The sequence below is a fragment of the Sphingomonas qilianensis genome (assembly GCF_039614825.1).
Classification (GTDB): Bacteria; Pseudomonadota; Alphaproteobacteria; order Sphingomonadales; family Sphingomonadaceae; genus Sphingomonas; species Sphingomonas qilianensis.
In genome coordinates this window covers 109,670-165,381 of sequence record NZ_JBDIMF010000006.1, presented here as the reverse complement: position 1 = coordinate 165,381, position 55,712 = coordinate 109,670, and the positions used below count along the sequence as shown (strand labels likewise).

Genomic DNA, 55,712 nt, shown 5'->3' with positions numbered 1-55,712 from the left:
GGCGTCCGCTTCAACCGCCAACTGCCGATCGGCCCATTTATCTGCGATTTCGTCGCGCGAAGCGCTGGCCTGATCATCGAAGCAGATGGCGGACAACATGCCGAGCGTGCCGCCGCCGATGCCGGCCGAACGCGATACCTCGAAACGGAAGGATACCGCGTTATCCGATTTTGGAACAACGATGTGATCGGCAATCTCGAAGGCGTCGTTCTCGCCATTGAACGGGCACTGGCCGAAATGCCCTCCCCCAGCCGCTCCCGCGAGCGGGAGGGGAGTTAGTGGACCACGCCACCTCCAGCTCTCCCCAGGTCCAGCAGCAGCTCGACCGCTTGTGGTCGCTCTCCCCCGGCGCCGATATTCTCGGGCTCGAGCGCATCACCACCTTGCTCGCCCGCCTCGGCAACCCGCACGAGCGCCTGCCGCCGGTATTCCACGTCGCCGGCACCAACGGCAAAGGCTCGACCTGCGCGTTCCTGCGCGCCGCGATCGAGGCCGCGGGCTATACCGCGCACGTCTATACCAGCCCGCATCTCGTCCGCTTCAACGAGCGCATCCGCATTGCCGGCACGCTGATCGACGATCAGGCGCTCGCTGCGCTATTGGAAGAAGTGCTCGATGTCGCCGATGGCATCGGCGCAAGCTTCTTCGAAGTCACCACCGCGGTCGCCTTCCTCGCTTTCAGCCGCACGCCGGCGGATGCCTGCATTATCGAGGTCGGGCTTGGCGGCAGGCTGGATGCCACCAATGTCGTCATCCCGGTGGTCGCCGGGATCGCGCAGCTCGGCATCGATCATCAGAGCTTCCTCGGCGACACGTTGATCGAGATAGCCGGCGAGAAAGCCGGCATCGCCAAGCCCGGCGTCCCGCTCGTGACGATGGATTATCCGCGTGCGATCCGCCTGCGGATCGCCGCAATCGCTAAACAGGCGGGCGCCATGATATTTGCGCGGGGCGCCGCCTGGACCAGCGAAACGGGGCGTAACACGCTCAAATACAGCGATATCGGCTTTACCCTGATTACGCATCGACCACGCCTCGTGGGCACGCATCAATCACACAATCTGGCACTCGCCATCGCCATGCTGCGCCACCAGGGCGCGCTCGCCATCCCCGAGGCCGCGCTGCGCGCCGCGGCGGATTGGGCGCAGTGGCCCGCGCGCATGCAGCGGCTCGGCGCCGGCCCCTTGCTGGCACGGCTTCCGCACGGCAGCGAGATCTGGCTCGACGGAGCGCACAACCCGTCCGCAGCGCGCCCGCTGGCGCGCGCGCTGGGGCGCATCGCGCAGGGCCGGCCGGTGACGCTGATCACCGGCATGCTGGCCAACAAAGACGCCCCCGGCGTGCTGCATGAGCTCGCGCCGCATCTGGCGCACGTCATCGCCGTGCCCGTCACCGGCCACGCCCATCATGCCCCGCTCGCGCTCGCCGATCTTGCGCGCAGCCTGGGCCTGCGCGCCGACACGGCGCCATCGTTCGATGCCGCGATTGACCGATTGGGTGATGCACCGCGACTCGTGCTCATTGCCGGCACGCTGTATCTCGCCGGTGAAGTGCTCGCCGCCAACGACGAGCCGCCAACCTAAAACGCTTATTGATATTGACTTGCAATAACGATCGGAACAGGTTGCGGCTACCCGCAGCGGAGTTTTCGATGATGACCACGATCCCTACGCCTCACGCCGCCACCGTCGCCAGCGCGCTGCCATACGCCATGCCGCGCTGCCGCAATGCCCAACTCGCCTTGTTCGCGTTGCGCCGGATGGGTGCCTTTGGGCTAAACGACGCGCAGGTTGCGCACGGCTTTGTCGGTGCATTTGGTGAAAGCTTCCGCCGCCCGCTGATCCTGATGCGCGTGTTGATGGCCGAGCTCGCCGACACCGCGGCGCTGCCGATCGCCATTGCGCCATGCTGTTGCGGTCGCGTCACCCCCGCCGAGCACGCCGTGCTCACCGCTCTGAACCGCGCCGACACAGCGCCCGATACCGCGCGGCTGCTGCTCGCCGACCTCCTCGGCACGCGGCGTATCGACGGCGTGCTGGCCAGCGCGAGCGCGGTGGCCCAGGCCTTCGCCGACGCCGGACGGCCCATCGCGGGGTGACCCCACGGTGGTCACCCCGGATCTGGTCCGGGGTGCACCAAGCATTTTGATATGCCGATCGAGCGCATATCGGGCACGTGCGGCACGGCAGACCTCGGCCCAGCTCGATGGTCTAATGATTAACTGCCGCTACTCCCGTCCCCCGCCTGCCGCGCATCGCCTTCGCCTGTTGTCCCGGCATCACCGATCGAGCGATCGACCAGCCCGCTGCGCATCATCCACCAGAACAGCAGCACGCCCGGAAATGCGAGCACCGTCGTCAGCAAATAGAAGTTCACATACCCGAACGTCTCGACCAATCCGCCTGCCGTGGTGCCCGTCACGAACCGCCCGACGATGCTCGACGCCGCCGAAATCAGCGCATATTGCGCGGCCGTGAAGCGCAGATCCGTCAGCGCGGCAAAATATGCTACCACGACTACGCCGCCAAAGCCGCTGGCGAAATTCTCGAAGCCAATCGCGCCCGCCATGCCGATGTTCGAATGCCCCGCCGCGGCCAAAGCCGCAAAGCTCAAATTCGATACCGCCATCAGGATCAGCGCCAGCAACACGGAGCGCTTCATCCCGATCTTGGCGTACAGCGCGCCGCCCACGAAGATACCGATCAGATAAGCGATGAACCCGATCCACACATCGTAGAACGCGATCTCGTCATTGGTGAATTTGAGATCTTCGAACAGCAGGCGAAGCGTCAGATTGGCCAAGGTATCGCCGATCTTGTGGATCAGGATAAAAGCCAGCACGATCAGCGCGCCTTCGCGCGCGAAGAACTGCACGAACGGTCCCCAGATCGACCGAAAGAATGCCGCCGGCCCGGTGCGCCCGTCGCCGGGATCGCGGTGCCGCGCCGGCTCGCCGACGATCAGCGCGGCGATCACTGCCGGCAAGGCCAGCGACGCGCAGGCCAGATAGGCCAGTTCCCAGCCGCTGCGCGCGGCGATCACCAGCGCCAGCGCCCCCGCCCCGGCCGATCCGATGCGCCAGCCATATTGCGACATGCCCGATCCCACACCCAATTGCCGTGGCTCCAGGATTTCGATGCGATAGGCGTCGATCACGATGTCGAACGTCGCCCCCGCCGCGCCGACCAGGATCGCCGCGATCGCCGTCGCCATGATATCCGCCTTGGGATCGATCAGCGCCAGATTGGCTACCGCCGCGATCACCAGCACCCCGGCAACGATCATCCATGATACGCGCTGGCCGAGCCGGCCGATCAGCGGCAGGCGCACGCCATCGACCACCCACGCCCACAGCCATTTGAGATTATAAACGAGGAAAGCGAGGCTGAACGCCGTCACCGTCTTCTTGTCGATGCCATTCTGCGCCAGCCGCGTGGTCAGCGTCGCGCCGATCATCGCATAGGGGAAGCCCGAGGAGATGCCGAGCGCCAGCGCGGCCATCGGTGCCTTCTCGAAATAAGGCTTCAACCCGTCCCACCAACTGGCGGTCGTACCATCGCTCAAAACGCTTGCTCCCCGCATCAAGCGGCGGAGCCTAGCCCAGCCGGCCGGAGAAGAAACCCCTTACGCCGCGCCGAACAGCTGAAACCCGCTCGGCAGCCGCTTGGGTGGCTTGCCGTCGAGCAACGCCTCGACCGCGCTGATCGCGCCGAGCAGGCTCTTTTGCGCATAGGGCTTGGAAAGAAAGCCCACGCCCACCTCGTCGGCCCCCGGGGGGCAGTCGCCCGTCACGAAGATCACCGGAATGCCCGCGGCATGCGCCGCACGCGCGACATCCAGCCCGCTGCCATCGGCCAGATTGACATCTACCAGCAGCAGATCGACCTCGTCCTCGCCCTCCAGCACCGCCATCGCATGTACCACGCGATCGACGGTGGCGACGATCTCGAACGATTCTTCGCGCAGGAAATGCTCGGTATCGAAGGCAACCAGAGGTTCGTCTTCAACGATCAGCAGTTTGACGATCCGTCGTGTCTTCTTGCCGAACAGCATGTCCGGTGCCCGCCTTTGCCCTTGCGCCGGGCAGATTTGCCCGAACCTCGTTACGCCCATGATCCCTAACGCGCGCCGCTCGGGTTGGTCGCAACATTTTTTTCCGCTCGCCGCGCATTTAGTCTGTATCAGCGCAATCGTGTCACACATATCAGATCCAAAAGACGGCCCCCGCGACGGGGCTCCCACCGGCCAACGCATCGCCAAGCTCTTGGCCCGGGCCGGCGTCGCCTCGCGCCGCGAAATCGAACGAATGATCGAGGAGGGCCGAATCGCGCTGGGCGACGTGGTCATCACCACGCCGGCCACCGTGCTGACCTCGCTCGCCGGCGTCACCGTCGATGGCGATCCGGTCGAGGCGCCTGCCGCCGCCCGCCTGTTCCTCTATCACAAGCCCGCCGGGCTGCTCGTCACCGAGCGCGATCCCGGCGGCCGCCCGACGATCTACGACAAATTGCCCGACGATCTGCCGCGGCTCGTCCCCGTCGGCCGCCTCGACATCAACACCGAGGGGCTGTTGCTGATGACCACCGATGGCGAGCTCAAGCGTCAGCTCGAGCTTCCCGCCACCGGCGTCGAACGCGCCTATCGCGCGCGCGCTTATGGCAACATCACGCAGGCGCAGTTGGAGGAACTGATCCACGGCATCGAGATCGAAGGCGTGCGTTATGGTTCGATCAACGCCAATCTCGAACGCCGCACCGGCGCCAATGTGTGGATCGAGATGATCCTCACGGAAGGCAAGAATCGCGAAGTGCGCCGCGTGCTCGAATTTCTCGGATTGAAGGTCAGCCGGCTGATCCGCACGCGCTACGGCCCGTTCCTGCTGGCCGATCTGCCGGTCGGCGGGATCGGCGAAGTGAAGGGGCATGATGTCGCCGCCTTCCGCAAGAATCCGACCAAGAATCCGCCACCCGAACGGTTGCGCCGCGACGAGAAGTTCAGCGAACGGCCCAAACCCTCGCCGGTCCAGGCCAATACCGCGCGCCCGCGCCCGGATGGCCCCCGCCCCGCGCCCGGCGCGCCGGGTGCTGCGCGCAAACCCAGCCCGGTGCAGGCCGGTAAGCCCGCCACGCGGATCACGCGCGAAACGGCGTCTGCCGCCGATCGCGCCGCGTTCATCGATTCGCCCAGCCGCGGCCAGCGCGCCAGCGGCCGCCCCGCGCGGCCCGAGCCCAAACCCGCCGGCTGGCAACCACCGACCGAGCACCAGCCGAGCCAGCCCGCCGCTGGCGCCAAGCCCAAGCGCTTCTATGATGCTAAGCCGCCGCGTGAGCGGCCAGCCACGCCGGCGCGCGATGGCCAGCCGGCCCGCGGCCAGCCGGCCCGCCCGGCGCCAGCCGGCCAGCCGGCCCGTCCGGCCCGCGTGTTCAATGCCGAGCTCGGCCGCAACGTGCGCGCCAAAACGCCGTCTGCGCCGCGCGCCGCCGGCGATGCCGCACGCCCGTCGCGTCCCTCCTCCCGCCCCACGCCCAAGAGCGGCCCCCGCCCGGGCGGCGGCAAATCCCCTCCTCGTAGCCGGAAGTAACTCATGCGGATCATTTCAGGCCAGTGGCGCGGTCGCCAGATCGTCGCGCCCAAGGGTGAGGCCACGCGCCCCACCGCCGATCGCACGCGTGAGACATTGTTCTCCATGCTGACCAGCCGGCTCGGCAGTTTCGAGGACTTGTCCGTCGCCGATCTGTTCGCCGGTTCCGGCGCGCTCGGGCTCGAAGCATTGTCACGCGGCGCGGCCAGTTGCGTGTTCGTCGAACAGGACAAGCCCGCGCTCGATGCGTTGCGCGCCAATCTCGCCAAGCTCGGCGCCACCGCCGATGTCCGCGCGCAGTCCGTGCTCGCGCTCGCGCGGGTGACGCAACCGCTTGACCTGATCCTGATGGATCCGCCCTATGGCACCGGCGCCGGCGCCGTCGCGCTCGACAAGCTCGCGCGATTGGGCTGGACTGGCCCGGCGACGTGGATCAGCATCGAAACCGCGAAGGACGAAAAGATCGACGTCGCGGGCTTCGAGATCGACGCCGAACGCAATTCGGGCAAAGCCAAGCTGACCCTGCTCCGCGCGATATAGCGCACGGCGTTGCGCCCCGACCAATTGCGCTTTTCCTCGCCTTGCTCCGCGCATCACGCGTAGCACATTGCTCTCGGCAAGTTCGGCCACCTCCTCGTCAGCGGCAGCGCGCGGAGCGCATGCTAAAGTGCGGCAATTTCACTATCACGGCATCCGCCCCGAGCGCTGTTCACCTGCTTAGCGTGGGGTTGATCGACGACCACGCCACCACACGACAAAAAAGCCCGCCAGCTCATTGAGCAGACGGGCTTTTAATGGTGGGCGTGGCAAGGATTGAACTTGCGACCCCTGCGATGTCAACACAGTGCTCTACCACTGAGCTACACGCCCACGACGCTGCGGCGAACCAGAGCGAGGGGCGGGCTTTAGCGAAGCCTTTGCCGCTGCGCAAGCGCCGCTTGCCGCTTCTTTAGATATTGCCGCCGGCATGCTCCAGTTCGAACATCCGATCGACCTCCGCCACCAGATCGCGCAGATGAAACGGTTTCGACAGCACGCGCGCCCGCGGGACCGATTTGCCGGCCTTCAGTGTCACTGCGGCAAAACCAGTGATGAACATCACGCGCAGATCGGGCACCATCTCGCTGGCGCGCTGTGCCAGTTCGATGCCGTCCATCTCGGGCATGACGATATCGGTCAGCAGAAGGTCGAAATGCTCGGTTTCGAGCAGCGGGATCGCCGCCGTGCCGCGATCCACCGCGCTCACCGCATATCCGGATCGTTCCAGAGCGCGCGTGAGATATTCGCGCATGACGTGATCGTCTTCCGCCAGCAAAATTCTGATCATTAGGTTGAGTGTCCGGTATGCTGTCGTCAGCCTCGCTTTATGCGCCAAGCGCTTAACAAACTCCAGCGAGGACCATTTGCCGCCACGTGGTGTCGCGCATAGGGTGGTGTCCATGCCGGCCATCCCATCGTTCGAGCGCCTTGGCGCGCTCCTGCCGCTCAGTCCGGTGGTGCTGTCGGTGCCGCATGGCGGCCGGGAGTATCCGCTGGCGATGCGCGCGGCGCTGCGCGTGCCGGTGGATGCGCTGCGCCCGCTGGAGGACCGGCACATCGACACGCTGGCGCTTGCCGTGCGCAAGACCGAGACGATGCTGGTGCAGCGCCAGGCGCGCGCCAGTATCGATCTCAACCGCGCCGAGAACGAACGCGATCCGCAGATCGATGGCGGCGCCGATCGCCGTGCGCTGGGGCTGCCGTCGGCCAAATTGCGGGGCGGGCTCGGGTTGATCCCGCGCCGTATCGCCAGCGCCGGCGAGATCTGGCGCCGCAAACTGGATGGCGAGGAAGTGATGGCGCGTATCGCCGGCGCGCACCGCCCCTATCATCTCGCGCTGGGAGAGGCGCTGGCGCAAGCCCGGGCCCGCTTCGGCATCGCCGTGCTGCTCGATCTCCATTCGATGCCGACGCTGGCGGAGGGCGCGCAGATCGTGCTCGGCGATCGCTTCGGGGGCGCCTGCGCACCGCGCTTCATGGCGCGGCTGGCAGCTGAGGTATTTGCCGCCGGCCTGCCCTGCGCGATCAACACGCCTTATGCCGGCGGGCATATCCTCGATCGGCACGGCGCCCCTGCGCACGGCGTGCATGCGGTGCAGGTGGAAGTCGATCGCGCACTGTATCTCGATGCTGCGCTCGACGTACCCGGGCCTGGGATGGCGGCGCTGGCGCGGTTGCTGCGCCGCATGATCGACGCGCTCGCCGATGAAGCCCTTGCCGACCGCACACCGCTCGCAGCGGAATAGCCCCATAAAAAAACCACCTCGCGCTTTCGCACGAGGTGGCCAAGGTTCAGGGAGGAGCTCACCTGAAAGGTGAGCAGCAAGACCCGCGAAAGGGGGGACACGAGCCCTGCCAAACCGATATAGGTAAGCCGATTTTACGGTTCAAGGCCTTTGTTTTGGGGTTTTTGCAGGCGCTGCGATTATCCTTTAGGCATGCGGGAGGGCTTGGCGAACGCGGGCAGAAGCCCACGCCGTCGCCCAGCACCGCGCTGCCGCCGGCCGACCGGACCGCGGCAAGGCCGCGTCGTAGCTTGGGCTACGACCCGGCGCGATCAGACGTGCAGCGCCTTGCCGCGCACGGCCATCGCCGCTTCCTTGATCGCTTCGGAATGCGTTGGATGCGCATGGCAGGTATAGGCAATGTCTTCCGACGTCGCGCCGAATTCCATGCCCAGCCCTGCCTCGGCAATCATCGTGCCGGCCACGCTGGCGATTGCCCACACGCCCAGCACCCGATCAGTCTTGGCATCGGCGATGATCTTCACGAAGCCCTCGGGCTCGTGATTGGTCTTGGCGCGGCTGTTGCCCGCCATCGGGAACTTGCCGACCTTCACCTCGCCCTTCTCGCGCGCGGCTTCCTCGGTCATGCCCACGCCGGCGATCTCGGGCCAAGTATAGACCACGCTCGGGATCACGTCGTGATTGACGATGCCGGTCTGCCCGGCGATGTTCTCAGCCACGGCAATGCCCTCGTCTTCCGCCTTATGCGCCAGCATCGGCCCCGGCACGACGTCGCCGATCGCCCACACGCCGGGCACCGCCGTCTGGAAGCGGTGATCGATCTCGATCTGCCCGCGCTGGTTGGCGGTCAGGCCAGCCTTCTCGAGCGCGAGGCCGTCGGTATTGGGGCGCCGGCCGATCGACACGAGCACGCAATCCGCCTCGATCGTCGTCGCCTCGCCGCCCGCGGCGGGCTCCAGCGTCAGCGTGGCGGTATCGCCCGAGACGGCGACGTTGGTCACCTTGGTCGACAGCACGAACTCGATGCCCTGCTTCTTGAAGATCTTGTTCGATTCTTTGCGGATTTCGCCATCGAAGCCGGGCAGGATCTGGTCGAGATATTCAACGCAGGTCACCTTGGCACCAAGCCGGCGCCACACGCTGCCGAGCTCCAGCCCGATCACGCCGCCGCCGATCACGACCAGATGCTGCGGCACCCGATCGAGCTCCAGCGCTCCGGTCGAATCGATGACCACCTTCTGGTCGATCGTCACGCCGGGCAGCGGCGTCACGCTCGAGCCGGTGGCGATGATGATGTCCTTGGCGGTCACCGCACGCTCGCCGACCTGCACAGTATGCGCATCGACGAAGGCGCCGCGGCCCTTGATCCACTCCACCTTGTTCTTCTTGAACAGGAAGGCGATCCCGCCGGTCAACTGCTTGACCGCGTCGAGCCGCTGCGCATGCATCTGCGGCAGATCGAGCTCAGGCGTGACCTTGATGCCCATCTTGGCCATCGTCCCATTGGCCGCCGCATCGAAATATTCGCTGGCATGCAGCAGCGCCTTGGACGGAATGCAGCCGACGTTGAGGCAGGTGCCGCCCAGCGTCTCGCGGCTTTCGATGCACGCGGTGCGCAGCCCAAGCTGCGCCGCGCGGATCGCCGCGACATAGCCGCCGGGGCCGGAGCCGATTACCAGAACGTCGAAATCATAGTCAGCCATTGTCATCTCCACCCCGGCGCACGCCGGGGTCCAGTTGCGGGACGGATATGGTGAGCACCGCGCCCGATTACATCTGCCATCCCGACTGGGCCCCGGCGTCCGCCGGGCTAGTCAAAGACCTTACAAATCGATCAGGATCCGCGTCGGATCTTCGATCGCGTTCTTGAGCGCGACGAGGAACGTCACGGCTTCGCGCCCGTCGATCAGGCGGTGATCATAGCTCAATGCGAGATACATCATCGGCCGGATCACGATCTGCCCGTTGACCACGACGGCGCGGTCCTCGATGCGGTGCAGGCCGAGCACGGCGCTCTGCGGCGGGTTGATGATCGGGGTCGACATCAGCGAGCCGAACACACCGCCGTTGGAAATGGTAAAGGTGCCGCCCTTCATCTCGTCCATCTTCAGGCTGCCATCCTTGGCGCGGCGGCCGAAATCGCCGATCGTCTTTTCGACCTCAGCCACCGACATCTGATCGGCATCGCGCACCACCGGCACGACGAGCCCGCCCGGCGACGACACCGCGACCGAGATGTCGGCATAATCGTGATAGACGATCTCGTCGCCCTCGATCGAGGCGTTGACGCTGGGGATGTCCTTCAGCGCCATGCACGCCGCCTTCACGAAGAAGCCCATGAAGCCCAGCCGCACGCCATGCTTCTTTTCGAACAGATCCTTGTACTTGGCGCGCGCCTCGATCACCGCGGTCATGTCGACGTCGTTGAACGTGGTGAGGAGCGCAGCGGTATTCTGCGCTTCCTTGAGGCGCTTGGCGATCGTCTGGCGCAAACGCGTCATGCGCACGCGCTCTTCCTTGCGACCGGTGGAGGCGGCGACAGGCGGCGCAACCGCGGCCTCGGCGGCAGGTGCCGGCGCGGGCTTGCTGCTCGCTGCGGTGGCGACATCGTCCTTGGTGATGCGGCCGTCCTTGCCTGTGCCCTTAACGGTAGAGGGATCGACGCCGTGTTCGAGCACCGCGCGGCGCACCGATGGCGACAAGGCCGCCGGGCCATCGCTCGATGCAGGGGCCTGCTGCCCCGCCGTCGCCGCAGGCGCGGATTCGGGAGCAGGCGACGACAACACCGCCGGCTGCGGCGCGGCAGCGCTGGCGGGCGCGCCGTCGCCGGCATCGATCGTCGCGATCATCGCACCGACGAGCACCGTGTCACCGACCTGCACGGCATGCTGGCCCATGACGCCGGCGACCGGGCTCGGCACTTCGACGGAAACCTTGTCGGTCTCCAGGCTGGCGATCGGCTCATCCGCGGCGACCTTGTCGCCGGGCTGCTTGAGCCATTCGCCAAGCGTCGCTTCGGTGATCGATTCGCCCAGGACGGGGACTGTTACTTCGGTTGCCATCTTGCTCACTTCCTATTGTGCTCCTGCGAAAGCAGGAGCCTAGGGTTACTCTGTCGTACCCTCGGTTCCCGCGTTCGCAGGAACACGGGGATGCCGGCTCTTAATTCTTCTGCGTGCGGCGGATTTCGCCGCGCACATTATGGCCCAGCGCATCGGCAACGAGCGCCGCCTGCTCTAGCTGGTGACGCTTCATCAGCCCGGTCGCCGGCGAGGCCGAGGCTGCGCGCCCGGCATAACGCGGCCGCTGCACCCGCCCGCCAGCCTCGATCAACGCCTGTTCGATGAACGGCTCGATAAAGCTCCACGCGCCGTTATTCTTTGGCTCTTCCTGCGCCCACACGACCTCTTCGAGGTTGGGGAGCGCCTTGAGGCGCTTGACCAACGGCTCGCCGGGGAAGGGATACAGCTGTTCGAGCCGGACGATCGCGGTGTTCTGATCGCCGGCGGCATCGCGCGCTTCCATCAGATCGTAGGCCACCTTGCCGGTGCACAAAACGAGCCGCTTGACGTTCTCCGCCGCCGGCGCGGATGGATCACTCAGGATGCGCTTGAAATGGCTGTCGCCCAGGAAATCCGCTGCCTGCGATACCGCCAGCTTGTGGCGCAGCAGTGATTTGGGCGTGAAGATGATCAGCGGCTTGCGGAAGCTGCGATGCATCTGCCGGCGCAGCAGGTGGAAATAATTGGCCGGCGTGGTGCAGTTCGCAACCTGCATATTGTCCTGCGCGCACAGCTGCAGGAACCGCTCGACGCGCGCCGAGCTATGCTCCGGCCCCTGCCCCTCATAACCATGCGGCAGCAGCATGACGAGGCCGTTGGCGCGCAGCCACTTGGCTTCGCCGCTGGCGATGAACTGATCGATCATGATCTGCGCGCCGTTCATGAAGTCGCCGAACTGCGCCTCCCACAGCACCAACGTCTTGGGATCGGCCAGCGCATAGCCATATTCGAACCCGAGCACGCCATATTCGCTAAGCGGGCTATCGAGCACCTCGAAATTGCCATGCTGCATCGTCTGCAACGGTACGTACTTGTGCTCGTCCGTCTGATCGACCCACACCGCATGCCGCTGGCTAAACGTGCCGCGCCCCGAATCCTGGCCTGACAAGCGCACGCCATACCCTTCCGAGAGCAACGCGCCGAAGGCCAGCGCCTCGCCCGTCGCCCAATCGAAATTGGCGCCAGATTTGAACATCTCGCGTTTGGCATCGAGCACGCGGTTAAGCGTCTTGTGCACGGTCAGACCCTCGGGGACCGTCGTCAGCGTACGACCAAGCGAATCGAACAGCTTCTGCTCGATACCGGTATCCACGCTGCGCCGCGCCGTTTCGGGATCTGCCGGTGAATGCAGCCCTGACCAGCGCCCCGCAAACCAATCCGCCTTGTTCGGCTTGTAATTGGCGCCAGCCTCGAACTCGCCTTCCAGCAGGGTCGTGAACTGCTTGATGTTCTCGTCGATCCAGGCGCGATCGATGACCTTTTGCTCGATCAGCTTGGCGGCATACACTTCGCTGACCGGCGGGTGTGCGCGGATGCGATCATACATCAGCGGCTGGGTGAAGCTCGGCTCGTCGCCCTCGTTATGGCCGAAACGACGATAGCACCACATGTCGATGACGACGTCGCGGTGGAATTTCTGGCGGAATTCGATCGCCATCTTGGTGGCAAAGGTCACCGCTTCGGGGTCGTCGCCATTGACGTGGAAGATCGGCGCCTGGACGCCCTTGGCGACGTCCGAGGGGTATGGTGACGAGCGCGCGAATTGCGGGCTGGTGGTGAAGCCGATCTGGTTGTTGATCACGAAATGCACGCAGCCGCCGGTATTGTAGCCGCGGATGCCGGAGAAACCGAGGCATTCCCACACGATTCCCTGGCCGGCGAACGCCGCATCGCCATGGATCAGCACCGGCAATGCCGCCTTGTGCTCGCCAAGATCGCCGGCGATCGTCTGGATCGCGCGGACCTTGCCCAGCACGACCGGATCTTCGGCTTCCAGATGCGAGGGGTTGGCGACCAGCGACATATGTACGCTGATGCCATCGAACTCGCGATCGGTGCTCGTGCCCAGATGGTATTTCACGTCGCCCGAACCGGCCACGTCATCGGGGTTATCCGATCCCCCGCCGAATTCGTGGAAAATGATACGGAACGGCTTGGCCATCACGTTGGTCAGCACGTTGAGCCGGCCGCGATGCGCCATGCCGAAGACGATCTCGTTGACGCCAAGCTGGCCGCCATATTTGATCAGACTTTCGAGCGCCGGAATCATGCTCTCGCCGCCGTCCAGCCCAAAGCGCTTGGTGCCGACATATTTGCGACCGCAGAATTTCTCCCACTGCTCGGCTTCGATCACCTTGTTGAGGATCGCCTTCTGCCCCAGCGGGGTGAATTCGATCGCCTTGTCCTTGCCTTCCATGCGGTCCTGCAGGAAGCGGCGCTCCTCGACATCGGCGATGTGCATGTATTCGAGGCCGACATTGCCGCAATAATTGGCGCGCAGGATGTCCACGAGCTCGCGCACCGTCGCCCATTGCAGCCCCATCGTGCCACCGAGATAGACGGGACGATCGATGTCGGCATCGGAGAAGCCGTGATATTCGGTTTTGAGATCGGCCGGCAGCTCGCGCGTCGGCTTCAGCCCCAGCGGATCGAGATTGGCGGCGAGATGCCCGCGGACACGGTAGGTGCGGATCAGCAGCATGGCGCGGATCGAATCCGCCGCGGCCTTGGCGATCGCTTCCTGGCTCGGCGCCGCCGACGGCGCGGGCGCTGCGGCGGGCTTGGCGCCACCACGCGCCGGCTTGGGGGCGGGCTCCATCTGTGTCGGATCGAGCGCGGCGGTCAGATCATCCGTGCTGGAGAGCGGCCAATTGGCCTGCTCCCAGCTCGGGCCCTGCGCGGAGCCTTCCAGCCCCTCGAACCAGGTGCGCCAGCCCGGCTCGACGCTCTCGGGCGAGTCCTTGAAACGCGCATACAGCGTCTCGATGAAGGCCGGGCTCACGCCACCGGCAAAATCCGCGAAATCCTGGCCTTCATAGCCCATCATGTTCGTCCTTCTTCCCCTCTCCCCTTGTGGGAGAGGGAGGGGCCCAAGCGAAGCTTGGGAGGGTGGGGGGACACGCACGTGGCCCTAATCCCCCTCATCCGGCCCTGCGGCCACCTTCTCCCACAGGGGGAGAAGGATTTGTTACCCGTTCAGTACCGCCAGCAAAGTCGTGCCGAGTTCCGAGGGGCTGTCCGCCACCCGAATGCCCGCCGCTTCCATTGCCGCGATCTTGTCCTCAGCGCCGCCCTGGCCGCCCGAGACGATTGCCCCGGCATGGCCCATGCGACGGCCCGGAGGCGCCGTGCGGCCGGCGATGAAGCCCGCCATCGGCTTGCTGCGCCCGCGCTTGGCTTCGTCCCGCAGGAACTGCGCGGCTTCTTCCTCCGCCGAACCACCGATCTCGCCGATCATGATGATCGATTTGGTCGCGTCGTCGGCGAGGAACAATTCGAGCACGTCGATGAAGTTGGTGCCGTTGACCGGATCACCGCCGATGCCGACTGCAGTCGTCTGGCCAAGGCCAGCGTTCGACGTCTGGAACACCGCCTCATAGGTCAGCGTGCCCGAGCGCGACACGACGCCTACCGAACCCTGCTTGAAGATGCTCCCGGGCATGATGCCGATCTTGCATTCGTTGGGGGTCAGGACGCCGGGGCAGTTCGGCCCGATCAGCCGCGACTTGGAACCGCTGAGCGAACGCTTGACCTTGACCATGTCGAGCACGGGAACACCCTCGGTGATGCACACGATCAGCGGGATCTCGGCATCGATCGCTTCCAGGATCGAATCCGCCGCAAAGGGGGGCGGCACGTAGATCACCGATGCGGTCGCGCCGGTCGCGTGCTTGGCTTCGGCGACCGTGTTGAAGTTCGGCAGGCCAAGATGCGTCGTGCCGCCCTTGCCCGGCGTCACGCCGCCAACCATCTGCGTGCCATAGGCCAGCGCCGCCTCGGTATGAAAGCTGCCGGTCTTGCCGGTCATCCCTTGCGTGATGACCTTGGTATTCTTGTCGACGAGAATGCTCATGCTAAGCCTTTTCCGTTGGGGAGCGTGCGAGGCATGAGCCCCACGGGCGATAAATGGTGTTAGTTAAGCGAGCCGTCGATCGCCTTACAGGCGACCAGCAGTTCCTTGACCGCGTCGACCGACACGGCGAGGTTGCCCTTGGCTTCCTCGTCGAGCGCGATCTCGACGACCTGCTCGACGCCGCCGGCACCGATCACGACGGGCACACCGACGTACAGGTCATCGATGCCATACTGGCCGGTGAGGTGCGCCGCCGCCGGCAGCACGCGCTTCTGGTCGTAGAGATAGGCTTCCGCCATCGCGATGCCGCTAGTGGCGGGCGCGTAATAAGCCGAGCCGGTCTTGAGCAACGCGACGATCTCGCCGCCGCCGGCGCGGGTGCGCGCGACGATCGCGTCGATCTTCTCCTGCGTCGAGCGACCCATGGCGATCAGATCGGGAATGGGAATGCCCGAGACGGTCGAATACTGGATCACCGGGACCATCGTGTCGCCGTGCCCGCCAAGCACGAAGCTGGTGACATCCTTGACCGAGACCTGGAATTCTTCCGCAAGGAAATGGCTGAAGCGCGACGAATCAAGCACACCGGCCATGCCGACGACCTTGTGATGCGGCAGCCCGGAAAATTCGCGCAGCGCCCAGACCATCGCATCGAGCGGGTTGGTAATGCAGATCACGAACGCGTCGGGCGCGTTGGCGGCGATGCCCTCGCCCACTGCCTTCATCACTTTAAGATTGATGCCGAGGAGATCGTCGCGGCTCATGCCGGGTTTGCGCGCCACGCCCGCGGTGACGATGATCACATCCGCGCCGGCGATATCGGCATAATCATTGGTGCCGGTGATCTTGCCCGAAAAGCCCTCGACCGGGCCGCACTGCGACAGATCGAGCGCCTTGCCCTGAGGCACGCCCTCGACCACGTCGAACAGCACGACATCACCGAGATTCTTGAGCGCCGCGAGATGCGCGAGCGTCCCGCCGATGTTCCCCGCGCCGATAAGCGCGATCTTTTTGCGGGCCATCCACCGTCCTTCGAGTTGCTAAAGTTGCCGCGCCTTAAGCCGGATTTGGCCCGGGGGCAACCTTAATCGGGCCAGATCAGTGAGTTATTGCATATCGTTCGCAATAGCAATTGGGCCAAATGACCGTGCCCGATCGAAAACGCGTTTGTCCATGGATCGTTGCGAAGCCCGAAAAACGGTCAGGCCGCGCCATGCCCAGTCGCCAGATAATCCTCCGAGCGCATCTCCTCGAGCCGGCTGACCGTGCGATCGAACTCGAACCGCCCATCACCCTTTTCGTACAGCTGGTCGGGCTCGGCATCCGCTGCGGCCAACAATTTGACCTTATATTCGTACAACGCATCGATCAGCCCGACGAAGCGCGCCGCCTCGTTGCGGCTGTCCGGCCCCAGCTTGGGAATGCCGACTAGGATCACGGTATGATATTTGCGCGCGATGGCGAGATAATCGGCCGTACCGCGATTGTCGCCGCACAGCTTCTTGAAGCTGAACACCGCCACGCCCTTGATGCTTTTGGGCACGTGCAGCGTGCGCCCGCCCTGCACGGGAATCTCCTCGCTGGGCACATGCGCACGATCCTCGACTGGAAAATCGGTTAGTCGGAAAAACGCGTCGGACAATTGCCGCGTCGCCTCCGCTCCATTGGGCACCAGCCAGGTCTGCTGGCTCCCCAGCCGGTCGCGGCGATAATCGACCGGGCCATTGAGCGTCAGTACGTCAAGCTTTTCGACGATCAGCGCAATGAAGGGCAGAAAATGCTCGCGATTGAGCCCGCCCAGATACAGGTCCGACGGCGGGCGATTGGACGTGGTGACGATCACCACGCCCTGCGCGAGCAATTCGGTGAACAACCGCGACAGGATCATCGCATCCGGGCTGTTGGTCACCATCATCTCGTCAAACGCCAGGCAGCGCGCTTCGGCGGCGATGGCGTGCGCCACCGGCACGATCGGATCCCCCAATTCCTTGGCGCGCTCGACGGCGATGCGCTGATGCACTTCAAGCATGAATTCGCCAAAATGCACGCGGCGCTTCTGCGGGATGGACAGGCAATCAAAGAACAGGTCCATCAGCATCGATTTGCCGCGCCCGACGCCACCCCACAGATACACGCCGCGCGGCGCTTCCGTCTTTTTGGCGAACAGGCGAGAGAAGATGCCCCCGGAGTCGGTAGGCGCCTCCAGCTCGGCGGCAAGCGTCGCCAGCCGCGCCGCCGCGGCGGCCTGCGCCGGATCGGGCCGGAGCTCGCCTGAGGCGATCAGCGCAGTATAGGCGGCAAGGACGTTGGCAGGCATCAAGGGTATCTTTCCGGTCAGCGGCGATCCCCTACTTTCTTCTCCCCACGGGAAGAAGGAGGCGCGCTGGGTCCCATGAAAGTAGTATTTTCATGGGACCCTGCGCGCCGGATAAGGGGCGGTCTCGCTTCAAGGGGCTGTCGTCGCCCCACCCCACGCCTTCGGCGCGGGCCGCTTCCCTCTCCCAGCGGGAGAGGCAACGGGGGTGCATCAAACGATGCGTTCGACTTCCAGCTTCTTGATCTCGGCGATCGCCTTGGCCGGATTGAGGCCCTTGGGGCACACGTTGGCGCAGTTCATGATCGTGTGGCAACGATACAGGCGGAACGGATCCTCCAGCTCGTCCAAACGCTCGCCGGTCATCTCGTCGCGACTGTCGGCGAGCCAGCGATAGGCCTGCAACAGGATCGCCGGCCCCAGGAACTTGTCCGAATTCCACCAATAGCTCGGGCACGAGGTCGAGCAGCACGCGCACAGGATGCACTCGTACAAGCCATCCAGCTTGGCGCGATCTTCCGGCGATTGCAGCCGCTCCTTGCCCGAGGGTGGCGGCGTCACGGTCTGCAGCCAGGGCTTGATCGAGCTGTACTGCGCATAGAAATGCGTGAAATCGGGGACGAGGTCCTTGATCACTTCCATATGCGGCAACGGCGTGATCGTGATATCGCCCTTCACGTCTTCCATCGCCGTGGTGCAGGCGAGCCCGTTCTTGCCATCGATGTTCATCGAGCACGAGCCACAGATGCCTTCGCGGCACGAGCGGCGGAAGGTCAGCGAGCTGTCCTGCTCCGATTTCATCTTGATCAGTGCATCGAGCACCATCGGACCGCACGAATCGAGATCGATTTCGAACGTATCGTAGCGCGGATTTTCCGCGGTATCGGGATCGTAGCGATAGACTTTGAAATTCTTGATCCGTTTCGCGTCGGCAGCGGCTTTATGGACCTTGCCCTTCTTCGTCACGATGCTGTTTTTGGGCAGCGAGAATTCGGCCATGCTCTACGGTCCCTAAGGCGGATAGCTAATCCAGGTCGGCTATGCCTTTCGCACTCGCAGCGCAACCCCTTCTACGCCGTCAATCCGGGCGGTTGGCCAGCACGCTATCGAGCCAGCCGGGGAAGCGCGCATCGAATTCGTTGCGGCGCAGCGTGTGAAGTATTTGGCCATTATGCAGCGGGGTTTCAACCAGCCAAGGGCGACGCAAAACGCTTAGACGGCTGGACATTGTTCCGTCCGACAGCTGCGCTGGTGGTTGCCGCCGCGGCTCGCGGTTACTCTCCACGATCGGTTGGGGAGCGCTTGATGTTACTTTGTCGTCCCGCCTGCCCCCAATCGAGCTGCCGCGTGAGATACATCACTGCCGACAATGCCGCGAACAGCAGCAGCGCACCAATCAGCAACGAATATGCCTCCAGACTAAGCAGGATATACAGCACGCCGTACAGCGCCGTCAGAAGCCCGGCGATATAGGCGCCGCGCCGCCAACTGCGCAGCACCGCCGAGGAATAGGCCGTGAGCAGGCCGATGATCGCCGCCGCCGCCAGGATATAAGCCAGCGTAAAACCGATCACTTCGGCAAAAGCCAGCAGCAGCACGAAGAACAACACCAGGCCTGCACCGACCAGCAGATATTCCACCGCCGCCACGCGCACCCCGCCGATCACGTCGAACATCAGAAAGGCGATGAAGGTGAAGCCGATGAACAGAAAGCCATATTTCACGGAGCGATTGACCTGGCTGTACAGATCCACCGGGGTGACCAGATCGACCCGCGCCTCATAATCCCCCGCCGCCTGGCCCAGCGAATCGACGCCTCGTGCGCTATATGGATTTTGCGCCTCCGGCTTGGCCTGCTCGCCCGACACCAGCGCACGCCCCAGCGCCAGATTGCCGACGCGCCACGTGGCGATGAACCCCGCATCGTTGATCACGCGATTGATCGGCAAGAAACCGCCGCTGAAGCTCGGATGCGGCCATTTCGAACTTACCGTCCAGCGCGTATCACCGGCTTGCGGCAGCAGCGACAGCCAACCATTGCCGCGAAACGCATAATCGAACCGCACCGTGAGGGCGCGCGCGCGGATCGGCGCGGCATCGAGCCAGGTAAAGAAGCCCGAGCCATTGGTCTCGCTCGGCCCCTTGCCCGGCTGCAACACGAGCCGCGCGCCATCCACGCTGACCGAGGGCGGCGGCCCGAACAGCCCGCGTGCATCGCGTAGACCGAAGCGCAGTTCGGCGCGCTCGAAGGCAAGCCGATCAAGCGTCACCCCGAAGCGCTGCAAATCCGCCGGCAAGGCGAATTTAGCGGTGCCGGTGATGCGCGCTTCATAGACCACTGCGTCGTAGATCGAGCGCTGGCGACGTTCGGTGGTGAGATCGGACCGTATATCGGCCACATCCGGCGCCAACGTCAGCTCGCGCCACACAGTATTGGTCCTGGTCACCTGCTTGCCGGCTTCGGTCACCGTCTCGCTGACCTGCTCGGTGTAGGGAATAACCAGCGCCGGCCCGGCAATGCTCTGCGGCCCGCCCCACCCCTCGGCAATCGACGAGCGCGCAGTTTGCGACTGGCTCTGGCGGTCGTAGACTAACAGATAAACGGCAAATAGCGGGATCGCGAGAAGCACCCCGATCAGGACCGCGAACAACAATTTGCGGCCGGGCGTACGGTCGGCAGTGTCCGGCATGTAGTGGCGCTCCCCTCGATCGGGGCGAGGATATGGGATAATGGGGAGTTCGACCATCCTCCCCGTCACCCCGGACTTGGTCCAGGGTCTGCTGTGCCGCAATAATGGCGCATCCATGTCGCGCATCGCACGCCGCTTGGTGGACCCCGGACCGAGTCCGAGGTGACGACCGATCAGATCACGTCGAGCACTAGCCCTAGGTCGCGCGCTTCCTCCGCCTCGATATACCAGTTGGCGGGCGCCTTCTCGCGCAGATCCTCGAAATCAACGTTGCTGCCGCGCACGATGTCGTGGAAGCCCTCTTCTTCGATCTGGATCGAATGCTCCACTTCGTGCAGCGCGGCCTTGATCGACGCCACCACCATGCGGAGCGGGCCATCGAGGTTGAGCTCCTTGGAGATCTTGCGCTCGTGGATCATCAGCCGCGTGCGTCGCGTCAGGAACCGGCGATTCACTGGAAACGCGGCCATGAACGTCGCACCGGCCGAATAGACCGCGACCTTGCCCAGAAACAGCATTTCGCGCCCATCATGTTCCACGAGTAGCCGGATATCGTCCGCCATCGTCCGCGCGACCTCGGGGTCCCCGCCCAACGTGGTCAGTGCGACGACTAAGGTGCCCTCGTCGGGGCAAGGTTCGAGCTGTTGCCGGAAGCTCTGATACATGAGCTGATCGACCGGGCCGGACAGGAGGATGTGCGGCTTGGCGAGAAGCGGATATTTGATGTCGTTAGCCATGTTCACAGCAACGGGGCATGGGGGCGCCGAGTTCCGCCGTGACACGATTTCTTTGGGCGGTTTCGGCCTTATGCAAAAGGCCGCGCCGGTTGCCCGGCACGGCCTTTAAGCGGCGCTGATGCGTCGATCAGATATCGTCGCCGAGCATGCCTTTGATCTTGCCCTTGACCTGCTCGCCCTTGCCTTCGACTTCCTGCGCCGCGCCTTCATCGCGCGTGGCGGGATTGTCGCTGTGCTGCTTGGCCTTGCCAATGGCTTCGTTGACATTGCCTTTGATCTTGTCGGTGAGTTCACCCATGTTCTGTCTCCTGCGTCGCGCCGGATGGCGCGATCATTGTAATAGGAGAACGGACGACGCGCGGCGCGGTTCCTGCCGCTTCGAGCCGCCATCCCGCGCGGAGAACCGTTGGACGCAGGTGGAGGCTGGAGACGCCGTTACCCGTCACCCCAGCGAAAGCTGGGGTCTGATGCGGTTCTGTCATGTGCGAACCGCTTGAGATCCCAGCTTTCGCTGGGATGACGACGGTGCAGCAGCGTCAGATCAGCCCCGACAGCGGGCTCGACGGATCGGCATACATCCGCTTTCCCATCCGCCCAGCCAGATACGCCATCCGCCCGCTTTCCACGCCGGCCTTCATCGCCGCCGCCATCAGCACGGGATCCTTCGCCTCGGCGATCGCGGTGTTCATCAGCACGCCGTCGCAGCCCAGTTCCATCGCCGCCGCTGCATCGGAGGCGGTGCCGACCCCGGCATCGACCAGCACCGGCACGCTGGCACCCTCGACGATCAGCCGGATCGTCACCTTGTTCTGAATGCCCAGGCCCGATCCGATCGGTGCACCCAGCGGCATGATCGCCACCGCGCCGACATTCTCCAGCCGCTTCGCCGCAATCGGATCGTCGACGCAATAGACCATCGGCTTGAAGCCCTCGTTGGCAAGGATTTCGCACGCCCGCAGCGTCTCGACCATATCGGGATACAGCGTCTTGGCCTCGCCCAGCACCTCGAGCTTGACCAGCTCCCAGCCGCCCGCCTCGCGCGCTAGGCGCAGCGTGCGGATCGCCGATTCGGCGTCGAAGCAGCCCGCGGTGTTGGGCAGATAGGTGATCTTCATGGGGTCGATGAAATCGGTCAGCATCGGCGCGTTGCGATCGCTGATATTCACCCGCCGCACCGCCACGGTGACGATCTCTGCGCCCGATGCCGCGACCGCCGCCGCATTTTGCGCGAAATCCTTGTATTTGCCCGTGCCGACGATCAGCCGCGAGGTGAACGTCTTGCCCGCCACGCTCCAGCTGTCGGGCCTGGTCACCGGCTCATGATCGCCACCGCCCACGAAATGCACGATCTCCAGTTCGTCGGCATCCTCGACCATCACCTCGGCCAGTGTCGAGCGCGGCACGATCTCGGCATTGCGCTCCACCGCGACCTTTTCCGGCACCAGCCCGAGCTCGGCGGCCAGCTGCGCGATGGACAGGCCACTGCGCACGCGCTTATGCTCGCCATTGACCGTGATCGATACCGTTCCGTCGCTGTGCACATCATTCTCCGTGGTCGCCGCGCCAACGCCCACCCGCGCAGGGGTTGGTCGGCTCGTCCCAGTCATATAGGGTTGCGACCGACACACCTTCAATCGAAAGCCGCCCGTGACCGACACCATCTATGTGCTGAACGGCCCGAATCTGAACCTGCTCGGCCTGCGCGAACCCGAAATTTACGGCGATGACACGCTCGACGATATCGCCGGCATGCTTGAGGATCGCGCCCGCGAGCTCGATCTGCGCATCGACATGCGGCAGTCGAATCACGAAGGGCATCTGGTCGATTGGCTGCATGAGGCGCAGGCCGAGGGGGCAAGGGCGGTGATCCTCAACGCCGGCGCCTATACGCACACCTCGATCGCGATTCTCGATGCCATGAAGGCGATCGTCACGCCCGTCATCGAAGTGCATCTGTCCAATCCGCACGCGCGCGAATCTTTCCGCCACCGTAGCCATATCAGCCGTGCCGCTCGTGGAACCATCGCCGGGTTCGGCGCGCTTTCCTACGTGCTGGCGCTTGAAGCTGCCGCGCGACTCTGACAGGACGCCGCCGATAAAGGGAATGGGGTTCCCGTATAAATGGAGTTCAGGGTCGCATGACCGATATTACCGAAACCGATGGCATGCGGATCGATGTCGATCTGGTGCGTCAGCTCGCGCAGCTGCTCGATGACACCTCGCTGACCGAGATCGAGGTCGAGGATGGCGGGCGCAAGATCCGCATCGCGCGGAAGGCCGCCGCCGCCGCGCCGGTCGCTGCGCCGGTCCATTATGCGCCCGCGCCGACGCCGCTGGCGAGCGCCAGCACACCCGTCGCCAGCGATCCCGCGCCTGCCGCGATCCCCACCGATGCGGTCAAATCGCCGATGGTCGGCACCGCCTATCTGTCGTCCGATCCCACCGCGCGGCCGTTCGTCGCGATCGGTGACAAGGTCGCCGCGGGGGACACGCTGCTGATCGTCGAAGCCATGAAGGTGATGAACCCGATCCTCGCGCCCAGCGCCGGCACCGTCACCGCGATTCTGGTGCAGGACAAGCAGCCGGTCGAGTTCGACCAGCCGCTCGTGGTGGTCTCGTAAGCTCGATGCCCAAGATCAAGAAACTGCTGATCGCCAATCGCGGCGAGATTGCGCTCCGCATCCACCGCGCGTGCCACGAAATGGGCATCGAGACGGTCGCGGTGCATTCCACCGCGGATGCCGATGCGATGCACGTGCGGCTCGCCAATCAGGCGATCTGCATCGGACCGCCGGCCGCCGCCGAATCCTATCTCAACATCGCCAACATCATCTCGGCGGCCGAGATCAGCGGCGCCGATGCGATCCATCCGGGCTATGGCTTTCTGAGCGAAAACGCCAAGTTCGCCGAGATCGTCGAGGCCCACGGCATCATCTTTGTCGGCCCCAAGCCCGAACATATCGTCACGATGGGCGACAAGGTCGAGGCCAAGCGCACTGCCGGGCGGCTCGGCCTGCCGCTGGTCCCCGGCTCGGATGGCGCGATCAGCGACGTCACCGAGGCGAAGGAAATCGCCGCGCGCATCGGCTATCCGGTAATCATCAAGGCCGCCTCGGGTGGCGGCGGGCGCGGCATGAAGGTGTGCACGTCAGAAGATCAGCTCGAAACGCTGATGAGCCAGGCGGGCAGCGAGGCCAAGGCGGCGTTCGGCGATGCCACCGTCTATATGGAAAAGTATCTCGGCAATCCGCGGCACATCGAATTTCAGGTGTTCGGCGATGGCAATGGCAATGCCATTCATCTGGGCGAGCGCGATTGCAGCCTGCAGCGCCGCCACCAGAAAGTGCTCGAGGAAGCCCCCTCCCCCGTGCTTGGCCAGGAAGACCGCGAGCGCATGGGCGCGGTGTGCAGCAAGGCGATGGCCGATATGGCCTATCGTGGCGCCGGCACGATCGAGTTCCTATGGGAAGACGGCGAGTTCTACTTCATCGAGATGAACACGCGGCTGCAGGTCGAGCATCCCGTCACCGAGATGATCACCGGGCTCGATCTGGTGCGCGAGCAGATCCAGATCGCCGAAGGCCGCCCGCTGACGCTGCGCCAGCAGGATGTGGTGTTCCGCGGCCACGCCATCGAATGCCGCATCAATGCCGAGGATCCCCGCACCTTCGCGCCCTCGCCCGGCCTGGTGAAGATGTTCCACGCGCCGGGCGGCATGCACGTTCGCGTCGATAGCGGGCTGTACACCGGATACCGCGTGCCGCCTTATTACGATTCGATGATCGCCAAGCTGATCGTTTACGGCACGACGCGCAACGGCGCGCTGCGCCGCCTGCGCCGAGCGCTGCAGGAATTCGTCATCGAAGGCCCGACCACGACCATCCCGCTGCATCAGGCATTGCTCGACGATCCCGATTTCCAGGCCGGTGATTATACGATCAAATGGCTGGAGGAATGGCTGGCGAAACAAGACGACTGACCGGCGCTTTTCCCGTCACCCCGGACTTGGTCCGGGGTCCACCAAGCGGCCTGGCGGCTCCCCGGAAACAGGTCCGGCAGTGCGGCCCGGTGGACCCCGGAACAAGTCCGGGGTGACGGTTTCTAGGGGCATCTGCCCGAACAACCAGGGGGCATTCCACGTGCGGGCGAGACTGTGAGCATCCTGGAACCCGGCCGCAATTGCTGGCGCATCGAACCCGCCACGCGCGCGACCGTGATCGTCGACGCGGAACGCTATTTCAAGATGGCGCGCGCCGCGATGCTCAAGGCACGCTCGCAGATCTTGCTGGTCGGCTGGGATTTCGATGCGCGCATCGATCTCACCCCCGACGGCGATGTCAGCGATGGCGCGCCGCGCACGATTGGCGATTTCATCTACTGGCTGGTCCAGCGCAATCCCGGTCTCCGCGTGTACACGCTGCGCTGGGATACCGGCGCGATCAAGACATTGGGCCGCGGCTCGACCATCTTCACCATCGCCAAATGGATGATGCACAAGCGCATTGCCACTAAGCTCGACGGTTATCATCCGTTCGGGGGCTCGCATCACCAGAAAATTATCGTGATCGACGATTGCCTGGCCTTTGCCGGCGGCATCGACATGACCTCCGAGCGGTGGGACACGCGCGAGCATCGCGATGATCAGCCACACCGCACCGTGCCCGGCGGCAAGAAACAATATAAGCCGTGGCACGACGCCACCACCGCGCTCGCTGGCCCCGTTGCCAAGGCGCTTGGCGAACTGTGCCGCGATCGTTGGGAATTGGCCGGTGGCGGGCGTCTTCCGGCGCCTGCCCAAGCCGAGGATTGCTGGCCCGAGGCGCTGGAAATCGATTTCACCGATGTCGAAGTGGCGATTTCGCGCTCCGAGCCGGAAATGCCCGATCGCCAGCCCGTGCTCGAGATCGAGCATCTGTATCTCGATCTCATCGCCAGCGCCAAGCGCACGATTTATGCCGAGAGCCAATATTTCGCCTCGCGCAAGATCGCCGAAGCGCTTGCGCGCCGGCTCGACGAACCCGACGGCCCCGAAATCGTCATCATCAACCCAACGACGGCGCAAGGCTGGCTTGAGCCGATCGCGATGGATAGCGCGCGCGCCCGGCTGATCGAGGCGCTCCGCCACCGCGACGTACATCAGCGGCTGCGGATGTATCACCCGGTCACTGCGGGCGGCGAGCCGATCTATGTTCACGCCAAGATTCTGGTCATCGACGATGAAGTGCTGCGCGTCGGGTCGTCCAATTTCAACAATCGGTCGATGCGGCTCGATACCGAGTGCGACGTGACAATCGATGCCGATCACGGCGCCGATCGTGCCTGTATCATCTCGATCCGCGACGGGCTGATCGCCGAACATCTGGGTGTCGCCCCCGAACTGGTGGCGGCGCGCATCATCGAGACGGGCTCGCTGATCGCGGCGATCGAGGGTCTCCGCGGCGAGGGGCGTAGCCTTATCGATTATGAAGTGCCGGATGTTGGCGCGGTCGAGAAATGGCTCGCCGATAACGAGGTGCTCGATCCCGAAGGGCCAGCCGAAATGTTCGAAGGGTTCAGCAAACGTGGGCTGTTCCGTCGTCCTTGGCGTTGGCTTTGGCGGCGGCGCTGATTGCCGCCGCCAGGGTTATCCCCCGCGCGGTATCATCGGCTCCAGGATCGAGCGATATCCTGCCATCTCGGCAGTGATATCCTGCTTTGTGCCATGAATCACCGTGGGGCGCCCATTTTCGCATTGCACTGCGGCAGAAATCCTAATCCAGCGCAATTCGCCATCTACGCGACGAATCTGCACCTCGATGGTAAAGCTGCCGCCCGTCTCCAGCGCCGCCGCGCGCACCTGTTCCAGCTTCAGCCGCGATTCGGGCATATACAAGTCAAGCGTCGAGCGCCGATCGATCGCTGCATCACGCGGGATACCGAAAAGGTCGAACACGCCGATCGACCAACTCAGCCTATCCGTCGCTAAATCACACTGCCACGCTGCGGGAAGCGAAGGCAGAAATGGCGTGTCCTCGCGATGCCAGGCCGGCAGCGGCGTCCCAGCATCCGGCAGCAGTGCGATCAGATGACGATGGCGATACATGCTGGAGATGCCCTTTGGTCGCCATGGTTAATGTCATAAAGTCCCAACGGCAAGAAAATTGATATATATCAATTCTATTTCTGTGGCTCGGACGCTCGCATGTCTGGGGTGACGCAGGGCGCACGTGCCGCTATTGCACCCGACATGACTGGTATCACTCCGCAAATCGTGGCCGATCACGGCCTGTCCGCCGATGAATATGAGCGTGTGCTCGCCGCCATGGGGCGGGAGCCTAACATTACCGAGCTCGGCATCTTCTCGGTCATGTGGTCGGAGCATTGCAGCTACAAATCGAGCCGCATCCATCTCAAGAAGCTCCCCACCGAAGGTCCGCAGGTTATTTGCGGCCCGGGCGAGAATGCCGGCGTGGTCGATATCGGGGACGGCCAGGCCGCGATCTTCAAGATGGAGAGCCATAACCATCCCTCCTATATAGAACCGTATCAAGGCGCAGCGACGGGCGTCGGCGGAATCCTCCGCGATGTGTTCACGATGGGCGCCCGCCCCGTCGCCAATCTCAATGCGCTGCGCTTTGGCCGCCCCGATCATCCCAAGATGCGGCATCTGATCGCCGGCGTGGTTCACGGTATCGGCGGCTATGGCAATTGCGTCGGCGTGCCCACGGTCGGTGGCGAGGTCAATTTCCACCCCGCTTATGATGGCAACATCCTGGTCAACGCGATGACCGTCGGCGTCGCCGAGCAGGACAAGATTTTCTATTCCGCGGCTTCGGGCATCGGCAATTCGATCGTCTATGTCGGCTCCAAGACCGGGCGCGACGGGATCCACGGCGCGACCATGGCCAGCGCCGATTTCGGCGAGGATGCCGAGGCCAAGCGCCCCACCGTGCAGGTCGGCGATCCCTTCACCGAGAAACTGCTCATCGAGGCGTGTCTCGAATTGATGGCCTCCGATGCGATCGTCGCCATCCAGGATATGGGCGCGGCGGGCCTCACCTCCTCCTCGGTCGAGATGGCGAGCAAGGGCGGCGTCGGCATCGAATTAATCATGGACGATGTGCCGCAGCGCGAAACCGGAATGACGCCCTATGAGATGATGCTGAGCGAGAGCCAGGAGCGCATGCTCATGGTGCTGAAACCCGGCCGTGAGGATTTCGCCGAGGCGATCTTCCGCAAATGGGAGCTCGATTTCGCGGTGATCGGTCATGTCACCGATACCGGGCGGATGGTGCTCAAGTGGCAGGGCGATGTCGTCGCCGATATCCCGCTCGGGCCGCTGGCCGACGATGCCCCGCTCTACGATCGCCCGCACGTTCCCACGCCTAAGCGCCCCGATCTGACCGACGCGCCCGAAAGCACGGATCCCGTCGCCGATCTCATCACGCTGATGGGCTCGCCCGATATCGCCAGCCGGCGCTGGATCTGGGAACAGTATGACACGCAGGTCGGCGCCGATACGGTGCAGCGCCCCGGCGGCGATGCCGCGGTGGTGCGCGTTCACGGCACTCAAAAGGGTCTGGCGATGACCACCGATTGCACGCCGCGCTACTGCTTCGCCGATCCCGTCGAGGGCGGTAAACAGGCCATTGCCGAGGCATGGCGCAATCTCACCGCGGTCGGCGCGACCCCGCTCGCCGTGACCAATTGCCTCAATTTCGCCAATCCGCAGCGGCCCGAGATCATGGGCCAGCTCGTCGGCTGCCTCGAGGGCATGGGCGATGCCTGCCGCGCGCTCGATTTCCCGATCGTAAGCGGCAACGTGTCGCTGTACAATGAAAGCAAGGCCACCGGCGGCGGCTCCGCCATCCTGCCGACGCCCGCGATCGGCGGATTGGGCCTGCTCGCCGATTGGTCGAAAAGCTGCACGATCGGCTTCAAGGGCACCGGCGACACCGTGCTCGTGATCGGTGAGCGCGGCGGCGATCTCGGCCAGTCACTGTGGCTGCGCGAACTGCACGGCCGCGAGGATGGCCCCCCGCCCCCGGTCGATCTCGCCGCCGAACGCCGCACCGGCGATTTCATCCGCGCGCAGATCCAGAACGGCGCCATCACTGCCTGCCATGACGTGTCCGATGGCGGCCTCGCCGTCACGCTCGCGGAAATGGCGCTCGCCTCCGATCTCGGCGTATTGGTTACTGAGCCGCAGCCGTTCGGCATCGCCGGCTCGCTGTTCGGCGAGGATCAGGGCGTCTATGTCGTCACCGTCTGCGACACCTGCCTGGCCGATTTCATGGTCGCCGCGCACAAGGCCGATGTCCCGGCCGATCCGCTTGGCCGGGTGATCCACGATCGCCTGATCTTCGAGCTGGACGAAGGCGACTGGACCGTCACCATCGCCGCGCTGCGCGCGGTGCACGAAGGCTTCTTCCCCACGCTGATGGGCGCGGAGGATAAGCTCGCCTGAGGCAAATCGCCCGCCCCTACCCCTACCTCTACCCTGCCGTCATCCCGGCCTTGCGCCGGGATCCCGCTTCTTCTTGCGCGGCCAAGCGTCGGGACCTTGGGTCAAACCCGAGGCGGCGAAAGTAAATGCGAATCACCCGCAATACCGCTTGCGAACAAGTCGCATTAGCTGCATACCTTCCTACGCGGAGGGAATGCTCATGGTCGTGTGCGTCTGTAATGCCATTCGGGAGACCCAGGTTCGGGAAGCCGCACGCAACGGCGCGACCAGCGCATGCCAAGCCTATCGCAGCCTTGGTCGTCAGCCCAAATGCGGCCAGTGCGTGCCGTTCGCGCGATCCATTATCGATGCGGAACGTGCTGCTGCGTAACAGTCGCAGCGGCCGAAACCCGCGGAAATACGTCACTTTCGCCTGTCGTTACGCGCCCGTTCGCGCTATGAGTTGCGCAACAACGGAGTAGAGACATGCGTGGCGACCCCAAGGTCATCGACTATCTGAACGAGGTGCTCAAGAACGAGCTTACCGCGATCAACCAATATTGGCTGCATTACCGGCTGTACGATCATTGGGGGGTGCGCAAGCTCGCCGAGTTCGAGAAGCACGAATCGATCGATGAGATGAAGCACGCCGATTGGGTCGCCGAGCGCATCCTGTTCCTCGATGGCCTGCCCAATTTCCAGCTGCTCGGCCGCCTTCGCATCGGTGAATCGGTGCAGGAAGTGCTGCAGGCCGATCTCGATCTCGAAATGGAGGCCCTACCCCCGCTGCGTGACGCGATTGAGCATTGTGAAAAGGTCCGCGATTATGTCAGCCGCGATCTGTTCCGCCGCATTCTCGACAGCGAGGAGGAGCACGTAGATACGCTCGAACGTCAGTTCGAAATGATCCAGCGCATGGGCATAGAAAACTACGTCCAGCTGCAAAGCAAGCCGGCTAACGAAGAGATCGCCTGACCCATCCGCGCTACCGCGCTGGAGAGCATCTGGTGCGGGGGGCGGGAGTTTCACATCGTCCCCCGGGCTAGAACCGACATTGAGCCATGGGCAGCTAGTCTAACAGGCGCGAGCACGGCTCCGGGCCGAGGGTGACGATGCGTAGCGTGCGCTCTGCTTGAAAATCAGCGGTGCGAAAGACCGAGCTGGTCAGCCGCTCGACAAATCCCCCGGGGGGGAGTCGTCACAGCATCCGCCGACCAAAAACCATGGCCGGGCGACGCTCCACCAGCAGCGGGCTGATCTCCCGCTCCAGCAGCGCCAACGTCCGTACGAACAACGGGCGAAGCGCGGCGACATATTCCAACGCCTCGCCGGGCGTTTCCTGCGCCTCAAGGCAGAGGCGAGCGATATCTTCGATCGCCTCTGCCAGCGTTGCCAGCGGCATTGCGCCAAACATACTCGAGTCGCCCTTCAGCGTGTGCGCGGGCACAACCATCGCTGCAGCATTAAGAGCGCGCATCGCCTCCTCGATCGAGTTGAGCGATTTAACCCCATCCTCGCGGAAATAGCCAAGTATGCGCGGGAAATCCGACGCCAGCTCGCTACGCGCGTGTTGGAATATTCTCCAGTCCACCAACGAGCCGTCCTCGAAAACCATCGGCGTTCCTCCTTATCGTCGCGCCATGATCAGCCGGTCGAACGCCAAGTTTATTCAGGTTAAGTAAAGGATTCGTTCATGTCAGTTACCAAATAGTATTGATCCATGCTGTTCCACTAACTGAAGCTCAGGATCGGGCGCTAAAACAGCCAATTACTGATCGAAAGGATTTTTGGGCGCGCGCAACGTCAGCCGCACCGGCACGGCACCAAAGCCGAGATCCCGACGGATGCCGTTGATCAGATACCGCTGATAACTCATTGGCAGCTGATCGACGCGCGTGCCGAACAGGATGAAGCCCGGCGGCCGCGTCTTAGCCTGCGTCAGATAGCGCAGCTTGATGCGCTTGCCGCCCGGCGCCGGCGGCGGATTGGCATCCACGGCTTTTTCGAACCAGCGGTTGAGCTCCCCTGTGCCGACGCGCTTGGACCAAATCTCGCGCGTCTCGAACGCCACCTTGAGCAGCATGTCGAGCCCCTTGCCCGTCGCCGCCGACACGGTCAGCACGGGAATGCCCCGCGCCTGGCTCAAACCCTCTTCCAGCGCCGCCTTGACGCCGTTGAACAGCGAACTGGCATGTTCCGCGACATCCCATTTGTTGAGCGCCACGATCACCGCGCGCCCTTCCTGCAGCGCCGCATCGGCGATCCGCAGATCCTGCGATTCCAGCCCCCGCGTCGCATCCAGCAGCAGCACGACGACTTCGGCGAAATCGATCGCGTGCAACGCATCGGCAACGGACATCTTCTCCAGCTTGTCCTGCACGTTAGCACGCTTGCGCATCCCCGCCGTGTCGATCAGCCGCACCGCGCGCGGCTCGCCATGCTCGTCGGTCCAGGTCCAGTCGACCGCGATCGAATCGCGTGTGATGCCTGCTTCGGGGCCGGTGATCAGCCGCTCTTCGCCGAGGATGCGGTTGATCAGTGTCGATTTGCCGGCATTGGGGCGCCCGACGATGGCGAGCTTGAGCGGCGCGCTGAGATCGTCTTCGTCGAATTCGGGCTCTTCCTCGATCGGCTCGATATCAATAAATGGCTGCAGCGCCTCGAACAGATCGCCCATGCCCTCGCCATGTTCGGCGGAGAGCTGCACCGGATCGCCATAGCCAAGCGACAGGGATTCGAGGATGCCGGATTCGCCCGCTTTGCCTTCCGCCTTATTGGCGACGAGGATGATCGGCGTGTCCGAGCCGCGCAGCCAGCGCGAAATCTCTTCCTCCAGCGGCACGATCCCGACGCGTGCGTCGAACATGAACAGCGCGACATCGGCTTGCGCCACCGCCGCTTCGGTCTGCTGGCGCATGCGCCCGGGCAGCGTCGCCGCGTCCTCGTCTTCGTAACCGGCGGTATCGATGATGCGGAATTCGACGCCGACGAGCGTCGCATCACCCTCGCGGCGATCACGCGTCACGCCGGGGCGATCGTCGACCAGCGCCAGCTTCTTGCCGACGAGGCGGTTGAACAGAGTTGATTTGCCGACGTTCGGCCGGCCGATAATCGCGACCACAGGGAGTTTGGACATGGCGTGCCCTTAGCCCGGTTGGCGGCAAAGGTCACGTGGCGTGAATGGCCACCCCACTACTACCCCGGCGTCCGCCGGGGTAGTGCGCCATGAAGCGGTGACAAACTGCCAGTAGGCTTACCGGTAGGCCGAAATCTTGCCCTTCATATCCAGCACGTACAGCGTATTGTTGGCCACGATCGGTGCCAGATTGAACGGATCAGCGCTCTTGATCACTGTCCCCAACGAACCATCGCTGACCGACGCCGAGACGATCTCGCCGTTCGAATTGGTCACCAGTAAGCGATTGCCCGCCACCACCGGCCCAAACCAGGTGATCGCGCCCGAGCGCTTCTTTTCGTTGTCGAAACCTTTCAACTGGCTGATCCAGCGCACCGCGCCGGAGGCGCGCGACAGGCAGACCAATTTGGCATCGTCGGTTACCAGGAACAGCCATTCACCGGCGATCGACGGCGTCGAAATACCCGCGAAATTCTGCGACCAGATGCGCCGCCCGGTGCCGATATCGATCGCGACCGTACGCCCGCCTTGCCCGACGGCGTAAACGCGGCCCTGATCGATCACCGGGGCGGCATCGATATCGGCTAGCGACGACACCGAGGTCGAAATGGCTGAGCGCGACAATGCATCCTGCCACAAGGCACGGCCATTCTCGTAACGATAAGCATTGAGCTCGCCCGATGAGAAACCGGCCACGATTGTGCCGGAGCTCGCCGCTGGCGCCGCCACACCGAACACGCCTTGCGACTCGAGGCTGCCCGAAGCACCCCAGGCGGTCTTGCCATCGGCCTGATTGAGTGCAAACAATTGGTTGTCCTGGCTCAATACATACACATTGCCATAAGCAATCGTCGGCGATCCGCGCAGCGGTCCACCCGGCTTGGCACGCCACACTTCGGCACCGTTTGCCGCGTCCAGCGCGACCACGTCGCCCAGGCCATCGGTGGCATAGACCTTGCCATCATCGAAGCTCACGCCGCCGCCGAAGCGCGCCGACTTATTCTCATCCCCCTTGACGATGTCGGTCGCCCAGATCTTCGCACCGGTATCGGCGGCGAAGGCATGCACCACGCCATCGACGTCCATCGCATACAAGCGATTGGCCGATACGACCGGCGGTGCGGCCAGCCGCTGGCGATTGCTCCCGCCGTTGATCTGCGCGGTCCAGGCGCGCGTCAGTGTATCCGGCAAGGCAAGCTGCCCCATTGCCTTGGCGGCATTGCCGCCGGGCTGCGTCCAATCCGTATTGGTCTCGGCGGGCGGCAACAGCACTTGGACTGTCGCCAGCGTTTTATCCGCCTCGACAGCGGCTTCGGACAGCAGGATCGGCACACGATCGCCGAGCACCGGAGTCTTGCTTTTGCCGCCCTTGAAGATGCCGCACGCGCTCAGCGCGATCAATGCGGCGATCGCGACGGAAGTCTTCAGCCCGGTCGCGCGATTGCTGGTCATCATGGAGCCTTCTTTTCCTCGGTCTGGTCGATCGCATCGACGCCCATGGCACCCGACATCTGAACCGCACGTAGACGGATCGTTTCGGGCACCTTGTCGCTGCGCGCGATGCCGGCGAACATTTGCGCTGCCAGATCCTTGCGATTCATGCGTAGATAGGCCGCGGCGAGCAATTCACCGGCGCTGCCAAAATAGGCATTGTCCGCCAGCGCCAACGGCTTGAGCCGCGTCACCACGACATCAGGCTTCAGCGTATCGAATTCGGCACTGGTCTGCCGGATCAACGCCAGATCGCGGAACGGCTGCGACACCGACGTATCCGCCGCCACACTGGCGAAGATCGCCGCGGCGCCCTTCAAATCCTGCTTCAGCAACAATTGATCGGCCTGCAAAAAGCGCGCAGTGACGCGGTACCCTTCGACCTTGGAATCAGCCAGCGTGGTGAGCTGCGGCGGCACCGTATCGGGCTTGGCAGCCAGTGCGTCGAACCCGGCCTGCAATTGCTCCCCCGCGATACCGGCGGCTTCGGTTTGCTGATGCCGCCAGTATAGGAAACCCGCGAACAGCGCGAGCGCCGCCAGGATGGCCACGATGATCCAGCGCCCATAGCGCGTCCACACGCTGGTCAGCTGGTCACGGCGCAGTTCTTCATCGACCTCACGCAGGAATGCTTCGTCGGTTTTCGGCGGGACGGCCAAGGCAGGCTCCAGATACAACAATTGAATAGGGGCAGGAAGGCGCGGACCTTAGCCGCGCGCCCGGCTAAGGGGAAGAGAATCAATCCTTAGGCTGGTACGTCTGCTCCGGCCCCGGAAAGGTGCGCGATCGTACATCGGCGGCATAGGTTTCCACCGCGGCGGAAATACGACCTGCCAAGTCGTCGAACTTCTTTACGAACCGCGCGGTGCGTTCGAACATGCCGAGCATATCCTCCGTCACCAACACCTGCCCATCGCAATCGGCCGACGCGCCGATGCCGATCACCGGGCACGACACTTCAGCCACGATCGCCTTGGCCAGCGGCTCGATCACGCCTTCCGCGACGATCGCGAATGCACCGGCATCGGCGATGGCGCGCGCATCGCCGATAATTTTGGCGTGTTCGGCGTTGCTGCGCCCGCGCGCGCCATAGCCGCCCAGCGCGTTCACCGCCTGCGGGGTAAGGCCTATATGCCCCATCACCGGAATGCCTCGCGCGGTGAGGAACGCGACGGTCGGCGCCATCGCTTCGCCGCCCTCCATCTTCACCGCCGCGGCGCCGGTCTCGGCCATGATCCGCGCGGCCGAGACGAATGCTTGCTCGGGGCTCGGCTCGTACGTGCCGAACGGCATGTCGATCACCACCACGGCATGATAGCTACCCCGCACCACCGCGGCGCCATGCGCGCACATCATGTCGAGCGTTACCGCCAGCGTGGAGGGCAATCCGTAAATCACCTGCCCCAGACTGTCCCCCACGAGGAGCAGATCGCAATGCGGATCGAGCAGCTGCGCCATCCGCACGGTATAGGCCGTCAGCATCACCAGCGGCTCCTGGCCCTTGCGGCGCTGGATCGCCGGCACGGTCAGCCGCTTCATCGGCGCGGGCGTCGGGTTGGCGCGGCTGGTTGATGTGTCGATCGTGAAGGTCGTGGACATGGTCGCTTGGCTAGCGGATCGGCAGCCGCGTTGCCAGCCCAAGCCGGTGCGGCGCTAGACGATCCAGCCGTGGCGTCGTGCGTGGGTGGCAAACCAGATCTGCGCCGCGGCGATCAGCACCAGCGCAATCGGGAAGCCCGCCGCGGTTACGACGCCCTTCACCGCAATCAGATCGGTCACCGCGAAGATATAGCCGAACATCGCCACAACCAGCACCAGCGCGACGATCAGCACCGCGCGCGCCACCACCAGCCTCCGCAGCAATAGCAACCCGCCCAGCAGCCCGGCCCAGGTCGCCGCGCCATAAAGCCACATGAACCAGTCCGGGCGGCTGGCGCGCAGCGTGCGGTCATAATCGGACATTTGCGCGACAGCGGCGGGCGATGTGGTCACGTCGAGATAAAAGGCCGCAACGCCGATCGCGCCCCATAAGGTGATCAGCAGCGAGATGATCCAGAACCGTGCCGGTGCCGTCTTGCGCAATACCGTCATGCCGCCCTCCCATTTACGAAGAAAAATGCGCGCTTCGTTGCGGAAAGGCAACTGTCGACCGCAGGGTCGACAAAAGTGAGCTAAGCGACGATGACGCCCTTCCAAAAAGCGTAGCGCCCCTTGATCTCCGCCGCAGCCGCCTTGGGGTCGGGATAATACCACACGGCATCCGCGTTGCGAGCGCCTTCTACCACCAAGGTCTTGTATCGCGCCTCGCCCTTCCACGGGCACTGGCTGCGCGTCGCGCTATCCTCGAGCAAATCCGCCGCCACGCTATCGGCGGGGAAATAATGATTGCCCTCCACGATGACCGTGTCGTCCGATTGGGCGATGACCGTGCCGTTCCAACTTGCCGTGGGCATGCGCATTCTCCTTATCCGGTGATCTGCTTCAGATAGGTATCGGGCGCGAACCCCGCCAGCAGCACGGTGCCCTGCTCGATTACGGGGCGTTTGATCATTGACGGGCTGGCCAGCATCAGCGCGATCGCATTGTCCTCATTCAGGTGCGCGCGCTCCGCCTCGGGCAGCTTGCGAAACGTCGTCCCCTTGCGGTTGAGTAGCGCCTCCCACCCCAGTTGCGCGCTCCATCTGCGCAGCGTCGCTTCGTCGATCCCCACCTTCTTGTAATCATGAAAGGCGTAGGCCACGCCGTGCGTCTCGAGCCAGCTGCGCGCCTTCTTCACCGTGTCGCAATTGGGGATCCCGAACATCCGCGTCTTCATGATTTCCCTCATTCGTTAGCCGGGGGCTGATAACGCGCGCGGCGCGCCGGTCAAACCAGCTCGGCCAATTCCGTCCGGTTACGGCCACCCGATTTGGCCGCATAAAGCATCGCGTCGGCGCGTTCGAGCCACGCCGCGAGTGTTGCGATCCCGGGCGACTCGGCGACCCCAAAACTTGCCGTGACGTGCAACGTACCGCCATCGGGCAACCGAATCGCGTGCCCGGCAATCGCCTCACGCAACCGCTCCGCCACCATCATTGCTTCGGCGCCGCTCGTCTCGGGCAACAGCAGCGCGAACTCCTCGCCCCCCAATCGCCCGAACACGTCACTTGGTCGGAGCGCGCCTTCGGTAATGCCCGCAATCTGTTGCAGCACCTGGTCGCCGATGCTGTGCCCATATGTATCGTTGACGCGCTTGAAATGATCAACATCGAGCATCACTAATGCGCCGGGCCGGTCGTAACGCCCGGCGCGCGCCAACTCGCGTTCGGCTTGTTCACTGAACCCGCGCCGCGTGAGCGCGCCGGTCAGGTGATCGAGCTGCGCAATCAGCCGCAATTCCAGCTCGTCACAAACAATGTTGGCAAAATCGCGCAGAATGGCGATATCGGCGGGGCTGAACGTGCGGGGCTCGGTGTCGATCGCGCATAAGGCACCCACGTTATAGCCCTCGGGCGTCCGCAGCGGGATCCCGGCATAAGCGCGCACGAACGGGGGGCCTACCACCAAGGGGTTATCGGCAAAGCGCGGATCGCGCGATGCGTCCTCGATGATCATCGGACCGCGCTGCTGGATCGTATAAGTGCAGAAAGACACCGACCGGGGCGTCTCGGTTGCATCAAGCCCACGGCTAGCTTTAAACCACTGGCGCTCCCGATCCACAAGCGTCACTGCGGCCATCGGCACGCGGAGCACGGTGCGCACCAACATGACGATCTTTTCGAACGGCTGTTCGATCGCGGTGTCAAGCACGCCGAGGCGGCGCAACGCGGCAATCCGCGCATCTTCATCGTGCAATTTTGAATCAAGCATGTAACTGGTCTTTCATCATCGCATGAATGGCGCTGGCCAAATCTTCGGCATAGCTCTCGACCAGCACCCGAATGCTGGCATCGACGGTCAGCTCGTCCAGGCCCGCCGCGCGCAGACTGTCGATCAGGGCGAGCAGGTGCGTCTGATGGCGCAACACGCTATCGCGCAGCGGCGGTGGAATTTCGAGCGGTGCCCCCGCCGTCAGAGGAGGCTGAAGTTGATCGATACGCACAAGACGCCTCCCTCGGTGGCACGCCCTAACTAGGCTGCAACCATTAACATGATTCAAATCAATATTTATTGTGCATGATCCGCGTTAAGTATTATCGCGGAGCGGGCCAGCCGAGCAAGCTTTCAGGAACTTTGGCGAGCCACGGCGCTGTCATGATCGCGCTTCGCGCGTAACTGCGTGACATAATCAACCACCGCATCGGGTTCGTAGGGGCGCGCCAGGTGCGGCCCGCTTTCGCAGATCGCCGCAGCATTGTCGGCAATACCCGCCAAGCTACCCGCCAACCGCACTTCGAGTTCGGGACGGTTACGCCGGACCCAACTTGCCAATTCGAAGCCCGACCGCGTGCCGATGGCGGCGATATCGCAAAGGATCACGTCGACCGCGAGGGACGCATCGCCCAACGCAATAAAGGCCTCATCGGTGTTGACCGCCTCCACCACACCATGCCCGCAACGGCGCAGGAAATCGGCAATCGCGTGCCTGGAAAGGATATCGCCGTCGACGATCAGGATTGCGCCGGGCTTTGCAGCTGGATCTTGCTCGGTCACTGCAGCTTGGCCACTTCGCAGGCGACGGCTTCTAACGCCTCATCGATGCGGTATGGCTTGCCTAGAAAGGCAACTGCCCCGGCCATCGACGCGTGCCGTGGATCGAGGTGGCCCGAGGTGAGGATTACCGGCAGATCGGGAAAACGCGCTTTGACGAATTTCAGCAACCCCAGCCCATCGGTGCCGCCCGGCATCCGAACATCGCTGAATACCAGGTCGACCGCCTTACCCGCAGTGAGGATTTCGACCGCCTCGTCGCCGTTAAACGCTTCGACGACCTCATAACCTTCGTCGCGCAACGAATCACTCACCAGAATGCGGATCAGGAGTTCATCTTCGACCAAGAGGATGCACTTGGGCTGCCTAAGGGCCACGATGGGCACACCCCGGGCTAAATGAAATTCCATTGATATACACCTCGCAAGCCCAACGGTGCAGGCCCAGCGTAGGTTCCATTAATGTGCAAATTAATTGATCTATGTCATTGCGCGACATCGCCGCTTAACCAGTCGAGCACGGCTGCCTGCAGGGCGATGCGGCAATCCGAGAAGCTGTGGTCAGCGGCAAAATGGGTCGTGGTCAGGCGCGCGGCATTGATCACGCCGACCGCTGCCGCCAGCGCCGCTCCCGCGCCGGCGAAACCGTCGTCCGACGTCACGATCAGCAAGGGCCGGCCCGCCAGCCGCTCCGCGCGATCGGCAAGATGCCAACGTCCGGCATTGTCGCGTGCTTCATCGGCGAGCGCTTGCGGCGACGTGCCATCAAGAATGTGCAACCCCGCGCTAGTCCCGACATTCTCGTCGACCCGCGCCACCGATGTCGCCGTATTGTCACAACCAAACGCGTGCCCGAGATCGACCCCTGATAGCAATGCAGCGCCGCGCATCTCAGGCCGCGCCGCGCACAGTTCCGCGGCGACAAATCCACCCATGCTATGTCCAATCACCGCGATACGGTCCGGATCGACCCGATCGGCGGCGGGGGGGGGGAGCACAATCCCCCCCCCCCCCCCCCCGCCGCCGCATCCTCCACGCAATGGGCGAAGCTGAACGCACCCGGCCCGCCCCATGAGCCGCGGTAATGCAGCGTCAGCACGTTCCACCCAAATCGCCGCAGGCTCTGCGCCAGATCGACATTCTGCTCATTACCGGGCAGCCCGTGGAGCAGCAGCACCGTCGGATGCGGCCCCGCCCCCGCCGCGGTATAGAGGATCGCGTTGAGGTTCACGCCGTGGCTGGGAATGGCCCGCGCCAGCGTCTCGGCCGGTGCGCATTCGTCCCGCGGCGGGTCCTCGCTCAGTGCGCGCAGCGTCAAGTCGCGCGGCACCGCTCAGCGCCCCAGCGGGGAGTCGCCATAGCCCGCGAGCAACGCCGCGGCATCGTCATAGATCGCGATCGCCCCCGCCGCCTGCAGCGCGGTATCGGAAAACCCGCCCGAGCGCAGCGCTACCGTGGCGATGCCGCATTTCTGCGCCGCCTCGATGTCGTACGGCGTATCGCCAACCACGATCACCGCGTCCGCCGTTATGCCGTCAAGCTTGCCCAGCGCGGTCGCGAAAATATCCGGAGCGGGTTTCGTCCGCTGAACATCGTCACTGCTCGTCGTTGCCGACACCAGATCGCGCGCGCCGAGCAGATCGAGATAATGGTCCAGTTCCCCGCCCGAGGCGGACGAGGCAAGTACCACTTTCTGACCCCGCGCATGGGTGTGCGCGAGCAAGTCGTGCGCGCCCGGAAACGGCTTGGCGGTGGCAAGATATTTGGCCTTGAACACCGCGCCATGCGCCTCGCCCAATTGCTCCTGCGCGTCCCCGTCCAGTTCGGGTAGCAGGGTCGGCACGAGCATATCGGTGCCCTTGCCGATTTGGTCATGCACCACCTGCCGGTCAAACGACGCGCCGATCCCGGCAAACGCTTCCTCCCACGCCAGCACGTGCATATCGTTGCTGTCGACCAGCGTACCGTCGATGTCGAAGAGAATGGCCTGGATCTGCATGGGGGTACCTGATGTTGGTGGAGGCCCGGCCACACGGCCAGGAATTCTCCCCTCAACGGTCAGGCGACGCGCAAAGGTCCGTTGCGCCCGCGATATTCGTCGGGCATTTTCGCGCGGTCAGCCGGCGCCTGTGGCGCGGCGGCCTTATGGCCGCCGAGTGATCAAACCGCGATCCTGCCCCGCAGGATCGCGAGTCTTGCTCACTCCCATTCGATCGTGCCGGGCGGCTTTGAGGTATAGTCGTAGGTCACGCGGTTGATGCCCTTCACCTCGTTGACGATCCGCGTCGCCACGCGCGGCAGGAAATCGCCGGGGAACTGGAAGGCCTGCGCGGTCATGCCGTCGGTCGAGGTAACCGCGCGCAGCGCCAGCACATTGTCATAGGTCCGCCCGTCGCCCATCACGCCCACGCTGCGTACCGGCAGCAACACCGCGAACGCCTGCCAGATGGTGTCGTATAGCCCGGCGGCACGGATCTCCTCGAGATAGATCGCATCCGCCTTGCGCAGGATGTCGCAGCGTTCCTTGGTCACTTCGCCGGGAATGCGGATGGCCAGGCCCGGGCCCGGGAACGGATGCCGCCCGACGAATGCCGGCGGCAGCCCCAGTTCCACGCCCAGCGCACGCACCTCGTCCTTGAACAATTCGCGCAACGGCTCGACCAGCTGCATGTTCATGCGCTCGGGCAGCCCGCCGACATTGTGATGGCTCTTGATCGTCACCGATGGCCCGCCGGTAAAGCTCACGCTCTCGATCACATCGGGATACAGCGTGCCCTGCGCCAGGAACTCCGCGCCGCCGACCTTCTTCGCCTCGGCCTCGAAGATATCGATGAACGCCGCGCCGATGAACTTGCGCTTGGCCTCGGGATCGGTGACCCCGGCCAGCCCGGCGAGGAACGTCGCCTCGGCATTCACGTGCACCAAGGGGATATTATAGGCGTTGCGGAACAGCGTCACGACCTGCTCGCTCTCGCCGGCGCGCATCAACCCGTGATCGACATACACGCATGTCAGCTGCTCGCCGATCGCCTCGTGGATCAGCACCGCGGCAACCGATGAATCGACCCCGCCCGACAGCCCGCAGATCACCCGGCCCGAGCCGACCTGCGCGCGGATTTCGGCGATCTTGGCGGCGCGAAATTCGGCCATCGTCCAGTCGCCCGTCAGCCCGCACACGTGCCGCGCGAAATTGGCGATCAGCTTGGCGCCATCGGGCGTGTGCGCCACTTCCATATGGAATTGCGTGGCGTAATATTTCCGCGCCTCGTCCGCCACCACCGCGATCGGCGAGCCGGGCGAGACGGCCACCGGGCGGAACCCAGGCGCCAGCGCGGTCACCTTGTCACCATGGCTCATCCACACCGTATGGCTTTCGCCCGGCGCCCACACGCCATCGAACAGCGCGCACTCGCCGGTCACTTTGATCACCGCATGGCCGAATTCGCCGCTCTCGCCGAGGATCACGGAGCCGCCCAATTGATGCATCAGCACCTGCTGGCCATAACAGATGCCCATGATCGGCACCCCGCTATCCAGGATCACCTGAGGAATGCGCGGGGATCCCTCATCAAGCACCGAGGCCGGGCTACCCGACAGGATCACCCCTTTCGGGGCCATTCGCGCAAACGCGGCATCGGCCGTAGTGAACGGTGCGATCTCGCTATACACCCCTGCCTCGCGCACGCGCCGCGCGATGAGCTGCGTCACCTGGCTGCCGAAATCGACGATGAGAATGGAATCGGGATGCTGGTTCATGCGGCCAGATAACGAGGCTTGGCCAGCGACGCCAGTCCCACGCTTCGCCGCCAATGCCTACCGCCGCCCCGGGGGCCCAGCTCCTACTGCCGGCCGTTACCGCCCGCGCCGCTTCCCCGCCCGCCCCGGCGTCGCCGCCGCCCCCGCCACAAGCTTGCGCCAGCGCGTAAACCGCTCCGCGTCGAGAGTCCCAGCCGCGATCCCCGCCTGCACTGCGCAGCCCGGTTCCACGCCATGCGAACAATCCGAAAAGCGGCACTCCTCGGCGGCCGCGGTGAAATCGTCGAAAATCTCGGCGATCCCCGTCGCCGCCTCGGCCAGCTGCAGTTCGCGCATTCCGGGCAGATCGAGCAGCCACCCGCCACCCGCCAGCCGGTGCATTTGCCGCACCGTGGTGGTGTGCCGCCCGGTATCGTCCGCCGCGCGGATCGCCTGCGTGGCGATACGGTCCGATCCCTGCAGCGTGTTGACCAACGTCGATTTTCCCACGCCCGACGAGCCAAGGAACGCCACCGTCTGCCCCACGCCGCACCAGCCGGCGAGCCGCGCCACATCCGAAGCATCCCGCCCGTTCACCAGCTCGACGCGCAGCCCCGGCTCGATTGCGCGCGCCGCCGCGGCGAACGTCTCGGGCGTGTCGGTCAGGTCGGTCTTGGTCAGCACCACCACCGCCGGCACCCCCGCCTCGCGCGCCAGCACGATATAGCGTTCCAGCCGCGCCACGCTGAAATCCTGGTTGCACGAGGCGACGACGAACACCGTATCGACATTGGCGGCGATCATCTGCTCCTTGGTCGGATCGCCCGGCGCGCGCCGCGTGAACAGGCTCGTCCGCGCCAGCACGCGGATCGGCTGCACCGTCTCGGCATCGAGCAACAGCCAGTCGCCCACCGTCGGGTGATCATCGCCGGGCAGCGCGCCGGCGATATACGGCGACACCAGCCAATCCGCCCCCGCGCCCGCCACCGCGATCTGCCCGCGATGCACCGCCATCACCCGCACCGGCACCACGCGCCCGGCCTCCGCCGCCGTTACTTGCGCGGCGAACTGCGCGCGCCAGCCAAGCGCGTCGAGCGTCTGTGCGGTGTGTGTCATAGGGCGGGCGCAGGATCCTTGATCATTGGAGCGTCCTACTGGACCGTCTCACACCGGTGCAATGCTTTCGCGATCAGCCAAAATAGGTAGGTTCTGGCACGATGAAGGGGATGCCAAGACCGACGGCTGTCGGAAGGCGAGCGCTTGCATGCGTGCTATCCGCATATCTTGATTGCCTTGCCAAAGGCCGACGTCGAGAAGCTAACGCCGCTCACGTCCGCCAACGTGACAAAGGCGCCCCCGCCACCCATACTCTCTTGGGCAAAGCGACGCGCGTCTTTCATGCCAGCAAGGTCGCGTCCGGTGACCATGTCGTCGGCGACCTTGACTTGCCCCTGCGTGTAATCGGTGCTGCGCATCACCGTCCTGTCGCGCACGATCGCCTGGGACTGGATCACGCGCAGCACGCCGTCCACCTCGAATGTCCCGAGATAAGCGATCTTGCCTGGCGCAACCGAGAGCCCGCACGTTCCCTGCTCCAAGCATGCCGTCCACGCGCCCTGCTGCCAGACATTGTCGAGGCGGTAGCGCCCTCGCGCCAGCGTGCGCGCCATGTAGGTATAGCTTGTTGTCGCCGGCGCCACTTTCATGACGTATGCGGATGAGCACCGCACCATGGTCGGATTTTGCCGAGAGGTTGATTGCGTCGGGCCGCATTTGCGCCAAGCCAGCGCCCGAAGACGTCAGCGCCACTACGGCCAACAGCATCCCGCTTGTCTTCGTACGGCCCCAAAAGATTCGTAGGGCCAGAAGCTGCCGCCTCGCCGCTTACTGGTCAAGCGACAAGGCGGCGCATTACGCCTACTGAACTGACTTGACCGTCAACCCCGTCCACTTTGCCGCGAACGCCCAGTTGTCCGCCGCTTCCTCGATCACCTTATCGGTCGGCTTGCCGCTGCCATGCCCGGCGCGCGTCTCGATCCGCGCCAGATGGGGCTTGTCGCCGATATCGGCCGCCTGCAGCGCGGCGGTATATTTGAACGAATGGCCGGGCACGACGCGGTCATCGGTATCTGCCGTCGCCACCAGGATCGCCGGATACACCTTGCCGCTCTTCACATTGTGATACGGCGAGTATTGATACAGCGTGCGGAAATCGGCTTCCTTCGAGGGATAGCCATAATCATCGACCCAATAGCGCCCGGCGGTAAAGCGATCGAAGCGCAGCATGTCCATCACGCCCACCGCGGGCAATGCCGCCGCGAACAGATCCGGCCGCTGGTTAGTCACCGCGCCGACCAGCAGACCGCCGTTCGAGCCGCCCTGGATGGCGAGCCCATCCTGCGAGGTGACCCCCTCATGCTTGAGATATTCCCCCGCGGCGATGAAATCGTCGAACACGTTCTGCTTGTTGGCCAGCCGCCCGCCGTCATGCCACGCCTTGCCGTACTCGCCGCCGCCGCGGATATTGGCCACCGCCAGCACCCCGCCCTGTTCGAGCCAGGCGAGCCGCGTCGCCGAGAAGCTCGGCGTCACCGAGATGTTGAACCCGCCATAGGCATAGAGCAATGTCGGCGCCGGCCCGGTAACGTCCCTGCGCTTGACCACGAACATCGGCACCTTGGTGCCGTCCTTCGAGGCATAGAAACGCTGCGCCACATCGTACGCAGCGGGATCGAACGCCACCTTGGGCACCGCCCAGGGCGTGCTCTTGCCCGTGGCGACGTCATAACGATAGATCGTCGCCGGCGTGGCGAAGCTGGTGAAGCTATAGAACGTTTCGGTTTTGTCGATATCGCCGCCGAAGCCGCCGACGCTGCCAATCCCCGGCAGCGGCACCGTGCCGTCGGGCTTGCCGTCCAGCGCATAGCGCCGCACTTCGCTCTTCACGTCGGCGAGATATTCCACGATCAGCTTCCCGCCGACGATCCGCGCGCCTTCCAGCACCGCCCCCTTGGGATCCTCCGGCACGATCTCAGCGATCGGCGGCGTGGCCGAGCGCGCATACAGGTTCATCGCCACGATCTTCAGCCGCGGCGCATCTTTGTTGGTCGCCCAGTAAAAATTGCCCCCGACATTGCCCGCCAGCGACCATTCATTCTCCAGCCCCTTGACGATCGTGCGCGGCGTCGGCGTCGGTGCGGTCAGATCGATCACGGTGATCTCGTAGCGATTGTCGGTGCCCTCGGTCGAGGTGATGACCAGCCATTTGCCGTCATCGGTAACCTCCACCATGTGGCCGCGCTTGGGGGTTGCCGGCGTCGCATAGATCAGCCGGTCCGCGCTTTGCGCCGTGCCGAGCTTGTGGAAATAGACCTGCTGGTTCTCGTTCAACGCCTGGAACTTCGCGCCCTCCGCCGGCGCGGCAAAACGCGAATAATAGAAGCCGCTGCCGTCCTTCGCCCAGGCGAGGTTGCTGAACTTGACCCATTCGATCGTGTCCGCCGTCGCCTGCCCCGTGGCGACATCGAGCACCTTCACCGTGCGCCAGTCGGTGCCGCCGTCCTGCACCGTGTACAGCACCTTGGATCCATCCTCGGACGGCACCCATTCGGCCAATGCCGTAGCGCCGTCCTTGGACCAGCCATTGGGATCGATCAGCACGCGCCCCTCACCATCCAGGGAATCGCGCACGTAAAGCACCGCCTGGTTCTGCAGCCCGCTGTTGCGGCTGTAGAAATAGTGAGCGCCCTTGTGCACCGGCAGCCCGAAGCGCTCGTAATCGAGTAACTGCTTCAGTCGCGCCTTGAACACGTCGCGCCCCGGCAGCGTCGCCAGATAGGCGTTGGTCACGGCATTCTCCGCCTCGACCCAGGCGGCAACCTCCGTGTCGCTACGCACGTCATTCTCGAGCCAGCGATACGGATCGGCGACGGGGACGCCGAACTGCGCGTCGACCTGCGCCACCTTGCGGGTTTCGGGATATTTCATGGGGAGGGCCTTGGTCTGGGAAAATGCTGGCGCCGAGACGGATATCAGGGCGATCAACGGAAGGGCGCGGCGCATCTAACACTCCAGACATGCAAAAGGAGCCGCACTCATAACGAGCGCGACTCCTTTTGAAACCCTTCCGAGGTAGCGGAGACGCTTACGCGTCCTCGTATTCGTCCTCGTTCATCAGCGGGCCCGAATCCTGCCCCTTGGCCGAGACGTCGCGATCGACGAACTCGATGATCGCCATCGGCGACGCGTCGGACAGCCGGATACCGGCCTTGATCACGCGGGTATAGCCGCCGTTGCGCGTGGCATAGCGATCGGCCAGCACGTCGAACAGCTTGATCAGCTGCGCATCATCGAGCAGCCGCGCATGCGCCAGGCGACGGTTACTGAGACCGCCCTTCTTGGCCAGCGTGATGAGCTTTTCGATATACGGGCGCAGTTCCTTCGCCTTGGCGACGGTGGTGGTGATCTGCTCGTGCTTGATCAGCGCTGCCGACATATTGCGGAACAGGGCAATGCGGTGGGCCGAGGTACGCTGAAGCTTACGGCCGCCTACGCGATGGCGCATGGTATTTCCTATCGTTCGTTAGGGGGCCGTGAACAGGCTCCATCAAAGAATTACTTTGATGGACGCCCTCAGGTACCCCAGACCAGGCGATGTTAACGGACATCGCCAAAAACCGAGCCGTGCTCAAACCCGAGTCAGCGGCCAAAGTCAAGCTCGGTGCAGCGGCGCCCGCGCGCGCGCGTTGATCAAGAAGACCGGCAGCGCATAATGTCGTGCCGCGTAGCACTGGCAGTACGGTCCCGGGTTGCGACGTCAATTGCGACCGTCAGCATCAACCCACAACATGCAGCCGCCGAACAGCGAATAAAAAAAGGGGCCGCCGCGAGATACGCGGCGGCCCCTTCTATCCATCTCTTAATTACAAGGCATATTTCACAACGCTGCGGCGCCGGCGGTAGCGCATTGCTGCCCCCGTCATGCCAAAGCCGATGATCATCATCGCCCACGTGCTGGCTTCAGGAATAGCACCTGGCTCAAAAGTCAGGTTGCCGCCATATGATCCATTGCCCCGAGAAACACCTGAAACCGTAATGATGTTTTCAACGCCAAAGATAATTGGCACGCCGACAAGGCTATAAAATTCTGACAGGCCCATCGGGTCAGCGATCCTGGTCGCAAAGATACCATTGATGCTTACCGACGTAAGATCGAGATCGGTCACACTCTGAAAGATTGACGCGCTGGTTGCCACCGATCCACTGCCGGTGCCGTTCTGATCAAGTGTGAAAATGAAGCGATCGGTAAACACGCCTGCAGCAATGCCAGCATTGCCGATCGTAGCGGATACCGTGCCATTGGTAATGTCACCAAACACCTGAAATTCAGGATCGCCCGGGTTAAAATCAGTCGCGTTTGCTTGTGCGGAGAACAGCAATGCAGTCGCGAGCGCGGTTCCTACAAGGAGCTTTTTCATGAATTTCCCTTCCCTGTTCGTTCATACGATTCGCCCGACGGAGGCCGATTGCCTTCGCTAGCCACCCTCCAAATATCTTCCCCCCGGACTAGAGTCAACGAAGCCTTAAGTAAAAACGAAGTGTTCGTTATTTACAAAACAAAGGTAAGGCGCGCCTTGCACAGACAGGCACGAGAGATATGAAGCCGTCCCAATTAAGCGCAAATAACGTCACATTAATATTGCCAGAATTCCTCACGCTTGCTTCATGCGCGCCACCCCGCCGCAGCGCATGTTCCTCAATGCATAGTTATTGACAAATTAATGGCAAGACAGCATACTCTTTACTCAAGTAGATTCCCGCGAATACGCGTGATGCCAACTTCTAACGTCCAGTTTGATATAATTGGCGAGCTTCCCCAGGATATGTGTCGCTGCGCCTAAAGCCGCGGCAAAGTATTATTTTGGGTATTTTAATTGCTTAATCTTGCCCGTTGACTGCGCGCGGCGCATTTGGTGACCATTTGCCGATCAACCCGCACCGCGCATGTCACCACGGCTATGGAGGCAGCGGTATGGATAGGGTTTGTCCCCATTGCGGATGCGACTACGAAACCGGCAAATCCGTCGCGGTCGGAAGATTGTTTTACAGTCCCTCGCTCGGCGTCCGCATTGACGGACAGCGAATCAAGATGTCGCCCCGGTGCCATGAACTGGTTGGCTTGCTGATGGAATCGGCCGGCACCGTTGTCGAACGATCGGATCTCGAAGCTCGGCTCGGATGCCCGCACCATTGGAACTTAATCAGCGTTTTGGCATCCCAAGCCCGTAAGGCATTGCAGCTGCAGGGCGCCCCGGGGGCTGTCGAACGAGTCCGGGGAATTGGGCTACGCTTCAACCCCGAAGCCGTCTCGCCATCGCTCAGACAAAATGCCGATATGGCACATCCCGATCAGTCGATTTCGTATCACGCGGCGGCAGCGCCTTAACGGCGGTGGGAGCCCTGGCGCAGCGCGGGTAGCTGGCGCTCCAAGGGCGCTAATGCTCTGCCAACTTTTACCGGGATCAACTTGGCATGGCACTCATGGCGCCTTTTGCCAGCACCACATGACGAGATTAGACCCGCATATCGTGCGCAGCCGTGCTCAGCACAGTCTATCGGGCGGGCAGTGGTCGGCCGTTGTCAAAAGGCTGCTGGCTCGACCGCAATGCAAAAGAGGCCGCCCCTCGCAGGGCGGCCTCTTCCAAGATTTCCAAGCGCCGCGGCAAACTATCGCCGATCACGTGGGACAGATGGGCTCTCACTGTCTCAGGCTTAGCTCACGCTAATTCTGTGCAGTTAGCCCATAATCTCCTGTTCGAGCTTCTTGGCCATTTCTTCGATATTCTCGGGCGGCCAGCCGGGGATTTCCATGCCCAGCCGCAGCCCCATCGACGACAGCACTTCCTTGATCTCGTTCAACGACTTGCGCCCGAAATTCGGCGTGCGCAGCATTTCGGCTTCGGTCTTCTGGACCAGATCACCGATATAAATGATGTTGTCGTTCTTGAGGCAATTGGCGCTGCGCACCGACAGTTCGAGCTCGTCGACCTTCTTGAGCAGATAGCGATTGATCTGCTGCGTATCACCACCCGCGTCACCGGCAGCGGCAGGCGCCGCCTGGCCGATCGGCGCCGAACGCGTGACCAGCGAATCTTCGAACTGTACGAACAGTGCCAGCTGATCCTGCAGGATCCGCCCGGCATAGCCCACCGCGTCCTCCGGCGTGATGGTGCCGTCGGTCTCGATCGTCAGCGTCAGCTTATCATAATCGAGCTCCTGCCCGACGCGCGTATTCTCGACCTTGTAGCTCACCTGCTTGACCGGTGAGTACAGCGCATCGATCGGGATCAGGCCGATCGGCGCATCGGCCGGCCGATTGCCAACGGCGGCGACATAGCCCTTTCCGACATCCGCGGTCAGCTCCATGTTCAGCGTCGCGCCGTCATCGAGATGGCAGATCACCAGCGTTGGGTTGAGCACTTCGATGTCGCCCGATACGGCGATGTCGCCGGCGGTGACCGTCGCCGGCCCGGTGGCCGACAGTTGCAGCCGCTTGGGGCCTTCGCCCTGCATACGGAGTGCAATCTGCTTCACGTTGAGCACGATATCGGTAACGTCTTCACGCACGCCGGCGAGCGACGAGAATTCGTGCAGCACGTTCTCGATCTTGATCGAGGTCACCGCCGCACCCTGCAGCGATGACAGCAACACACGGCGCAGCGCGTTGCCCAGCGTCAGGCCGAAGCCACGCTCCAGCGGCTCGGCAATAAAGGTCGCCTTGCGCTTGCCGTCACCCGAACCGGCTTTCTTTTCGAGACCGTTGGGCTTCTTGAGTTCCTGCCAATTTTTCGCATTGACGGACATGGGCTTCCCCTTGGTTTTGGACTGCGTGCGACAGACGGCACGAGCCATGAGAGAATCGGCGGCGCTGCGTGATCAATCGCGCGCCGCCGAACGGTAGGTCAGACGCGGCGGCGTTTGGACGGGCGTACGCCGTTGTGTGGGATCGAGGTCACGTCGCGGATCGAGGTGATCTGAAAACCAACCGCCTGCAACGCCCGGAGCGCCGATTCGCGGCCCGAACCTGGGCCCTTCACTTCTACTTCCAGCGTGCGAACGCCGTGTTCGGCCGCCTTCTTGCCGGCGTCTTCCGCAGCGACCTGCGCGGCATACGGGGTCGACTTGCGCGATCCCTTGAAGCCCATCGCACCTGCCGAAGACCACGAGATCGCGTTGCCCTGGGCATCGGTGATCGTGATCATGGTATTGTTGAAGCTTGCGTTCACATGGGCGACGCCCGAGGTGATGTTCTTGCGTTCGCGCCGCTTGATGCGTGCTGGTTCACGTGCCATTTTTATTCCTAAATCCTTGAATCAAATAAGCGCGCCGCGCGCCTGAGAGAACTCCCAGGCGAACGGCTGCGAGCTTATTTCTTCTTGCCGGCGATCGGCTTGGCCTTGCCCTTGCGGGTGCGGGCGTTGGTGTGCGTGCGCTGGCCGCGGACCGGCAGGCCCTTGCGGTGACGCAGGCCACGATAGCAAGCGAGATCCATCAAACGCTTGATGTTCATCGATACTTCGCGGCGCAGATCGCCTTCCACCGTGTAATCGGCGTCAATCGTCTCGCGAATCTGCAGCACTTCCTGATCGGTCAGATCTTGCACGCGGCGCTCCTCGGCAATGCCGAGCTTGGACACGATCGCCTTGGCGTGCGTGCTGCCGATGCCGTGGATATAGGTCAGCGCGATAACAACGCGCTTGTTGGTCGGGATATTAACCCCTGCAATACGAGCCATGAACTAGTTTCTCCTGCTCCACGAGGCGGCATGGCAGCCACCCCATCTCATAGCGTTGCGACAATTCCTAACGCACGAACGCGGCGTACGCCAACAAGCGCCGCCGTGACCAGAGGTTTGGAAGAGCGTCCAGTAAGCATCGCCCCCTGCCCTGTCAACCCAGTCCGGGGCTCGTTCCGCCGCGCGGTGACACCAGCGGGTAGCGACTACGCCCTGCCTGCTCGCCGCCCGGGCATACGCCACCAACGCCGCAATGCGACGACGGTCCACGCCAGTTCGACCAATCCGAACGGCCAGGCTCCTTGCAGAAAGCCGTAGGCCGATCCCATTACGCAGCCCACGGCAAACGCCAGCGTCCACCAATGGCTGTCCTCCTCCTTCATGTAGCAAACGAGCATGAAGGTAACGGCAAACAGGCCGAACAGGGTCAGAGCGTCCATGTGCGGCTCCGACGCGCGTCAGCGCTGCTGCAGGATCGCCTCGATCGAGTGCGTCACATGATCGATATCGGCCATGCCATCGACACGATGAACCAGGCCGCGGGCGTCGTAGATCGGTAGGATCGGCGCCGTTTTAGCGCGATATTCCTCCATCCGCGTGCGCACGGTTTCCTCGTTATCATCAGGGCGGCGCTTGAACTCGGTGGAGGCGCATTTGTCGCAAACGCCGGCGACCTTCGGCTTGGCAAAGGCATCGTGATAGCCCGTGCCGCAATGCGCGCAGGTGTATCGCCCGACGATCCGCTCCACGAGCGCATCCTCATCAACTTCCAGCTCAATCACGAAATCCAGCGTGCGCCCGCGCGCATCAAGCAATGCATCCAGTTGCTCGGCCTGCGCCGCTGTGCGCGGGTAACCATCGAAAATCACGCCATTGGCAGTATCAGCTTCGTCGAGGCGTTCGCCGATAATGCCGGAGACGATATCATCCGACACCAGACCGCCTGATTCCATCACCGACTTGGCCTGTAGCCCGGTCGGCGTGCCGGCCTTGACTGCGGCACGCAGCATGTCACCGGTCGATAGCTGGACCAGGCCGTGCGTAGTCATCAGACGGCCTGCCTGGGTGCCCTTGCCGGCGCCCGGCGGGCCCAAGAGAATGATATTCACGCCTGCAATCCCCTCGTCTGCCGATAGCGCGCCGACCGCCGCTTAGCGGAGCCGACCACCCTTCAGCTTCGCCTTCTTGATCAGATCGCCATACTGGTGCGCCAGCAAGTGCGACTGAATCTGCGTCACCGTATCCATCGTTACGTTGACCACGATGAGCAAACTAGTCCCGCCGAGATAGAACGGGATCGATAGTGCTGAAACGAGATATTCGGGCAACAGGCAGATGATCGTCAGATAGCCCGCGCCGATCACCGTGATCCGCGTCAGCACGTAATCGAAATAGGTCTCGGTATTCTTGCCCGGGCGGATGCCGGGCACGAACCCGCCATAACGCTTGAGATTATCCGCCGTCTCTTCCGGATTGAACACCACGGCGGTGTAGAAGAACGAGAAGAAGATGATCCCCGCGCCATACAGCGCCATGTAGACCGGTGAACCATGCTGGAGGTACTGGTTGAGCGTGATAATGAAATCACCCCACTGGCTCTCGCCCGCCACGCGCTGCCCGGCAAACTGGCTGATCGTCAGCGGCATCAGCAACAGCGATGAAGCGAAGATTGGCGGGATTACGCCAGCCGTGTTGATCTTGAGCGGCAGATGGCTGCGATCCGCCTGCATGCCACGCTGCGTCTGGCGCTTGGGATACTGGATCAGGATGCGGCGCTGTGCGCGCTCCATGAAGCAGATGAACAGAATCAAGCCGACCACGGCAACAATGATGCCGAACATCTTGACCGCGTCTAGCGAGCCCGAGCGACCGCCTTCGAACAGATTGTACAGCGTCGTCGGGAGGCTGGCGACGATGCCTGCCATGATGATCAGCGACATGCCGTTGCCGATGCCGCGTGCAGTGATCTGCTCGCCCAGCCACATCAGGAACATCGTGCCGCCAATGAGTGAAATGACCGCGCCAACGCGAAACATCATGCCCGGCTCGACGATCGCCTGCACGCCCTGGCTGGCGCCGAGCGCTTCCAGGCCGACCGCGATGAAATAGCCCTGCACCGCGGTCAGCGCGACCGTGCCGTAGCGCGTATACTGGTTAAGCCGCTTGCGCCCGCTCTCGCCGTCCTTCTTGATCGCGGCCAGCGTCGGCGACAGCGAAGTGGCGAGCTGCACCACGATCGAGGCAGTGATATACGGCATCACGCCCAGCGCCGTCAGCGACATGCGGCTGAGCGAGCCGCCCGAGAAGGCATTGAAGAAGTCGAGCACGCCGCCCTGCGTCTGCTGGCTGAGTAGCCCCAGCGCGGTCGGATCGACACCCGGCAACGGCACATAAGAGAGCATCCGGAACACGATCAGCACACCGATGGTGAACCACAAGCGCTTCTTGAGATCGGTCGCCTGCGCGAACTTCGACAGGCTGAGGCCCTGGGCCATGGAATCGGCTGCTGATGCCATTATCGTTATCGTCCCGGAAACAAAAAGCGGCGGGAAACGTTTCTACGCCCCCGCCGCCCATATAGTCATGCAAGCGGTCTTGCCTAGCGCCTGTCGGCGCCGCGGCGGACTTTACGCCTTGAACGAGGCCTTGTGTGCCTTGCGCTCCTGATACTTGACGCCCTTCTTGGCGGCAGCCTTCTCAGCGGCAGGCACGACGTGGATCACGTTGACCGTGCCGCCAGCCTTCTCGACCATCTCGATCGCGCCCTTCGACGCGCCGGCGACGGTGAAGCTCAGCTTGGCCGAGAACTCGCCCTTGCCGAGCAAGCGCACGCCATCCTTGCCGCCACGGGCAACGCCAACAGCCTTCAAGGCGGCGTGATCAAGCGTCGCGCCAGCTTCGATCGTACCGGCATCGATCAGCTTCTGGATCACACCGAGGTTCACGACAGCAAAGTCGCTGGCGAAGATGTTGTTGAAACCGCGCTTAGGCAAACGCATGTGCAGCGGCATCTGGCCGCCCTCGAAGCCGGCGATCGAAACGCCTTCACGGCTCTTCTGACCCTTGTGACCACGGCCTGCGGTCTTGCCCTTGCCGGAACCGATACCACGGCCGACCCGCATGCGGGATTTACGGGCACCGTCGTTATCGCGGATTTCGTTCAATTTCATGTCGTGCACTCGCTTTCGCTTTTGTCGCGCTGATGGGGCCCCCCTGTCGGGGAAGATGTGGGCGAATAGCGAAAGGGCCGGCATTACACCAGCCCTTTCCCCATAACCCGATCTCTCCCCGCAGGGAGAGAGGACTTTACTTCTCGACGCTCAACATGTGGGAGACCTTGCGGATCATCCCACGAACCTCGGGGCTGTCCTCGAGTTCGCTGGTCTTGTGCATCTTGTTGAGGCCGAGGCCGATCAGCGTTGCGCGCTGGTCGGCCTTGCGGCGAATCGGCGATCCGATCTGGGTGATCTTGATGGTTGCCATCTGTCTTACTCCACGATCGCGTCGGCTTCGGCCTGGGGTGCTTCCGCACCACCACGGCCGAGCAGGTCGGCGATCTTCTTGCCACGACGCTGCGCGACCGACTTCGGGCTGACCTGAGTGGTCAGCGCCTCGAAGGTCGCACGGATCATGTTGTACGGGTTGGACGTACCGACCGACTTGGTCACCACGTCGCCAACACCGAGTGATTCGAACACGGCGCGCATCGGGCCACCGGCGATGATGCCGGTACCGGCTGGCGCCGAACGGACCGTCACAAGACCGGCGCCAAAATGACCACGGCCATCATGATGCAGCGTACGGCCATCCTTCAGCGGCACGCGGATCATGGCCTTCTTGGCCGCCGCGGTCGCCTTGGAAATGGCTTCCGGCACTTCGCGTGCCTTGCCGTGGCCAAAGCCGACCCGGCCCTTGCCATCGCCGACGACGACGAGCGCGGCAAAGCCGAAGCGCTTACCACCCTTCACCGTCTTCGAGACGCGGTTGATATGCACCAGCTTCTCGATCAGCTCTTCGCCGCCATCGTCGCTGCCCGGACGGCCGCCACGATTGTCACGGCCGCCGCCGCGATTGTCGCGGCCCCCACGATTTTGCCCACCGCCGGGAGGGCCACCGCGGCCACGACCACCGCGCGGCGCGCCGCCGGGGCCGCCAGGACCACGATTGTCCTGGGGTGCGGCTGCGCCTTCCGGTGCTGCTGCGGCTGCTTCGGTAGGAATGTTGTCGTCAGCCATGTCTTAGAACTCCAATCCGGCTTCGCGTGCCGCGGCGGCCAGCGCCTTGACGCGGCCATGGAACAGGAAGCCGCCACGATCGAACACGACCTGCGTCACGCCGGCAGCCTTGGCTGCTTCAGCGATGCGGGTGCCGACCGAGCTCGCAGCGTCGATCGTCGCGCCGGTCGTGTCGCGCACGTCCTTTTCGAGCGTCGACGCGGCGGCCAGTGTACGGCCCTGCGCGTCGTCGATGATCTGCGCATAAATGTGTCGGCCCGAACGGTGGATCGACAACCGCGGACGGGTGCCACCACGCGCGCGGAGCGCGGTGCGGACGCGAAGACGACGCTTCGCGAAGAGAGAGAGACCCTTGGTGCTCATTACTTCTTTTTCCCTTCCTTGCGGAAGATGAACTCGCCGTCGTACTTGATGCCCTTGCCCTTGTACGGCTCGGGCTTACGCCACTGACGAATTTCTGCGGCCAGCTGGCCGACCTTCTGCTTGTCGGAACCGGTGATCTGGATCGTCGTATTGTCCGGCGTGGC

The 55,712-nt window shown here is 63.6% G+C and carries 61 protein-coding genes and 1 tRNA gene (2 of these 62 running past the window's edge); 13 read left to right on the top strand and 49 right to left on the bottom strand.

Annotated elements, in window-relative coordinates; all coding sequences use genetic code 11:
* The 3 genes from ABC969_RS13935 to ABC969_RS13925 all read left to right on the top strand — a co-directional run.
* On the top strand, positions 1–279 hold the 3' portion of the coding sequence (locus ABC969_RS13935) for an endonuclease domain-containing protein (protein ID WP_345865713.1). The gene continues 93 nt to the left of window position 1, outside the view; only the last 279 of its 372 coding nucleotides appear in the window; its start codon lies beyond the left edge, outside the window; it ends in the stop codon at positions 277–279.
* Positions 279–1,583 (top strand): bifunctional folylpolyglutamate synthase/dihydrofolate synthase, encoded by a 1,305-nt coding sequence (locus ABC969_RS13930; RefSeq protein WP_345865711.1) that lies wholly within the window; start codon positions 279–281, stop codon positions 1,581–1,583. Before ABC969_RS13935 ends, ABC969_RS13930 begins: the two co-directional genes overlap by 1 nt.
* A gap of 71 nt (positions 1,584–1,654) precedes the next feature.
* On the top strand, positions 1,655–2,098 hold the full coding sequence (locus ABC969_RS13925; RefSeq protein ID WP_345865710.1) for a DUF6628 family protein: 444 nt from the start codon (positions 1,655–1,657) through the stop codon (positions 2,096–2,098).
* A 119-nt stretch (positions 2,099–2,217) separates the two neighbouring features.
* Here ABC969_RS13925 and ABC969_RS13920 read toward each other — a convergent pair whose 3' ends face one another.
* Complete coding sequence (locus ABC969_RS13920) at positions 2,218–3,582, bottom strand: AmpG family muropeptide MFS transporter (RefSeq protein WP_345865709.1); 1,365 nt, start codon at positions 3,580–3,582, stop codon at positions 2,218–2,220.
* A 42-nt stretch (positions 3,583–3,624) separates the two neighbouring features.
* Positions 3,625–4,053, bottom strand: a complete 429-nt coding sequence (locus tag ABC969_RS13915; RefSeq protein WP_345865708.1) for a response regulator — start codon at positions 4,051–4,053, stop codon at positions 3,625–3,627.
* Positions 4,054–4,252: 199 nt separating this feature from the next.
* On the opposite strand from ABC969_RS13915, the gene ABC969_RS13910 reads away from it, so the two are divergent.
* Both ABC969_RS13910 and rsmD read left to right on the top strand, forming a co-directional pair.
* Positions 4,253–5,581 carry a pseudouridine synthase gene (locus ABC969_RS13910; protein ID WP_380808134.1) on the top strand — a complete coding sequence of 443 codons (1,329 nt, stop codon included), beginning with the start codon at positions 4,253–4,255 and terminating at the stop codon, positions 5,579–5,581.
* Between the two features lie 3 nt (positions 5,582–5,584).
* Complete coding sequence (gene rsmD / locus ABC969_RS13905; protein WP_345865704.1) at positions 5,585–6,121, top strand: 16S rRNA (guanine(966)-N(2))-methyltransferase RsmD; 537 nt, start codon at positions 5,585–5,587, stop codon at positions 6,119–6,121.
* A gap of 255 nt (positions 6,122–6,376) precedes the next feature.
* On the opposite strand, the gene ABC969_RS13900 is transcribed toward rsmD, so the two are convergent.
* Together ABC969_RS13900 and cpdR are read right to left on the bottom strand one after the other, a co-directional pair.
* Positions 6,377–6,451, bottom strand: a tRNA-Val gene (locus tag ABC969_RS13900).
* Between the two features lie 79 nt (positions 6,452–6,530).
* On the bottom strand, positions 6,531–6,908 hold the full coding sequence (gene cpdR / locus ABC969_RS13895; RefSeq protein WP_345865703.1) for a cell cycle two-component system response regulator CpdR: 378 nt from the start codon (positions 6,906–6,908) through the stop codon (positions 6,531–6,533).
* A gap of 112 nt (positions 6,909–7,020) precedes the next feature.
* Here cpdR and ABC969_RS13890 point away from each other — a divergent pair, with 112 nt between their 5' ends.
* The gene (locus ABC969_RS13890; RefSeq protein ID WP_345865700.1) at positions 7,021–7,866 is read left to right on the top strand and encodes an N-formylglutamate amidohydrolase; all 846 of its coding nucleotides are present in this window, start codon (positions 7,021–7,023) and stop codon (positions 7,864–7,866) included.
* Positions 7,867–8,177: 311 nt separating this feature from the next.
* Here ABC969_RS13890 and lpdA read toward each other — a convergent pair whose 3' ends face one another.
* The 12 genes from lpdA to thiS form a co-directional block, all read right to left on the bottom strand.
* Positions 8,178–9,569 (bottom strand): dihydrolipoyl dehydrogenase, encoded by a 1,392-nt coding sequence (lpdA, locus tag ABC969_RS13885; protein ID WP_345865698.1) that lies wholly within the window; start codon positions 9,567–9,569, stop codon positions 8,178–8,180.
* A 120-nt stretch (positions 9,570–9,689) separates the two neighbouring features.
* A complete protein-coding gene (gene odhB / locus ABC969_RS13880; protein ID WP_345865866.1) occupies positions 9,690–10,928 on the bottom strand; it encodes a 2-oxoglutarate dehydrogenase complex dihydrolipoyllysine-residue succinyltransferase in 1,239 nt (412 codons plus the stop codon).
* Between the two features lie 100 nt (positions 10,929–11,028).
* A complete protein-coding gene (locus tag ABC969_RS13875; RefSeq protein WP_345865865.1) occupies positions 11,029–13,971 on the bottom strand; it encodes a 2-oxoglutarate dehydrogenase E1 component in 2,943 nt (980 codons plus the stop codon).
* A gap of 144 nt (positions 13,972–14,115) precedes the next feature.
* Positions 14,116–15,000, bottom strand: a complete 885-nt coding sequence (gene sucD / locus ABC969_RS13870) for a succinate--CoA ligase subunit alpha (RefSeq protein ID WP_345865697.1) — start codon at positions 14,998–15,000, stop codon at positions 14,116–14,118.
* A 59-nt stretch (positions 15,001–15,059) separates the two neighbouring features.
* Positions 15,060–16,022, bottom strand: coding sequence for a malate dehydrogenase (mdh, locus tag ABC969_RS13865; RefSeq protein ID WP_345865695.1), 963 nt, complete (start codon positions 16,020–16,022; stop codon positions 15,060–15,062).
* Between the two features lie 179 nt (positions 16,023–16,201).
* Positions 16,202–17,317, bottom strand: coding sequence for a cell division protein ZapE (gene zapE, locus ABC969_RS13860; RefSeq protein WP_345865693.1), 1,116 nt, complete (start codon positions 17,315–17,317; stop codon positions 16,202–16,204).
* A 210-nt stretch (positions 17,318–17,527) separates the two neighbouring features.
* On the bottom strand, positions 17,528–18,313 hold the full coding sequence (locus tag ABC969_RS13855) for a succinate dehydrogenase iron-sulfur subunit (protein ID WP_345865691.1): 786 nt from the start codon (positions 18,311–18,313) through the stop codon (positions 17,528–17,530).
* 79 nt (positions 18,314–18,392) lie between these two features.
* The gene (locus tag ABC969_RS13850) at positions 18,393–18,542 is read right to left on the bottom strand and encodes a hypothetical protein (RefSeq protein ID WP_345865689.1); all 150 of its coding nucleotides are present in this window, start codon (positions 18,540–18,542) and stop codon (positions 18,393–18,395) included.
* A 46-nt stretch (positions 18,543–18,588) separates the two neighbouring features.
* Positions 18,589–20,004, bottom strand: a complete 1,416-nt coding sequence (gene creD / locus ABC969_RS13845) for a cell envelope integrity protein CreD (RefSeq protein ID WP_345865687.1) — start codon at positions 20,002–20,004, stop codon at positions 18,589–18,591.
* Between the two features lie 173 nt (positions 20,005–20,177).
* Complete coding sequence (locus ABC969_RS13840; protein WP_345865685.1) at positions 20,178–20,741, bottom strand: ATP-dependent Clp protease proteolytic subunit; 564 nt, start codon at positions 20,739–20,741, stop codon at positions 20,178–20,180.
* Positions 20,742–20,868: 127 nt separating this feature from the next.
* Complete coding sequence (locus ABC969_RS13835; RefSeq protein ID WP_345865683.1) at positions 20,869–21,039, bottom strand: CsbD family protein; 171 nt, start codon at positions 21,037–21,039, stop codon at positions 20,869–20,871.
* A 238-nt stretch (positions 21,040–21,277) separates the two neighbouring features.
* On the bottom strand, positions 21,278–22,282 hold the full coding sequence (gene thiS, locus ABC969_RS13830; RefSeq protein ID WP_345865681.1) for a sulfur carrier protein ThiS: 1,005 nt from the start codon (positions 22,280–22,282) through the stop codon (positions 21,278–21,280).
* 106 nt (positions 22,283–22,388) lie between these two features.
* Between thiS and aroQ the strand changes: the two genes are divergently transcribed.
* From aroQ to ABC969_RS13810, 4 genes are all read left to right on the top strand, one after another.
* Positions 22,389–22,823, top strand: coding sequence for a type II 3-dehydroquinate dehydratase (aroQ, locus tag ABC969_RS13825; RefSeq protein WP_345865679.1), 435 nt, complete (start codon positions 22,389–22,391; stop codon positions 22,821–22,823).
* 56 nt (positions 22,824–22,879) lie between these two features.
* Positions 22,880–23,362 carry an acetyl-CoA carboxylase biotin carboxyl carrier protein gene (gene accB, locus ABC969_RS13820; protein WP_345865677.1) on the top strand — a complete coding sequence of 161 codons (483 nt, stop codon included), beginning with the start codon at positions 22,880–22,882 and terminating at the stop codon, positions 23,360–23,362.
* A gap of 5 nt (positions 23,363–23,367) precedes the next feature.
* The gene (gene accC / locus ABC969_RS13815; protein ID WP_345865675.1) at positions 23,368–24,720 is read left to right on the top strand and encodes an acetyl-CoA carboxylase biotin carboxylase subunit; all 1,353 of its coding nucleotides are present in this window, start codon (positions 23,368–23,370) and stop codon (positions 24,718–24,720) included.
* Positions 24,721–24,894: 174 nt separating this feature from the next.
* Entirely contained in the window at positions 24,895–26,349 is a 1,455-nt protein-coding gene (locus ABC969_RS13810) for a phospholipase D-like domain-containing protein (protein ID WP_380807838.1), read from the top strand.
* Positions 26,350–26,364: 15 nt separating this feature from the next.
* On the opposite strand, the gene ABC969_RS13805 is transcribed toward ABC969_RS13810, so the two are convergent.
* On the bottom strand, positions 26,365–26,823 hold the full coding sequence (locus tag ABC969_RS13805; protein WP_345865673.1) for a PAS domain-containing protein: 459 nt from the start codon (positions 26,821–26,823) through the stop codon (positions 26,365–26,367).
* 144 nt (positions 26,824–26,967) lie between these two features.
* On the opposite strand from ABC969_RS13805, the gene purL reads away from it, so the two are divergent.
* The 3 genes from purL (at position 26,968) to bfr (ending at position 30,141) form a co-directional block, all read left to right on the top strand.
* Entirely contained in the window at positions 26,968–29,187 is a 2,220-nt protein-coding gene (gene purL / locus ABC969_RS13800; RefSeq protein ID WP_345865672.1) for a phosphoribosylformylglycinamidine synthase subunit PurL, read from the top strand.
* 199 nt (positions 29,188–29,386) lie between these two features.
* Positions 29,387–29,557, top strand: a complete 171-nt coding sequence (locus ABC969_RS13795) for a (2Fe-2S)-binding protein (protein ID WP_082472903.1) — start codon at positions 29,387–29,389, stop codon at positions 29,555–29,557.
* Positions 29,558–29,652: 95 nt separating this feature from the next.
* A complete protein-coding gene (gene bfr, locus ABC969_RS13790; protein ID WP_345865670.1) occupies positions 29,653–30,141 on the top strand; it encodes a bacterioferritin in 489 nt (162 codons plus the stop codon).
* Positions 30,142–30,364: 223 nt separating this feature from the next.
* Here bfr and ABC969_RS13785 read toward each other — a convergent pair whose 3' ends face one another.
* From ABC969_RS13785 to rplF, 32 genes are all read right to left on the bottom strand, one after another.
* Positions 30,365–30,781 (bottom strand): Hpt domain-containing protein, encoded by a 417-nt coding sequence (locus tag ABC969_RS13785; RefSeq protein ID WP_345865668.1) that lies wholly within the window; start codon positions 30,779–30,781, stop codon positions 30,365–30,367.
* Positions 30,782–30,934: 153 nt separating this feature from the next.
* Positions 30,935–32,302 (bottom strand): ribosome biogenesis GTPase Der, encoded by a 1,368-nt coding sequence (gene der, locus ABC969_RS13780; protein ID WP_345865666.1) that lies wholly within the window; start codon positions 32,300–32,302, stop codon positions 30,935–30,937.
* Between the two features lie 117 nt (positions 32,303–32,419).
* Positions 32,420–33,754 carry an outer membrane protein assembly factor BamB family protein gene (locus ABC969_RS13775; protein WP_380808137.1) on the bottom strand — a complete coding sequence of 445 codons (1,335 nt, stop codon included), beginning with the start codon at positions 33,752–33,754 and terminating at the stop codon, positions 32,420–32,422.
* On the bottom strand, positions 33,754–34,452 hold the full coding sequence (locus ABC969_RS13770; RefSeq protein ID WP_345865662.1) for a tetratricopeptide repeat protein: 699 nt from the start codon (positions 34,450–34,452) through the stop codon (positions 33,754–33,756). The genes ABC969_RS13775 and ABC969_RS13770 overlap by 1 nt, the downstream gene beginning before the upstream one ends.
* Before the next feature lie 79 nt (positions 34,453–34,531).
* Positions 34,532–35,392, bottom strand: coding sequence for a 3-methyl-2-oxobutanoate hydroxymethyltransferase (gene panB / locus ABC969_RS13765; protein WP_345865661.1), 861 nt, complete (start codon positions 35,390–35,392; stop codon positions 34,532–34,534).
* Positions 35,393–35,446: 54 nt separating this feature from the next.
* The gene (locus ABC969_RS13760; protein WP_345865659.1) at positions 35,447–35,884 is read right to left on the bottom strand and encodes a hypothetical protein; all 438 of its coding nucleotides are present in this window, start codon (positions 35,882–35,884) and stop codon (positions 35,447–35,449) included.
* A gap of 80 nt (positions 35,885–35,964) precedes the next feature.
* Positions 35,965–36,246: a DUF427 domain-containing protein gene (locus tag ABC969_RS13755; RefSeq protein WP_345865658.1), complete on the bottom strand. Its 282-nt coding sequence runs from the start codon at positions 36,244–36,246 to the stop codon at positions 35,965–35,967.
* An 11-nt stretch (positions 36,247–36,257) separates the two neighbouring features.
* Complete coding sequence (locus ABC969_RS13750; protein ID WP_345865657.1) at positions 36,258–36,608, bottom strand: ArsC family reductase; 351 nt, start codon at positions 36,606–36,608, stop codon at positions 36,258–36,260.
* 50 nt (positions 36,609–36,658) lie between these two features.
* Positions 36,659–37,642, bottom strand: a complete 984-nt coding sequence (locus ABC969_RS13745) for a GGDEF domain-containing protein (RefSeq protein ID WP_345865656.1) — start codon at positions 37,640–37,642, stop codon at positions 36,659–36,661.
* Complete coding sequence (locus tag ABC969_RS13740; RefSeq protein ID WP_345865654.1) at positions 37,635–37,874, bottom strand: hypothetical protein; 240 nt, start codon at positions 37,872–37,874, stop codon at positions 37,635–37,637. The genes ABC969_RS13745 and ABC969_RS13740 overlap by 8 nt, the downstream gene beginning before the upstream one ends.
* A gap of 122 nt (positions 37,875–37,996) precedes the next feature.
* Entirely contained in the window at positions 37,997–38,425 is a 429-nt protein-coding gene (locus ABC969_RS13735; RefSeq protein ID WP_345865652.1) for a response regulator, read from the bottom strand.
* On the bottom strand, positions 38,422–38,832 hold the full coding sequence (locus ABC969_RS13730) for a response regulator (RefSeq protein ID WP_345865650.1): 411 nt from the start codon (positions 38,830–38,832) through the stop codon (positions 38,422–38,424). Before ABC969_RS13730 ends, ABC969_RS13735 begins: the two co-directional genes overlap by 4 nt.
* 74 nt (positions 38,833–38,906) lie before the next feature.
* On the bottom strand, positions 38,907–39,356 hold the full coding sequence (locus ABC969_RS13725) for a hypothetical protein (RefSeq protein WP_345865648.1): 450 nt from the start codon (positions 39,354–39,356) through the stop codon (positions 38,907–38,909).
* Between the two features lie 11 nt (positions 39,357–39,367).
* Positions 39,368–39,751, bottom strand: coding sequence for an alpha/beta hydrolase family protein (locus ABC969_RS13720; RefSeq protein ID WP_345865647.1), 384 nt, complete (start codon positions 39,749–39,751; stop codon positions 39,368–39,370).
* 3 nt (positions 39,752–39,754) lie between these two features.
* Positions 39,755–40,420: an HAD family hydrolase gene (locus tag ABC969_RS13715; protein WP_345865646.1), complete on the bottom strand. Its 666-nt coding sequence runs from the start codon at positions 40,418–40,420 to the stop codon at positions 39,755–39,757.
* A 200-nt stretch (positions 40,421–40,620) separates the two neighbouring features.
* Positions 40,621–42,177, bottom strand: a complete 1,557-nt coding sequence (gene guaA, locus ABC969_RS13710) for a glutamine-hydrolyzing GMP synthase (protein ID WP_345865645.1) — start codon at positions 42,175–42,177, stop codon at positions 40,621–40,623.
* Between the two features lie 96 nt (positions 42,178–42,273).
* A complete protein-coding gene (rsgA, locus tag ABC969_RS13705; RefSeq protein ID WP_345865644.1) occupies positions 42,274–43,272 on the bottom strand; it encodes a ribosome small subunit-dependent GTPase A in 999 nt (332 codons plus the stop codon).
* 155 nt (positions 43,273–43,427) lie between these two features.
* Complete coding sequence (locus tag ABC969_RS13700; protein ID WP_345865642.1) at positions 43,428–43,862, bottom strand: hypothetical protein; 435 nt, start codon at positions 43,860–43,862, stop codon at positions 43,428–43,430.
* A 211-nt stretch (positions 43,863–44,073) separates the two neighbouring features.
* Positions 44,074–46,218, bottom strand: a complete 2,145-nt coding sequence (locus ABC969_RS13695; protein ID WP_345865640.1) for a prolyl oligopeptidase family serine peptidase — start codon at positions 46,216–46,218, stop codon at positions 44,074–44,076.
* Positions 46,219–46,300: 82 nt separating this feature from the next.
* Positions 46,301–46,720 (bottom strand): 50S ribosomal protein L17, encoded by a 420-nt coding sequence (gene rplQ, locus ABC969_RS13690; RefSeq protein ID WP_345865639.1) that lies wholly within the window; start codon positions 46,718–46,720, stop codon positions 46,301–46,303.
* A 358-nt stretch (positions 46,721–47,078) separates the two neighbouring features.
* Positions 47,079–47,633 (bottom strand): FxDxF family PEP-CTERM protein, encoded by a 555-nt coding sequence (locus ABC969_RS13685; RefSeq protein ID WP_345865637.1) that lies wholly within the window; start codon positions 47,631–47,633, stop codon positions 47,079–47,081.
* 1,318 nt (positions 47,634–48,951) lie between these two features.
* Positions 48,952–50,019 carry a DNA-directed RNA polymerase subunit alpha gene (locus tag ABC969_RS13680; RefSeq protein ID WP_345865635.1) on the bottom strand — a complete coding sequence of 356 codons (1,068 nt, stop codon included), beginning with the start codon at positions 50,017–50,019 and terminating at the stop codon, positions 48,952–48,954.
* A 98-nt stretch (positions 50,020–50,117) separates the two neighbouring features.
* Positions 50,118–50,507, bottom strand: coding sequence for a 30S ribosomal protein S11 (gene rpsK, locus ABC969_RS13675; protein WP_260598070.1), 390 nt, complete (start codon positions 50,505–50,507; stop codon positions 50,118–50,120).
* A gap of 74 nt (positions 50,508–50,581) precedes the next feature.
* Positions 50,582–50,950 carry a 30S ribosomal protein S13 gene (gene rpsM, locus ABC969_RS13670; RefSeq protein WP_345865632.1) on the bottom strand — a complete coding sequence of 123 codons (369 nt, stop codon included), beginning with the start codon at positions 50,948–50,950 and terminating at the stop codon, positions 50,582–50,584.
* A 206-nt stretch (positions 50,951–51,156) separates the two neighbouring features.
* Positions 51,157–51,390: a hypothetical protein gene (locus tag ABC969_RS13665; protein WP_345865630.1), complete on the bottom strand. Its 234-nt coding sequence runs from the start codon at positions 51,388–51,390 to the stop codon at positions 51,157–51,159.
* An 18-nt stretch (positions 51,391–51,408) separates the two neighbouring features.
* Positions 51,409–52,059, bottom strand: a complete 651-nt coding sequence (locus ABC969_RS13660; protein WP_345865628.1) for an adenylate kinase — start codon at positions 52,057–52,059, stop codon at positions 51,409–51,411.
* 42 nt (positions 52,060–52,101) lie between these two features.
* A complete protein-coding gene (gene secY, locus ABC969_RS13655; RefSeq protein WP_345865627.1) occupies positions 52,102–53,466 on the bottom strand; it encodes a preprotein translocase subunit SecY in 1,365 nt (454 codons plus the stop codon).
* A gap of 111 nt (positions 53,467–53,577) precedes the next feature.
* Positions 53,578–54,120, bottom strand: a complete 543-nt coding sequence (rplO, locus tag ABC969_RS13650) for a 50S ribosomal protein L15 (RefSeq protein WP_345865863.1) — start codon at positions 54,118–54,120, stop codon at positions 53,578–53,580.
* Between the two features lie 136 nt (positions 54,121–54,256).
* Positions 54,257–54,433, bottom strand: a complete 177-nt coding sequence (rpmD, locus tag ABC969_RS13645) for a 50S ribosomal protein L30 (protein ID WP_261292492.1) — start codon at positions 54,431–54,433, stop codon at positions 54,257–54,259.
* Between the two features lie 5 nt (positions 54,434–54,438).
* Positions 54,439–55,185 carry a 30S ribosomal protein S5 gene (gene rpsE / locus ABC969_RS13640; protein ID WP_345865626.1) on the bottom strand — a complete coding sequence of 249 codons (747 nt, stop codon included), beginning with the start codon at positions 55,183–55,185 and terminating at the stop codon, positions 54,439–54,441.
* Positions 55,186–55,188: 3 nt separating this feature from the next.
* Positions 55,189–55,548 (bottom strand): 50S ribosomal protein L18, encoded by a 360-nt coding sequence (rplR, locus tag ABC969_RS13635; RefSeq protein ID WP_345865624.1) that lies wholly within the window; start codon positions 55,546–55,548, stop codon positions 55,189–55,191.
* A protein-coding gene (rplF, locus tag ABC969_RS13630; RefSeq protein WP_260598057.1) for a 50S ribosomal protein L6 crosses the window boundary here: on the bottom strand, positions 55,548–55,712 show its 3' portion. 369 nt of this gene lie beyond the right edge of the window; only the last 165 of its 534 coding nucleotides appear in the window; its start codon lies off the right edge, out of view; its stop codon occupies positions 55,548–55,550. The genes rplR and rplF overlap by 1 nt, the downstream gene beginning before the upstream one ends.

What these genes read in the sequence shown, in the direction of transcription:
- ABC969_RS13775 (WP_380808137.1), bottom strand. Translation starts at nt 33,754, where the DNA reads ATGACCAGCAATCGCGCGACCGGGCTGAAGACTTCCGTCGCGATCGCC.
- cpdR (WP_345865703.1), bottom strand. Translation starts at nt 6,908, where the DNA reads ATGATCAGAATTTTGCTGGCGGAAGACGATCACGTCATGCGCGAATAT.
- ABC969_RS13665 (WP_345865630.1), bottom strand. Translation starts at nt 51,390, where the DNA reads ATGGACGCTCTGACCCTGTTCGGCCTGTTTGCCGTTACCTTCATGCTC.
- ABC969_RS13760 (WP_345865659.1), bottom strand. Translation starts at nt 35,884, where the DNA reads ATGACGGTATTGCGCAAGACGGCACCGGCACGGTTCTGGATCATCTCG.
- purL (WP_345865672.1), top strand. Translation starts at nt 26,968, where the DNA reads ATGACTGGTATCACTCCGCAAATCGTGGCCGATCACGGCCTGTCCGCC.
- ABC969_RS13715 (WP_345865646.1), bottom strand. Translation starts at nt 40,420, where the DNA reads ATGCAGATCCAGGCCATTCTCTTCGACATCGACGGTACGCTGGTCGAC.
- ABC969_RS13850 (WP_345865689.1), bottom strand. Translation starts at nt 18,542, where the DNA reads ATGTCCAGCCGTCTAAGCGTTTTGCGTCGCCCTTGGCTGGTTGAAACC.
- der (WP_345865666.1), bottom strand. Translation starts at nt 32,302, where the DNA reads ATGTCCAAACTCCCTGTGGTCGCGATTATCGGCCGGCCGAACGTCGGC.
- guaA (WP_345865645.1), bottom strand. Translation starts at nt 42,177, where the DNA reads ATGAACCAGCATCCCGATTCCATTCTCATCGTCGATTTCGGCAGCCAG.
- ABC969_RS13725 (WP_345865648.1), bottom strand. Translation starts at nt 39,356, where the DNA reads ATGGGTGGATTTGTCGCCGCGGAACTGTGCGCGGCGCGGCCTGAGATG.
- ABC969_RS13795 (WP_082472903.1), top strand. Translation starts at nt 29,387, where the DNA reads ATGGTCGTGTGCGTCTGTAATGCCATTCGGGAGACCCAGGTTCGGGAA.
- bfr (WP_345865670.1), top strand. Translation starts at nt 29,653, where the DNA reads ATGCGTGGCGACCCCAAGGTCATCGACTATCTGAACGAGGTGCTCAAG.
- ABC969_RS13855 (WP_345865691.1), bottom strand. Translation starts at nt 18,313, where the DNA reads ATGGCCGAATTCTCGCTGCCCAAAAACAGCATCGTGACGAAGAAGGGC.
- lpdA (WP_345865698.1), bottom strand. Translation starts at nt 9,569, where the DNA reads ATGGCTGACTATGATTTCGACGTTCTGGTAATCGGCTCCGGCCCCGGC.
- zapE (WP_345865693.1), bottom strand. Translation starts at nt 17,317, where the DNA reads ATGCCTGCCAACGTCCTTGCCGCCTATACTGCGCTGATCGCCTCAGGC.
- ABC969_RS13920 (WP_345865709.1), bottom strand. Translation starts at nt 3,582, where the DNA reads ATGCGGGGAGCAAGCGTTTTGAGCGATGGTACGACCGCCAGTTGGTGG.
- rpsK (WP_260598070.1), bottom strand. Translation starts at nt 50,507, where the DNA reads ATGGCACGTGAACCAGCACGCATCAAGCGGCGCGAACGCAAGAACATC.
- ABC969_RS13840 (WP_345865685.1), bottom strand. Translation starts at nt 20,741, where the DNA reads ATGGCTAACGACATCAAATATCCGCTTCTCGCCAAGCCGCACATCCTC.
- rsgA (WP_345865644.1), bottom strand. Translation starts at nt 43,272, where the DNA reads ATGACACACACCGCACAGACGCTCGACGCGCTTGGCTGGCGCGCGCAG.
- mdh (WP_345865695.1), bottom strand. Translation starts at nt 16,022, where the DNA reads ATGGCCCGCAAAAAGATCGCGCTTATCGGCGCGGGGAACATCGGCGGG.
- ABC969_RS13700 (WP_345865642.1), bottom strand. Translation starts at nt 43,862, where the DNA reads ATGAAAGTGGCGCCGGCGACAACAAGCTATACCTACATGGCGCGCACG.
- panB (WP_345865661.1), bottom strand. Translation starts at nt 35,392, where the DNA reads ATGTCCACGACCTTCACGATCGACACATCAACCAGCCGCGCCAACCCG.
- odhB (WP_345865866.1), bottom strand. Translation starts at nt 10,928, where the DNA reads ATGGCAACCGAAGTAACAGTCCCCGTCCTGGGCGAATCGATCACCGAA.
- ABC969_RS13925 (WP_345865710.1), top strand. Translation starts at nt 1,655, where the DNA reads ATGACCACGATCCCTACGCCTCACGCCGCCACCGTCGCCAGCGCGCTG.
- rplO (WP_345865863.1), bottom strand. Translation starts at nt 54,120, where the DNA reads ATGAAATTGAACGAAATCCGCGATAACGACGGTGCCCGTAAATCCCGC.
- creD (WP_345865687.1), bottom strand. Translation starts at nt 20,004, where the DNA reads ATGCCGGACACTGCCGACCGTACGCCCGGCCGCAAATTGTTGTTCGCG.
- accB (WP_345865677.1), top strand. Translation starts at nt 22,880, where the DNA reads ATGACCGATATTACCGAAACCGATGGCATGCGGATCGATGTCGATCTG.
- ABC969_RS13785 (WP_345865668.1), bottom strand. Translation starts at nt 30,781, where the DNA reads ATGGTTTTCGAGGACGGCTCGTTGGTGGACTGGAGAATATTCCAACAC.
- ABC969_RS13680 (WP_345865635.1), bottom strand. Translation starts at nt 50,019, where the DNA reads ATGTCCGTCAATGCGAAAAATTGGCAGGAACTCAAGAAGCCCAACGGT.
- rpmD (WP_261292492.1), bottom strand. Translation starts at nt 54,433, where the DNA reads ATGGCAACCATCAAGATCACCCAGATCGGATCGCCGATTCGCCGCAAG.
- ABC969_RS13730 (WP_345865650.1), bottom strand. Translation starts at nt 38,832, where the DNA reads ATGGAATTTCATTTAGCCCGGGGTGTGCCCATCGTGGCCCTTAGGCAG.
- rpsM (WP_345865632.1), bottom strand. Translation starts at nt 50,950, where the DNA reads ATGGCTCGTATTGCAGGGGTTAATATCCCGACCAACAAGCGCGTTGTT.
- rpsE (WP_345865626.1), bottom strand. Translation starts at nt 55,185, where the DNA reads ATGGCTGACGACAACATTCCTACCGAAGCAGCCGCAGCAGCACCGGAA.
- accC (WP_345865675.1), top strand. Translation starts at nt 23,368, where the DNA reads ATGCCCAAGATCAAGAAACTGCTGATCGCCAATCGCGGCGAGATTGCG.
- ABC969_RS13745 (WP_345865656.1), bottom strand. Translation starts at nt 37,642, where the DNA reads ATGCTTGATTCAAAATTGCACGATGAAGATGCGCGGATTGCCGCGTTG.
- ABC969_RS13890 (WP_345865700.1), top strand. Translation starts at nt 7,021, where the DNA reads ATGCCGGCCATCCCATCGTTCGAGCGCCTTGGCGCGCTCCTGCCGCTC.
- ABC969_RS13750 (WP_345865657.1), bottom strand. Translation starts at nt 36,608, where the DNA reads ATGAAGACGCGGATGTTCGGGATCCCCAATTGCGACACGGTGAAGAAG.
- ABC969_RS13835 (WP_345865683.1), bottom strand. Translation starts at nt 21,039, where the DNA reads ATGGGTGAACTCACCGACAAGATCAAAGGCAATGTCAACGAAGCCATT.
- rplR (WP_345865624.1), bottom strand. Translation starts at nt 55,548, where the DNA reads ATGAGCACCAAGGGTCTCTCTCTCTTCGCGAAGCGTCGTCTTCGCGTC.
- ABC969_RS13915 (WP_345865708.1), bottom strand. Translation starts at nt 4,053, where the DNA reads ATGCTGTTCGGCAAGAAGACACGACGGATCGTCAAACTGCTGATCGTT.
- ABC969_RS13695 (WP_345865640.1), bottom strand. Translation starts at nt 46,218, where the DNA reads ATGCGCCGCGCCCTTCCGTTGATCGCCCTGATATCCGTCTCGGCGCCA.
- ABC969_RS13875 (WP_345865865.1), bottom strand. Translation starts at nt 13,971, where the DNA reads ATGGGCTATGAAGGCCAGGATTTCGCGGATTTTGCCGGTGGCGTGAGC.
- rplQ (WP_345865639.1), bottom strand. Translation starts at nt 46,720, where the DNA reads ATGCGCCATCGCGTAGGCGGCCGTAAGCTTCAGCGTACCTCGGCCCAC.
- ABC969_RS13685 (WP_345865637.1), bottom strand. Translation starts at nt 47,633, where the DNA reads ATGAAAAAGCTCCTTGTAGGAACCGCGCTCGCGACTGCATTGCTGTTC.
- ABC969_RS13755 (WP_345865658.1), bottom strand. Translation starts at nt 36,246, where the DNA reads ATGCCCACGGCAAGTTGGAACGGCACGGTCATCGCCCAATCGGACGAC.
- rsmD (WP_345865704.1), top strand. Translation starts at nt 5,585, where the DNA reads ATGCGGATCATTTCAGGCCAGTGGCGCGGTCGCCAGATCGTCGCGCCC.
- secY (WP_345865627.1), bottom strand. Translation starts at nt 53,466, where the DNA reads ATGGCATCAGCAGCCGATTCCATGGCCCAGGGCCTCAGCCTGTCGAAG.
- sucD (WP_345865697.1), bottom strand. Translation starts at nt 15,000, where the DNA reads ATGAGCATTCTCGTCGACAAGAATACCAAGGTCATCACGCAAGGGATG.
- ABC969_RS13805 (WP_345865673.1), bottom strand. Translation starts at nt 26,823, where the DNA reads ATGTATCGCCATCGTCATCTGATCGCACTGCTGCCGGATGCTGGGACG.